The sequence below is a fragment of the Streptomyces sp. NPDC029956 genome, assembly GCF_055574655.1.
Genome location: NZ_JBVHZJ010000023.1, coordinates 82,408 through 125,262 on the forward strand (window position 1 = coordinate 82,408; position 42,855 = coordinate 125,262).

24 protein-coding genes are annotated in these 42,855 nt (G+C 73.5%); 6 read left to right on the forward strand and 18 right to left on the reverse strand.

What is annotated here, in order from left to right:
* Nucleotides 1-108 precede the first annotated feature (108 nt).
* Both ACZ4XX_RS20065 and ACZ4XX_RS20070 read right to left on the reverse strand, forming a co-directional pair.
* Nucleotides 109-1,335: a cation:proton antiporter domain-containing protein gene (locus ACZ4XX_RS20065; RefSeq protein WP_468509197.1), complete on the reverse strand. Its 1,227-nt coding sequence runs from the start codon at nt 1,333-1,335 to the stop codon at nt 109-111.
* Between the two features lie 174 nt (nt 1,336-1,509).
* Complete coding sequence (locus ACZ4XX_RS20070; RefSeq protein ID WP_468509198.1) at nt 1,510-2,565, reverse strand: GlxA family transcriptional regulator; 1,056 nt, start codon at nt 2,563-2,565, stop codon at nt 1,510-1,512.
* A 127-nt stretch (nt 2,566-2,692) separates the two neighbouring features.
* On the opposite strand from ACZ4XX_RS20070, the gene ACZ4XX_RS20075 reads away from it, so the two are divergent.
* The 3 genes from ACZ4XX_RS20075 (at nt 2,693) to ACZ4XX_RS20085 (ending at nt 5,855) form a co-directional block, all read left to right on the forward strand.
* Nucleotides 2,693-3,616, forward strand: a complete 924-nt coding sequence (locus ACZ4XX_RS20075) for an NADP-dependent oxidoreductase (protein WP_468509199.1) — start codon at nt 2,693-2,695, stop codon at nt 3,614-3,616.
* Nucleotides 3,617-3,725: 109 nt separating this feature from the next.
* Nucleotides 3,726-4,493: an SDR family NAD(P)-dependent oxidoreductase gene (locus ACZ4XX_RS20080; RefSeq protein ID WP_468509200.1), complete on the forward strand. Its 768-nt coding sequence runs from the start codon at nt 3,726-3,728 to the stop codon at nt 4,491-4,493.
* A 213-nt stretch (nt 4,494-4,706) separates the two neighbouring features.
* Entirely contained in the window at nt 4,707-5,855 is a 1,149-nt protein-coding gene (locus ACZ4XX_RS20085; RefSeq protein ID WP_468509201.1) for a DUF475 domain-containing protein, read from the forward strand.
* A 101-nt stretch (nt 5,856-5,956) separates the two neighbouring features.
* On the opposite strand, the gene ACZ4XX_RS20090 is transcribed toward ACZ4XX_RS20085, so the two are convergent.
* The 6 genes from ACZ4XX_RS20090 to ACZ4XX_RS20115 form a co-directional block, all read right to left on the reverse strand.
* A complete protein-coding gene (locus ACZ4XX_RS20090) occupies nt 5,957-7,210 on the reverse strand; it encodes a DUF2254 family protein (protein WP_468509202.1) in 1,254 nt (417 codons plus the stop codon).
* Nucleotides 7,211-7,679: 469 nt separating this feature from the next.
* Nucleotides 7,680-9,188 (reverse strand): DUF4246 domain-containing protein, encoded by a 1,509-nt coding sequence (locus ACZ4XX_RS20095; protein ID WP_468509203.1) that lies wholly within the window; start codon nt 9,186-9,188, stop codon nt 7,680-7,682.
* 117 nt (nt 9,189-9,305) lie between these two features.
* The gene (locus ACZ4XX_RS20100; protein ID WP_468509204.1) at nt 9,306-12,593 is read right to left on the reverse strand and encodes a class I adenylate-forming enzyme family protein; all 3,288 of its coding nucleotides are present in this window, start codon (nt 12,591-12,593) and stop codon (nt 9,306-9,308) included.
* Between the two features lie 32 nt (nt 12,594-12,625).
* Complete coding sequence (locus tag ACZ4XX_RS20105; protein ID WP_468509205.1) at nt 12,626-15,982, reverse strand: amino acid adenylation domain-containing protein; 3,357 nt, start codon at nt 15,980-15,982, stop codon at nt 12,626-12,628.
* A complete protein-coding gene (locus ACZ4XX_RS20110) occupies nt 15,979-21,723 on the reverse strand; it encodes an amino acid adenylation domain-containing protein (protein ID WP_468509206.1) in 5,745 nt (1,914 codons plus the stop codon). The genes ACZ4XX_RS20105 and ACZ4XX_RS20110 overlap by 4 nt, the downstream gene beginning before the upstream one ends.
* A gap of 154 nt (nt 21,724-21,877) precedes the next feature.
* Nucleotides 21,878-25,045 (reverse strand): non-ribosomal peptide synthetase, encoded by a 3,168-nt coding sequence (locus ACZ4XX_RS20115; RefSeq protein WP_468509207.1) that lies wholly within the window; start codon nt 25,043-25,045, stop codon nt 21,878-21,880.
* Between the two features lie 766 nt (nt 25,046-25,811).
* On the opposite strand from ACZ4XX_RS20115, the gene ACZ4XX_RS20120 reads away from it, so the two are divergent.
* Together ACZ4XX_RS20120 and ACZ4XX_RS20125 are read left to right on the forward strand one after the other, a co-directional pair.
* A complete protein-coding gene (locus ACZ4XX_RS20120; RefSeq protein WP_468509208.1) occupies nt 25,812-25,997 on the forward strand; it encodes a CsbD family protein in 186 nt (61 codons plus the stop codon).
* A 123-nt stretch (nt 25,998-26,120) separates the two neighbouring features.
* Nucleotides 26,121-26,936, forward strand: a complete 816-nt coding sequence (locus ACZ4XX_RS20125; protein WP_468509209.1) for a lysostaphin resistance A-like protein — start codon at nt 26,121-26,123, stop codon at nt 26,934-26,936.
* Nucleotides 26,937-27,008: 72 nt separating this feature from the next.
* Here the strand turns inward: ACZ4XX_RS20125 and ACZ4XX_RS20130 are convergent, their stop codons facing one another.
* The 7 genes from ACZ4XX_RS20130 to ACZ4XX_RS20160 all read right to left on the reverse strand — a co-directional run bounded on the left by ACZ4XX_RS20130 (nt 27,009) and on the right by ACZ4XX_RS20160 (nt 38,126).
* Nucleotides 27,009-28,760, reverse strand: coding sequence for an alpha/beta hydrolase (locus tag ACZ4XX_RS20130; RefSeq protein ID WP_468509210.1), 1,752 nt, complete (start codon nt 28,758-28,760; stop codon nt 27,009-27,011).
* Nucleotides 28,761-28,852: 92 nt separating this feature from the next.
* The gene (locus tag ACZ4XX_RS20135; RefSeq protein WP_468509211.1) at nt 28,853-29,947 is read right to left on the reverse strand and encodes a hypothetical protein; all 1,095 of its coding nucleotides are present in this window, start codon (nt 29,945-29,947) and stop codon (nt 28,853-28,855) included.
* Nucleotides 29,944-31,017, reverse strand: a complete 1,074-nt coding sequence (locus ACZ4XX_RS20140) for a hypothetical protein (RefSeq protein WP_468509212.1) — start codon at nt 31,015-31,017, stop codon at nt 29,944-29,946. Before ACZ4XX_RS20140 ends, ACZ4XX_RS20135 begins: the two co-directional genes overlap by 4 nt.
* A gap of 353 nt (nt 31,018-31,370) precedes the next feature.
* Nucleotides 31,371-33,062 carry an allophanate hydrolase gene (atzF, locus tag ACZ4XX_RS20145; RefSeq protein WP_468509213.1) on the reverse strand — a complete coding sequence of 564 codons (1,692 nt, stop codon included), beginning with the start codon at nt 33,060-33,062 and terminating at the stop codon, nt 31,371-31,373.
* A complete protein-coding gene (gene uca / locus ACZ4XX_RS20150) occupies nt 33,059-36,646 on the reverse strand; it encodes an urea carboxylase (RefSeq protein ID WP_468509214.1) in 3,588 nt (1,195 codons plus the stop codon). Before uca ends, atzF begins: the two co-directional genes overlap by 4 nt.
* A complete protein-coding gene (locus ACZ4XX_RS20155) occupies nt 36,643-37,287 on the reverse strand; it encodes an urea amidolyase associated protein UAAP2 (RefSeq protein WP_468509215.1) in 645 nt (214 codons plus the stop codon). The genes uca and ACZ4XX_RS20155 overlap by 4 nt, the downstream gene beginning before the upstream one ends.
* On the reverse strand, nt 37,284-38,126 hold the full coding sequence (locus tag ACZ4XX_RS20160) for an urea amidolyase associated protein UAAP1 (protein WP_468509216.1): 843 nt from the start codon (nt 38,124-38,126) through the stop codon (nt 37,284-37,286). The genes ACZ4XX_RS20155 and ACZ4XX_RS20160 overlap by 4 nt, the downstream gene beginning before the upstream one ends.
* A gap of 159 nt (nt 38,127-38,285) precedes the next feature.
* Between ACZ4XX_RS20160 and ACZ4XX_RS20165 the strand changes: the two genes are divergently transcribed.
* Nucleotides 38,286-38,972 (forward strand): TetR/AcrR family transcriptional regulator, encoded by a 687-nt coding sequence (locus tag ACZ4XX_RS20165; protein ID WP_468509217.1) that lies wholly within the window; start codon nt 38,286-38,288, stop codon nt 38,970-38,972.
* A gap of 21 nt (nt 38,973-38,993) precedes the next feature.
* On the opposite strand, the gene ACZ4XX_RS20170 is transcribed toward ACZ4XX_RS20165, so the two are convergent.
* The 3 genes from ACZ4XX_RS20170 to ACZ4XX_RS20180 all read right to left on the reverse strand — a co-directional run bounded on the left by ACZ4XX_RS20170 (nt 38,994) and on the right by ACZ4XX_RS20180 (nt 42,342).
* Nucleotides 38,994-40,616 carry an amino acid permease gene (locus ACZ4XX_RS20170; RefSeq protein ID WP_468509218.1) on the reverse strand — a complete coding sequence of 541 codons (1,623 nt, stop codon included), beginning with the start codon at nt 40,614-40,616 and terminating at the stop codon, nt 38,994-38,996.
* A 180-nt stretch (nt 40,617-40,796) separates the two neighbouring features.
* Nucleotides 40,797-41,912: an AI-2E family transporter gene (locus tag ACZ4XX_RS20175; RefSeq protein ID WP_468509219.1), complete on the reverse strand. Its 1,116-nt coding sequence runs from the start codon at nt 41,910-41,912 to the stop codon at nt 40,797-40,799.
* Nucleotides 41,913-42,027: 115 nt separating this feature from the next.
* Nucleotides 42,028-42,342, reverse strand: a complete 315-nt coding sequence (locus tag ACZ4XX_RS20180) for a DUF3040 domain-containing protein (RefSeq protein WP_468509220.1) — start codon at nt 42,340-42,342, stop codon at nt 42,028-42,030.
* Nucleotides 42,343-42,855 lie beyond the last annotated feature (513 nt).

Below are 42,855 nucleotides of genomic sequence, written 5' to 3' on the forward strand. Positions count from 1 at the left end.
GTTTGTTGGTTTCGCCCCAACCAAACCCCTCCCCCCCCCCCCCCCCCCTCCCCCCCCCGCCTCCCCCCCCCCCCCCCCCCCCCCCCCCCCCCCCCCCCCCCCACCCCCTCAGCCGCGGACCCGGGGTTCCGGCGAGGTGCGCCGCCCCCGGGCGTAGCGGCGGCCGAGGGGCTCGGCGCTCAGGCCGTGCAGCACGATGCTGACCATGACGGTGATCACCATCACCCGGGAGATGAAGTCACCGGCGCCGGAATCACGCAGTTCGATCGCGGCGAGGAGCCCGAAGACGACCGAGGCCACTCCTCTGGGCCCCATCCATCCCAGGAACGCCCTGTGGGACAGGGACAGATCCGTGCCGATCAGCGCGAGCATCACGGGGACCACGCGGACCAGGGTGCAGGCGAGGACGGCGTAGAGGACGACGGAGAGGTGGAACCCGTCCCAGAACTCGTCGTTGACCAACTGGCCGAAGAGGAACCACAGGGCCAGCGTCGACAGCGTGACCAGGTCGTCCGTCATCTTCACGGTCCCCTCGGGAAGGTGGCGCAGCGCCGGGGCGACGCAGACGCCGGCGACGAACGAGGCCACGAAGCCGTTGCCGTCCAGGAAGACGGACAGGGAGTACGCGGCGATGGGCACGCTCAGCACCGCGAGTCTCGCCGCGGCGGGCAGCGTCCAGCCCCTCGCCCAGGACCGGCGCAGCAGCCATCCGGCCACGTAGCCGACGAGCGACCCGGCCCCGACGGCCCAGCCAGCCGCTCCGACCGCGTCGAGGAGGGCCTCGGCGTAGTCGTCGCCGACCGTGCGGTACTCGGCGGCGGCCGCGACGCAGACCAGGAACACCGGTGAGACGATCCCGTCGCTGAGTCCGCCCTCGACGTTGAGCACCTCGCGCAGGCGCGCCGGGATGCGCTCGTCCCGTACGAGGGCCGAGGCGGGCGCCAGGTCGAGCGGGACGACGACCGTCGCCAGGGTCGCCAGGACCCATCCGGGGCGGTCGGGGAAGAAGGCGAGCGCGGCCAGGAAGGCGGCGCCCAGGGTCAGCGGCAACGCGACGCCCAGGAGCCGGGCGACGACGTTCCTCTCCCGTCGGATGGCGCCGGCCGGCACCTCGGTCGCGTCGACGAAGAGCAGCAGGGCGAGGACGACCTCCACCGCGTGCTCGAAGCCGGCCAGGTCACCGAAGTCGAAGACGAGCGGCGGGTCCGAGCCGCTGGTGAGGGCGATGCCCGCCACCATCATGGCGATGGGTGCGGTGATGCTCCACAGCGCGAGCCGGCGCGACAGGACGCACCAGGTGAACAGAATGCCCGCGATGACGGTGACGGCAAGCAAGACATCCGCGCTTTCGGGGAGGCTCGGTCCCGGCGGGTTCGTCCCGGCGTTGCAGCGTAAGGCGGATGCCGCGCCGTCCCGTGACAGCACGCCGACGGCGTCCCTCCTGGGGCGGTGTCCGCTCGTGGACCGGCGGTGTCCACCCAGGAACCGGCGGTCGCCACCGGGGACCGGTCACACGGACGGTTCCGTCTCCTGTCCGCGTCCCTGCGGGGTGCCGGTGCCGAACGCGCGGCGGTAGGCGGCGGGGGAGACACCGAAGGCCGTCCGCATGTGCGTGCGCAGGGAGTTCCCGGAGCCGAGGCCGGCGCGGTGGGCGACGAGGTCGATCGGAAGATCGGTCGTCTCGAGCAGCTGTCTGGCCAGTTCCAGACGTTGTGCCGTGAGCCACTGCACCGGGGTCGCCCCGACCTCGTCGCGGAACCGCCGTGTGAAGGAGCGCAGGCTCATCCGGGCGTGCTCGGCGAGCTGTGTCAGGGTGAGGGGCTCGGCGAGGTGCTCCAGGGCCCAGGCGCGGGTGGCGGTGGTGCTGGCCAGGGTGGGCTCCGGCACGGGCCGGTCGATGAACTGGGCCTGTCCGCCGTCCCGCCAGGGCGGCACCACACACATGCGGGCGGCGCGGTTGGCGACCGCGGCACCGTGGTCGCGGCGGATCATGTGCAGGCAAAGATCGACCCCGGCGGCCACGCCCGCGGACGTGAGCACATCGCCGTCGTCGACGAAGAGCACGTCCTCGTCCACCTTCACCCGCGGGTAGGCCCGACGGAACTCCGGGGCCAGGTTCCAGTGCGTGGTGGCCGGCCGGCCGTCGAGGAGCCCGGCGGCGGCGAGCACGTACGACCCGGTGCAGATGGACACCAGCCGGGTGCCGGGCCGGATGCCGCCGATCGCCGCGGCGACCTCGGGCGGCAGCGGGCCGCCACGGCCGAGCTCGGGCATGGCGTGCGTGGGCGGGACGACCACGGTGTCGGCGGCGACGAGGGCCTCGGGACCGGCCGCGGGCTGCACGGTGAACCCGGCGTCGCTGAGTACCGGGGCACCGTCGGCCGTACAGATCGTGACCTCGTACAAGGGACGCCCGTCGGCGTCCTCCGCGCTGCCGAAGACCCGGGAGGGGATGCCGAGCTCGAACGGAGGCACCCCGGGCAGGGCGAGGACGGCGACCCGGTGCGGTGGGGCCGACGCCACGTCCCGCGTGTCCGCGTTCGTCGTTCCGGCTGTCTTCCTCATGGCCAGATCCTGTCACATGCTGGCCAAACGGCCAACACCGTCCGAGACCGGGGTACCGCATCGTGGACGCATCGCCGCCGGAACCCTCCGGCGGCACACCGATCGAGACGGAAACGAGGCGGACAGCATGCGTGCGGTGGTCGTGGAGCAGTGGGGCGGACCCGAGAACCTGGTCGAGCGTGAGACGGAGCGCCCCGAGCCCGGCCTGGGCGAGGTCCTGGTGCGGGTCCACGCGGCCGGAGTGAACCCCGTGGACTGGAAGACCCGGGCCGGCGGGGCGCTCATCGAGTGGGGAGCCGTCCCCGCCGTCGGGTGGGACGTGTCCGGCACGGTGGAGGCCGTCGGCCCCGGTGTCGGGATCTTCCGACCCGGCGACGAGGTCTTCGGCATGCCGCTCTTCCCCCGGCAGGCCGGCGGATACGCCGAATACGTGGTGGCCCCGGCCCGTCACCTCGCACCCAAGCCCGCCTCCCTGACCCATGTGGAGGCCGCGGCGCTTCCGCTGGCGGCCCTCACCGCCTGGCAGGCCCTCGTCGACGCGGCGGACGTCCGCCCCGGGGAGCGGGTGCTGGTGCACGCGGCGGCCGGGGGAGTGGGGCACCTCGCCGTGCAGATCGCCAAGGCCCGCGGGGCGTACGTCATCGGCACGGCGAGCGCGGGCAAGCACGACCTGGTGCGTGACCTGGGCGCGGACGAGATGGTCGACTACCGCGAGACCCGTTTCGAGGACGCCGTGTCCGACGTGGACGTCGTCCTGGACGGCATCGGCGGAGAGACGGCCGAACGCTCCCTGAAGGTGCTCCGTGACGGGGGCCGGCTGATCACTCTGCCAGGCCCGGACGACGTCCCCGCCGCGCAGGACGGCGTACGGGCCGCCTGGGTCCTGGTGGAGCCCGACCACCTCGGCCTGCGCGAGATCGCGGCCCTGGTGGAGCAGGGGAAGCTGCGACCGGTGGTCGACGTCGTCGTACCCCTCGCCGAGGCGGCGAAGGCCCACGCGATCGGCGAACAGGGCCGCACCACGGGCAAGATCGTCCTGACGGTCGTCTGAGCCACGGGCCGTGGCCGGCCGTTCGGAGCCGGCCGCGGTGCCGCCGTCCGGGGCCGTGGTGCCGCCGTGGAGAATGATCAGTGGTGCGTCCCCGTTCGAAAGGCACGTCATGAAACTGCCCGCTTCCGGCCGTCGTGTCCTCGTCAGCGGTGCCTCCCGGGGGCTCGGCCGGGCGGTCGCCCAGGCGTTCGCGGCCAACGGCGACCGGGTAGCCGTCCACTTCGGCTCGCGGGCCGAGGAGGCCCGCGTCACCCTGGAGTCCCTCGACGGAACGGGCCACGCCCTCGTCGGGGGCGACCTCGCGGATCCGGCGGGGGCGGTGGCCGTGGTCGACGCGGCGGCCGAGGCCCTCGGCGGGATCGACGTCCTGGTCAACAACGCGGCGGTGAACGTCCGCCACCCCCTCCCCGAGACGCCGTACGAGGAGTGGGTGGCGGTCTGGCAGCAACACGTGTCCGTGAACCTGCTCGCCACCGCGCATCTGAGCCATCTGGCGGCCCGGCGGATGATCGACCAGGGTTCGGGCGGCCGCATCGTGAACATCGGCTCCCGCGGCGCCTTCCGCGGCGAGCCCGACCACCCCGCCTACGGTGCCACCAAGGCCGCCGTGCACGCGCTCGGCCAGTCGCTCGCGGTCTCCCTGGCCCCGTACGGGATCGCCGTCGCCTCCGTCGCGCCCGGATTCTTCTCCACGGAGCGGGTCTCGTCCCGCCTGGAGGGTGCCGAGGGGGCGGCGATCCGTGCCCAGAGCCCGTTCGGCCGGGTGGCCGAGCCCGGGGAGATCGCGGCGGCCGTCCTGTGGCTCGCCTCCCCCGCCGCGGAATGGTCGTCCGGGACGATCCTCGACCTCAACGGGGCCTCGCACCTCCGTAGTTGACCCTGAGGCGTCAACTCGCAGCAGCCCGCGGGCCCCGAAGTGCATCAAGTGTGCCGCGCGGGAGGGGCATTGGCCGGTGGGCCGGGGGCAGGGCTACGGGCCGTTGGCCGGTAAGCGCCGGAACTCCCGTGATTGGCTCTAGACTCGGTCAGCGTTTGGTAAAGCCAGGTGCGGCTCGCGGGGGGAGCCCCGCACAAGACGATGGGGTAGCCAGTGCTTCTGAAGACGTTCGGCTGGTCGTTCGCGGTGACAGCGCTCGGCCTCGTCGTGGCGGTGTTGTACGGGGGATGGGCGGCCTTCGGGATCGTGGCGATCCTGTCCATCCTCGAGATCTCGGTGTCCTTCGACAACGCCGTGGTCAACGCCGGGATCCTGAAGAAGATGAATGCCTTCTGGCAGAAGATCTTCCTCACCATCGGTGTGCTCATCGCCGTCTTCGGCATGCGGCTGGTCTTCCCCGTCGTGATCGTGGCGATCAGTGCCAAGGTCGGCCCCATCGAGGCCGTCGATCTCGCGATCAACGACGCCGAGCGCTACGAGCAGCTCGTCACCGACGCCCACCCGTCGATCGCGGCCTTCGGCGGGATGTTCCTGCTGATGATCTTCCTCGAGTTCATCTTCGAGGACCGTGACATCAAGTGGCTCGGCTGGCTGGAGCGCCCGCTGGCCAAGCTCGGCAAGATCGACATGCTGTCGGTCTGCATCGCCCTGGTCGTCCTGGCGATCAGCGCCATGACCTTCGCGACCCAGGCCCACCAGCACGGCGGCACGCACGTCGACAAGGCGTCGACCGTTCTGCTCTCCGGCGTCTTCGGCCTCATCACCTACCTCGTCGTCGGCGGTCTCTCCGGCTTCTTCGAGAACAAGCTCGAAGAGGAGGAGGAGCGCGAGCACGAGGCCGAGGAGGAGGCCAGGAGGAGCGGCAGGAACGTCCCGGCGGTCGTGATGGCCGGCAAGGCCGCGTTCTTCATGTTCCTCTACCTGGAGGTCCTGGACGCGTCCTTCTCCTTCGACGGCGTCATCGCCGCCTTCGCCATCACCAACGACATCGTCCTGATGTCGCTGGGCCTCGGCATCGGCGCCATGTACGTCCGTTCGCTGACGGTCTACCTGGTCCGCCAGGGCACCCTCGACGACTACGTCTACCTGGAGCACGGCGCGCACTACGCGATCGGCGCGCTGGCCCTGATCCTCATGGTCTCCATCCGCTACCAGATCCCCGAGGTCGTCACCGGTCTCATCGGCGTCATCCTGATCGCCTGGTCCTTCTGGTCCTCCGTACGACGCAACCGCAGGCTGGCGGCGCAGGACGGCGAGCGGTCGGGGTCCACCGAGAAGGCCGAGGTCCCCTCCGGCGTCTGAACCGGACGGCCGGCGCTCGCCACAGGCGCGCGTCGGCCCGGACGGCTGCCGCTCACAGCCTCCGACGGCGGCGGCCGGATGTGTCGCCCGCCTGTGCCGACCTATCCGGCGTCGTCCCGCATGAAGGGCGGACGGGTCGTGAGCTGTCGTTCCGTCCACGCCAGTCGCTCCTGCAGCGGGGGACGGAGAGGGGCGGGGGCGACCGAGAGTACGCCGGTCAGGAGCTTCCGACAGCGCGCGAGCACCATCGGCATGGCGGGTGCGATGACCAGGATGTCGTCCAGACCGATCCGGAGGAGACCGTCCCACCCGGGCACGGGCAGGACCACTCGCAGGGTGCCGGACGCGTCGGCGATCGCACGGGTCCCCTGCCCGATCGGTCCGGCGGCGGCACGGCGGAGCAGGTCCTCGACGGCGTCCAGGGCCTGTACGGCGGTGGCGGGGTCGTTGATCGCCGAGGACAGCGCGCGCAGACCGATGTCGGAGAGCAGCCGGAAGGCGAGCGCGGGGTCCTGGTGGAAGGTGCGCTCGGAACCGGCGACGACCGCCTTCAGGACCTCGGCCTCCGGGACCGTGCCGTGGTGGACGTCGGCCACCGCGTCACCGTCGTAGAGGACGTCTCCCACCTTCACCCGCAGGACGACGGCCGCGCCCCCTCGTTGCGCCGCGGCCACCAGGGGCCCCAGGTCGAACTGCTCGACCAGCACGGACGCACCCCGCCAGAGGACCGACGCGGTGACGGACCCGGGCAGTGGCACCGCCGCCGGTGGGGAGTCCCGGGCGCCGGCCACACCGCCGCCCGGCGGACAGTAGACGTCGAGTACGTGCAGGCCACGGTCGCGCAGCTCGTCGAGGACGTGGGAGAGCTGGATCGAGCGCAGCGCGACGAGCTGGAGGCGACGGACGAGCACGAACGCGACGGCGGCCATGACCAGGGCGGCGATCGGCACGGCCACGGACACCGTGTCACGTGATCCGATGGCCAGGACCGCGGTGACGGAGTAGACCAGCACGCCGATGACGAAGGCGAACACCCGCCACACCAGCGGGTCGGAGCGGAACAGGGCGAGGCGATGGCTGAAGTTGCCCGCGGCCCACTGCACGACGAGGAACATCAACGAGAAGATCAGAGCGGTGACGCTGAGGACACCCACACCGAGCACGTTCAGCACGGCCACGACGCGGTCCCCGGCGACCCGGGAGCCGCCGTCGATCGCCGGGAGCAGGATGCCGAGCGCCACCGCCACGCCGACGGCCACCGCGTGCGTGATGCCGGCGCGCAGCGCCCGCCGCGGACGGACGACACGTTCGGCCGCGTGCCCCGCGCCCACCGTGGTCATCGGCGGCTCAGACACGACCGGGTCCGGTCGCCCGGTCCCGCGAGCAGCAGCGGATCGTATGAGCGGGCATCGCCACCTCCCCGTCTCGGCGTCGTGACCCACTCTGCGCGGCTTCCCCCGGGTGTGCCCGCGCTGTCGTACGAACGGATGACCCGGGGAAGCGGCCGGAAGTCCGGCGGTACGCCGCACGCGGTCGCCCTCGACGTCAGCGGCGACCCGTACGTCGTCCCGGAACGCGAAGCCGAGGCCATGCCCGCCCGCGAGCGGACGACGAGGAAGTCGGCCGGTCGCCCGAGGGCTCGGGCGCGGCCCGGACGAGGCGGCCGCGGGTCACGAGTTCCAGAGTGACGGCCGCGGCGACCGCCTGGACCAGGAGCAGGAGCAGGAGCAGCACACGCTCACCCCAGGCCCTGTCGTCACACTCCCGCCTTCGGGCGACGACGGCGATGTGACACAGGACCCGGCTGTGCGACGTCCGCCGGGTTCAGTGCTCGCAGAGCGAGAACTCCCGCTCGTAGAGCTGCTCGTTGTGTTCGTCGACGAAGAACTTGCGTTCCCGCATGAGCTGTTCGCGGAAGTCCTCGGCCAGGTCGAGCGTCATGGTCGAGGTGTCGGCCCACGGCTGCTGCGGCGGTACGTCCGACGTCGAGACGATCCTCTCCGACGGGTCGACCAGGAAGAACGCGAGAATCTTGCGGTGTCCCGCCCGCGTGGGATCCGCCAGGCGGAACGAGCCGACGCGGTGCTGCAGGATGTTCGGGAACGCCAGGCAGCGGCCCGCCGGGGTCGAGGCCGAACCGAGCATCTGGTTCAGCGCGTCCTCGTCCTCCAGTCCGTACACGTCCCGCAGACCGTCGTCGTCGTTCTGCTCGTATTCCGGGTCGTCGAGTGCCGCCCGGAAGCTCAGCCGGCTCTCGGTGATGTTCTCGCTGTCCCAGTAGTAGATGCCTGTCGAGACGATCCGCTCGTTCATCATCCCCTCGACATGCCACGAACCGCCGGTGTACTCGGGCTTCTCCGGGGTGAGGTGAATGGTGGCGAGCTTGACGATCACCTGGAGACCACGGCCCCGCAGATCGACCCGGGCCGATGCGTCCGGTACCTCGGGCGCGGTGAAGGCCGGGGCGTCCGGGACGATCGGGCTGCGGTTCTCCCACCAGTCGTCCAGCGCACTCTCCCACGCGTGGAGGGCCTCCGTGTGGGCCGCGTCGTCGCTGTAGGAGGACTTGTCCGGACGCTGCGGCTTCGAGCCGTACCATCCCCACGGATCGGTCTCGATCCGCAGGGGTCGCGGATGGCGCAGATCGGTGAGCACGTTCTCCAGCAGCGGACGCATGCGGGCGAACAGGTCCGGCAGGACGGAGGCCAGTTCGTGATGGGCCTCGGGGTGGACGTTGTTGACGTACGAACGGAAGGCGACCTCGCCGTCGTCATCGACGTCGACGTCCGTGGGCAGCCACTGGAACCTCTCCGAGAACTCGTACTTCGAGTACTGGTTCGTCGGGTTGCGCCAGGCCCGCTCGTGGTCCCCGCTCACATCCTTCACCAGGCAGAACAGCGAGGGATGCACCAGGTCCAGGACCTGACCGTCGGATCCGGGATGCCAGTCCCTGTCCGCTTCGGGGACCTCCTCCAGAACCCGAACCGCCTCGCGCAGCCGGGCCCTGAGCTTGTCGTCGATCAGCGTGTCCGACTGCCAGACCCCGTCGACGGCGGACACCTCGGCCCCGGTCCTGGGGTCCCGCAGCGCTGCGTAGTGCGCGAGCTCGGCCAGCACGTAGCGCACCTGCGCCTCGGTGAGGCCCTGGTCGATCGCCTCCTTCGTCCACCTGGCGACGATCTCGGCGTCGTTCCTCTTGTGGTACCACTCCGGCTTCGCCCGAATGTGGGAGCTGCATTCCATGATCTCGAGTTCCCGCAGCGTCCGGGGTGTCGCGAACGAGAGGGAACGGGACGCGTGGAAGGGCAGCGGGAAGGCAGACAGGCCGGTCAATTCTCTGGTTCCTCCGAGTCGGTGTGCGGTGGCGGGAAGCCTACTTCAGCGGACTGACAGCACAGCCCGGTCCCTCGCGGGGGAGCCGCGGGGGCGCGGTGGTGTCGGGGCGGCAGGTCACTGGCAGGCGGTGGCCAGCGCCGCGACGAACTCCTCGGCGAGTTCGGTGATCACGGGAAGGTCGAAGGCCAGCGCGTTGTACTGCAGCCAGCACCGCAGACCGCCGTCCGGCTGCTCCACCACGGTCAGTTCGGGCACGCCCCGGTCGCCGCCCGGCAGCGGCCAGGGCACGGTGCTGCCGCGCGGCAGCTCCCAGGGCGCGCAGGCGAGGCCCGGCAGCTGCGCGGGCGCCGCCCATGCCTCGTAGCGGAGCCAGGCCGCGAACGGCGCCGACGGACTGAACTCGGCGAAAGGATGGAGCTGGTGGTCCAGTGCCTCGCTGTGGACCCTCCGCAGCCGGTCCACCATCTCGGCGAAACCGGGTCCCCCGCTCGCGTCCACCCGCAGCAGCAGCGACTGGACGAAGCAGCCCACCGTCCGCTCGGCGTCGGGGCGGGGGCGGCCGGGCACCGGGGTCATCACGACCAGGTCGGGATGGCCGCTGCGGCTCGCCAGCAGTCCGGTCCAGGCCGCGGCGACGGCGAGGAACGGCGTGGCGCCCAGCTCGGCCGCCCGGGCCCGCAGAGCCTGGGCCGAGGACGCCGGCACCTCGAACTCATGCGCCGTGGTCAGAACTTCGTCCACGGACCGGCGGCCGGCGAACCGCTCGACGGCCTCCGGAGCCCCGGCCAGCGCGGCCCCGAAGTGGGCCCGGGAGACCGGCCAGTGCGCGTTCGCCCAGTCCACCAACTCCCGGTAGCCCGGACCGGAGCGGGCAGGCGGTGCCGACCGGCCCCGCCGCAGCGCGGAATAGCAGACGCCGAGGTCGGCGAGGAGCACGCCGACCGACCAACCGTCGGACACCATGTGGTGCATCGCGACCAGCACCACGTGGTCGGTCTCCGAGCGGCTGACCACCAGCAGGCGTGTCATCGGGTCGCGGGCCAGATCGGTGAGGCGGTCGCGCTCGGCCAGCAGCAGGGCGTCCACCTCCGCGTCCGTGGCCCCCGGGGCCTCCGTCAGAGAGATCCGCACCCGGGGCTCCTCGTCGACCACCGCCCGCACCACCCCGCCCGCCACCGACTCGAACCGGGTGCGCAACGCCGGATGGCGCCGGACCACCTCGGTGAGCGCCCGGCCCAGGGTCGTCGGTTCGAGCCGGTCGGTCACCCGGAACAGCGCCGTCACCGCGCCGGCGTCCCGCCCGGGAGCCTCCGACATCCACCGGAAGAAGTTCTCCTGCTGCGAGGTGAGCGCCACGGCATGCGGCTGCGCACGGAGGGCGGCCAGGTACGGCGTCACGGTCTCCGCCCCGACCGACGCCTCGCCGGCCGTGGCCGGCAGCCGGTCGGGGTGGTCCACCCACGCCGCCTGGGCCCGCAGCGAGGGCCGCTCGAAGACCACGGCGGTACCTGCCCGTATCCCGAACTCCGCGCTGATGCCGGTGGCGAGCTGGACCGCCCGGAACGAGTCGCCCCCGAGCGCGAAGAACTCGGCGGCCACGTCGGTGACCGGTCGGCCGAGCAGCCGCCGCCAGAGCGCGGCCAACCGCAGTTCCGTCGGGGTGGCCGGGGCGACCGCGGGACCGGCGGGCTCCGCGGGCACGTCGAACAGCGGGCGGAGCCGCTGTTTGACCACCTTGCCGCTCGGGTTCCTGGGCAGGTCGTCCGCGAGCAGGATCCGCACCGGCAGCTCGGACCGGCTCAGCCGGGTGCTCAGGAACAGCCGCAGCTCGTCCAGGTCCAGACCGCCGGGTCCGGCCACCACCACCGCCACCGGGACGGCGCCCATCACGGGGTGCGGCAGACCCAGCGCTGCGGCGTCGGCGACCGCGGGGTGCTCGTGCAGCACCTCCTCGATGCGCAGCGTCGAGACCTTCAGGGCGCCGCTCTTGATGACGTCGCTCTCCCGGTCGACCAGGTACAGGTACCCGTCCTGGTCGATGCGTCCCACATCGCCCATCCGTACCCAGCCGTCGCGGAACACCTGGGCGCTCCGCCCGGCGGCGCCCAGATAGCGGCGGGGCGGTCCGGGCTGCCGCAGCCAGACCTCGCCGACCTGCCCGGCGGGCAGCGGCAGCCCGTCCGCGTCCAGGATCCGGAGGTCACGGGCGTCCGCCGGGCGGCCCAGGGAGCCGGGGCGGCGCGGGTCGACCACGGTGGAGATCTGCGCGGGCGAGGCCTCGGCGGAGGTGTAGGTGTTGACCAGAGTCGCGTCCGGCAGCGCTGCGGCCAGGGCGGCCGCCACCGCCACGGGAAGCGCGGCGGCGGAGGAGTTGACCAGGAGCAGACTCCTCAGGTCGTACCGCCCGGCGGTGTCCGCGTTGAGCAGCTCGATCACCATGGAGGGGACCAGGAAGGCGGTGCCGACCCCGAACTTCTCGACCGCGATGCCGAACTGCTCCGCGTCGAAGCGCGGCAGGCTGACGAGGGTCGGTGCGGCGGTCAGAGCGGTGAGCAGCATCACCTGCCCCGCGTTCGTCCCGATCGGGAAGGCGTGCAGGGCGTGCCGCGAGTGGGCGTAGGCGCGGCGGCGGGAATGCGCGGCCGGCCCGGCGGTCAGGTTTCCGTGCGCGGCGACGACGCCCTTGGGCGCACCGGTGGTGCCGGAGGTGCCGATCACCTGCGCCGGGTCGGCCGGGCCGACCAGGAACGGCGGCTCGGCCGGCGGCTCGGGATGCGCCGCCAGCAGGGCGTCCAGTCGCACCTCCACCAGTCCCGGTACGGCGGGCAGCCCACCGTCCGTCAGGACCGTGCCCGCTTCGGCCGACGCGGCCAGGGCGGCGGCATCCGTCGCGGACAGGTCCGCACGGACCGGGACGGGCACCCCGCCCGCGTACTGGACGGCGAGGAAGCCGACGGCGTACCGCTCCCAGCGCGCGTCGGAGAACCGCAGCACCACCCTGTCGTGGGGTGCGACTCCCGCGGCGGCCAGTCCGACGGCGGCGCGCAGCGCCTCCTCGCGCCAACGGCGGTAGCTGAGTTCCCCGCCGCCGACGACCTGCAGCGCCGTGTGGTCGGGATGTTCGGTGGCCCGCGCGTCGAGGAGCTCCGGGACGGTCGTCGCGGCGGGCGGCTCGGTGGTGGCGATGGCGTACTCCGGTGAGGTCGGGGCGGATGGCGGGACGGGCGGGTTCGACCCGGGTGTGCGGCGGCGCTGCTGTGCGTCCGTCGGATCGACGGCGCGGGATACGGGTCTGTGCCGATGCGCAGGCGGCCGGCGGCGCGGTCGGATCTCGACGGCCGGCCGGACCGCGCGGGGGAGCGGCCGTGGAGTCCGGGCACGGCTGCCGGGACTCCACGGCACGACGAGTGCCGTAGCGGGATCCGACCGCGGGGTCAGTCCAGCCGGTCGGCGGCCTCCTCCTCGCTGAGGGCGTCGATCTCGGCGATCAGCAGGGCCTCGACCCGGGCCGCCAGGGCCGCCGGGGTGGGGCTCTCGAAGACGTCGCGGATCGACAGGTCGAGACCGACGTCGGCCCGGATGCGGGCGGCGACCCGGGTGACCAGGAGCGAGTCCCCGCCGAGGGCGAGGAAGTCGTCCAGCACGCCGACCTTCGGTACGCCGAGCACCTCCTGCCAGAGCTCGACCACCAGGGCCTCGGCCTCGGTGCGGGGCGCCAGGTACCCGTCGGCCGCGGCCGCCGGCTCCGGGTCGGGCAGGGCCGCCGTGTCGAGCTTGCCGTTGGCCGTGAGCGGGAGGGTGTCGAGCAGGACGACGGCGTCCGGGACCATGAAGGCCGGCAGCAGCAGCGCCAGGTGCTCGCGCAGTTCGCCCGCCTCCGGAGGGGCGGCCGCGGACCGCTGCCCGGTGGTTCCCTGCGGGACGGCGGCCGGTCGGGGGACGGCGTAGGCGATCAGTCTGCGGCCGTCGCGGACCACCACGACCGCACGGCCGACAGCCGGGTGGGCGGAGAGGGCGGCCTCGATCTCGGCGGGCTCGATCCGGTAGCCGCGGATCTTCACCTGGTCGTCGGCGCGGCCGAGGAACTCCAGCTGCCCGTCGGTGCGCCACCGGGCGCGGTCGCCGGTGCGGTACATCCGGCTGTTCGGGGCGTCGGCGAACGGATCGGGAACGAACGCCTCCGACGTCAGCTCGGGCCGGGCCAGGTAGCCACGCGCGAGGCCGTGGCCGCCGGTGTACAGCTCACCCTCGGATCCGGCGGGCAGCAGACCGCCGCGCTCGTCCAGGACGTAGAGCCGCACTCCTGGCAGCGGACGGCCGAGCGGCGGGCGCTCCTCGGCGGCGGGCCCGCTGACGGGGCGGCCGCCGAGCTCGCCGGCGGTGACGATGACGGTGGCCTCGGTCGGACCGTAGGTGTTGACCAGCCGTACGGTGTCACCGTGCCGCTCCCGCCACTGGGCGAGGGTGACGGCGCGTGCCTCGGAGCCGCCGAGGATCACCAGGCGCAGGGCCGGCGGCCAGGGGGTCCGGTCTCCGAGCGAGACCAGTTCCTGCCAGTACGCGGTGGGCAGGTCGAGTACGGTGACGGACCGTCCGGCCTCGCCGCGCAGCAGGTCGGGCAGGGTGCGCCCGCCGCCGGGCAGCAGGACGACGCAGGCGCCCGCGGTCAGGGCGGGCCAGATCTCCTCGGCGTGGGTGTCGAAGCCGATGGAGGCGAACTGGACGATCCGGTCGCCCGGCCGGAGGTGGTAGCCCTCCGGTCCGGCCATCCACCGGACGCGCTCGGCCAGCGCCGCGTGCTCGACGGCGACGCCCTTGGGGACACCGGTGGAGCCCGAGGTGTAGAGGACGTACGCGAGGCCGCCCGGTTCCGGCCCCGGCGGCGTCGTGGCCTCTGCGGACTCCGTACCCCCCGACCCGACGCCCACGGCTCCCGCCCGCAGGTGCTCGGTGACTCCTGCTTGTCCGTGCGCGGTGGCTCCCGCCCGCCCGTGCCCGGTGTCCGGATCGCCGAGGGCCAGTACCGGGACACCCGGTTCCGAGGTCGCCGGCTCCGAGCCGCCCGGCTCCGGACGCCCGTCTCCGGTGAGCAGCAGGGCTGCGTCCGCCTCGCCGAGCATCAGCCGCTGCCGCTCGACCGGGAGTGTGGGGTCGAGCGGCAGGTAGCCGGCGCCGGCCTTCCAGATCGCCAGCAGGGCGGTGACCAGTTCGAAGGAGGGGGCGATCCGGACGCCCACCGCACGGCCGGCCACCGGACCCAGCCGGCGCGCCAACTCATCCGAGGCGCGGTCGAGTTCGGCGTACGTGAGGACGCTTCCCGCACATTCGAGAGCGGGAGCGCCGGGACGGGCGGCGACCTGCTCGGCGAAGCCGCGCAGGATCGGGCGGGCCTCCTCGGCGACGGCGGGCCCGGAGCCGAGGGCGAGCAGCGCGGCCCGCTCCTCACCGGACAGCAGCCAGTCGCCGTGCAGCGGGACGTCGACGTCCACGACGACCCGGGAGAGCAGCTCGCGGACCCGGCGCGCCAGGGCCTCGACCGTGGCGCGCTCGAAGAGCTCCCGGTCGAAGCAGAACGAGAGCGTCATCCCGCCGCCCGGGGTACGCCAGCTGTCCAGCAGCAGATCGGTCTTGGCCCGGTCGAATCCGGAGTCCATGCTCGCCGTCCGGACACCCGCGGGCAGTCCGGTCCGCTCGTCGGCACCGGCCGGCTCGTACTGACTCTGGTGGACGAACACCGCCTGGAACAGCGGGCCGACTCCGGGCACCACGGGCATCCCCAGTTCGGCGGCCACCCGCTCGACCGGCACGTCCTGATGGGTGAGCGCGGCCATCGTGGCGGAGCGCACCCTGCGCAGCACGGTGCGGAAGTCCGGCTCTCCGGTCAGATCCGCGCGGATCACCCCGGTGCGCGAGAAGTAGCCGAGCAGGGCTTCGTGGGCGGTCTCGTTGCGTCCGGCCAGCGGGGTGCCGACGGCGAAGTCGTGGCTGCCGCTCCAGCGGGCCAGTACGCACTGGTAGGCGGCGAGCAGCACCATGAACGGGGTGCAGCGCTGCTCGCGGGCCAGGGCGTCGACCCCGGCGACGAGGTCGGGCCCGAGGGCGAGCTCGGCGAAGCCGGCCGGATGGGTCGGCTCCGCGGGCCTCGGGCGGTCCAGCGGCATCCGCAGGGCGCCGACGCCGGTCAGTCGGCCGCTCCAGTACCGGAACGCCTCCTCTGCGGCACCGCCGTCCAGCCTCTTCCGTTCGGAGAGCGCGAAGTCCCCGAACCGGGTCTTGAGCTCGGGCAGATCGGCCGGTTCCTCGCCGATCTCCTCGCGGTACAGCGCAAGCAGTTCACGCCACAGCACGGTGAACGACCAGCCGTCGGAGACGATGTGGTGGACCACGACGCCCAGGGCGTGCTCGTGCTCGCCCGCGCTGACCAGGACGGCCCGCAGCGGCGGGCGCTCACCCAGGTCGAAGGGCGTGTTGACGAAGGGGGCGCAGGCGGCGGTGAAGGACTCCTCCGCGGCGTCCGCCGTCGTGACCCGAACGAGCTCGACGTCCCGTACGGGCTCCACGAGCTGGACGGGCTGTTCGCCGTCCATGGCGAACCGGGTGCGCAGCACCTCGTGTCGAGCGGTGAGGCGGGTGAGCGCCGCGCTCAGCGCCCGTGGGTCGATCGGGCCGCTCCAGCGCCGGTTCAGGTACATGTTGAACCCGGCGTCGCCCGGGTTCAGTTGCTGGAGGAACCAGAGACGGCGCTGCTCATCGGTCAGCGGATGGCGGGTGATCGGGGTCGGGGAGGTCATGCGTTCCTCTCGCTCTTCGCGCGGGCCCGCGGGGTCTCCGGACCGGCGCTCTTCGCGCGGGCCTGCAGGGTCTCCAGGCCGATCAGGTCGTCGGACTCGGCGTCCGGGACCTCCCGGTCGAAGCGGGCCAGGACGGGAATGCAGAAACTGATCAGGACCAGTGCGGCCATGGCGAGGCCGAACACCAGGTAGAGCAGGCCTATGCCGCGCCCGTCGCCGGTGCCGATCAGCGCGCCGACGCTGGAGGCCAGCGCACCGCCCTCGTCCATCAGGGGCTGGAGCAGCTCCGGGCCCGCCGGAGCGACCAGGGCGAAGCCGATCGGCAGGGTGGACCAGGCGACCATGGTGTTCACCGCGATCACCCGGCCGTGGAAGCGCATCGGCACCTTGGTCTGGACGACCGTCGCGTAGATGCCGTTGAGCAGCGCGAGGCCGTAGGTCATGCCGAACGCGCCGACGGCGACCAGCGCCACCGAGGGCCGCAGTCCGGTCACGACACAGGCGGCGGCGAGGCCGAGAGTGGCGAACAGGACCCCGCGCAGACGCATCCGGCGCGGGCCTCCCCAGACCAGCAGTGTGAGGCCGCCGAGGACGGCGCCCAGGCCGGCCGCGGTGGACACCCAGCCCGCCGCCGCGGTCGTGGAGAAGGAGAGCACCAGTGGGGTGACCAGCAGGAAGAGTGGGGAGAGGAAGATGTTCAGCACCGCGAACCAGAACAGCATGGCCCTGAAGTAGCGGCTTCCGAGCGCCCGTCGGAAGCCCGCCCGGATCTCGGCGCCGACGCTCTCGCGGCGGGTGGCGGCCATCGCGTCGGGGAATCGCACCGCCAGGGTGACGCCGGTGGCGAGCAGGTAGCTGACGACGTCGAAGACCAGGATGCCGCCCAGGCCGATCACGTTCAGGATGCCGACCGCGATCAGCGGAACGAGGAACTGGGCCAGGCCGAGGGCCATCTGGACCACACCGTTGGCGCGCCCGAGGAAGCGCTTGGGCACCAGCTGCGGGACCGCCGAGCCCCAGGCGACGCGCTGGAAGGCGAGCGCGGCGGAGAGCAGCGAGATCATCACGTAGGCGTGCCATATCGCGAGTGAGTCGCTGAGGTACAGCACGAGCAGGACCGCCTGGGTCAGGCCGGCCGCGATGTCGCCCCAGAGCATCACCCGGCGGCGGTCACCGCGGTCGACGACGGCGCCGGCCAACGGGGCGAGCACGATGCCCGGCACCAGGCCGAACGCGGCGAGCAGGCCCAGGTGGAACAGCGAGCCGGACTGCAGGTAGATCCAGATCGGCAGGGCGAACTCGGTGAGGGCCGAGCCGATCATCGAGAGCTGCTGCCCGGTGGCGATGGTCAGGAAGCGGCCCATGGTCGGACGGACGGGACGGCGCCCGCGGGCCTCGCGGGACCCCTCGGGGGTACCTGACCTCTCCGGCGCCCCGGACCGCTCCGACGTCACCGGCAGTCCGGGGTCCGGGCCGCGGTCCGGGTCCGTCCCGGCGACGTCGCGGGACAGGCCGGCCAGCCACCAGGTGGCGTCGGCGGTGCGTGCGTGGCGCGCCTCCTCGCCCGCGGCGATCGAGCGGTGCACCCCCGTCAGGATGTCGGCCAGCTCCTCGGCACGGTACTTGAGGTAGAAGTGCCCTGCTTCGTCCAGGACCACCACGGCGGCGGTCCCGGTGATCCGGTGCCACTCGCGGAACCGCTCCTGGTAGAACTCGGTCGCCGGATCCCGGTCGCCGCAGACGGCGATCACCGGGGCCGTGAGGGTGCCGCCCTCGCTCTCGTACAGCTCGCCGAAGTAGCGCTCGGCGCCCTTGGTGCCGACGCGGCGGTTGCGCACGATGAGCCGCAGCTGTTCCTCGTCCACCTCGTCCACGTCCAGACCCGCCGCGGCCAGGGCGTTGATCATGCCCTGGTCGCTGCGGAGGCGAGCGGACAGCTCGGCGAAACGCTCGGCCAGCGCGGCACCGCGGCCCTTCGGACGGGCGAACGGGAAGATCCCTCCGAGGTGGACGGCGTCGATCTCCCGGCCGGCGGCCTCCACCCTGCGGGCGATCTCCACGGTCAGCCGGACGCCGACCCCGCAGTGCCCGTAGAGCACCAGCGGCCCGGCGACGTTCGCGACGATCTCCTCGGCGCAGAGCCGGGCGACCTCGTCGATGTCCATCGCCTCCTCGCCCAGCTCGTGGCCGGGGACGGCGATGGAGTGCAGGGCCCAGTCGGCCGGCATGGCGTCGGCGAGCGGCTTGTAGATCAGTGCGCTGCCGCCTCCGTAGGGGGCGCAGACCACCGTGGCGGCCACCGTGCGGCGTTCGGGGGTGAGCAGGTGCAGCAGCCGCCGCGGGCCGCGGTCGCCCTCGGGCGTCGCCACGAGTTCGGCCAGCCGGCGGACGGTCGGGTGCGTGAAGAGGTCCATGACCCCGACCGGGGTCACCAGATCGGGGAAGGCCCGCCGCATGCGGGCGACCACCTGAGTGGCGAGCAGGGAGTGGCCGCCGAGTTCGAAGAAGTCGTCCAGCGCGCCGACCCGGGGGACGTCCAGCAGGTCCGCCCACAGGGCGGCGATCACCTCCTCGGTCTCGCCCTCGGGGTCGACCTGGGTGCCGACGGGCGGGCCGTCCGCGGGCGCGGGCAGCGCCTTCCGGTCGACCTTGCCGTGGGCGAGCAGCGGCAGCCGCTCAAGGACCACGTAGCGGGCCGGGACCATGTAGTCCGGCAGGACCTCGCCCAGGGTGGCACGGAGTGCGGCGGCGGTCGGCGGTTCGCCGCCCGCGGGGCGTTCCAGGTAGGCGACGAGGTTCTGTCTGACGCCCTCGCCGCGGGCCAGGACCACCGCCTGGGTGATGCCGGGCAGGGCGGTCAGCGCGGCCTCGATCTCGCCGGGCTCGACCCGGTAGCCGCGGACCTTGATCTGGTCGTCGCCACGGCCGAGGTACTCCAGTGTCCCGTCGCTCCGCCAGCGCGCCAGGTCGCCGGTACGGTACATCCGCGGGCCGCACGTCTCCGGCGCGGCCCGGTCGGTGCCGGACGGATCGGCCCCGGACGGTCCCGCGTCCATCGGGCCGGTTCCGGGCGCTCGCGTGCCCGCCCGTCCGGTCCCGGAGGGTTCCGTGCCGGCGGGACCGGCGTACGGATCGGGCAGGAACCGCTCGGTCGTCAGGTCCGGCCGCCCGAGGTAGCCGCGCGCCAGTCGGTCCCCGCCCAGGTACAACTCACCGGTGACACCCGGCGGAACGGGATGGCCGGCCTCGTCGAGGACGTAGCAGCGACCGCCGGCCAGTGGGCTGCCGATCGGGGTGTTGCCCGGCGCGTCCACGCCGTCTGCGGTGACCTCGTGGACGGTGATACCCACCGTCGCCTCGGTCGGCCCGTAGTGGTTGAACACCGCGCACCGGCCCAGCGCGGCGATGCCCGACGCCCAGGAATGACTGCTGGCCTCGCCGCCGAGGACCAGCGCACGGCGCGGCAACAGCCGTTCGAGCGGTGCGTCGGCGGTCAGCGCGGCCAGGTGGGAGGGCGTCATCTTCAGGTAGTCGATGCCGGCCCGCTCGATCTCCGCCGCCAGTTCCACGCCCGCGATCCGGCGCGGCAGCAGGTGCACCCGGCCGCCCGTCGTGAGCGCCAGGTAGAGCATGGTCATGCTGAAGTCGAAGGAGAGGGACTGCAGGAGCCCGTAGGAGGCCCCGGGCTCGATCCGCAGCCGCTCGCCCGCGCCCACGAGGTAGTGGAGGAACTGGCGGTGCTGTACCGCGACGCCCTTGGGCGTGCCGGTGGAGCCCGAGGTGTAGATCACGTACGCGAGGTGATCGGCGCCGGAGACCTCCTCCAGGGGCGCCCCGTCCCCCTCCGGCGCATCGGTGCCGTCGTCGGTCAGCAGGTCGACCGCCGGGTGGTCGCCGAACCGGGGCCGCAGCACGGTGTCGGTGATCAGGACCTTGGCTCCGGCGTCGGCGACCAGGTGGGCGAGCCGTGCGGGCGGCTGTTCGGGGTCGAGCGGCAGGTAGCCGCCGCCGGCCTTGAGCACGGCGACCAGGGCGACCGCCAGCTCGGGGGACTGCTCCAGGCAGACGGCCACCCGGTCGTCCGCGCCCACGCCCAGCGTCCGGAGGCGCCGGGCCATGGCGTCGGCGCGGCGGTCGAGCTCGCCGTGGCTCAGCGTGCGGTCCTCGAAGACCAGCGCCGGCGCGTCGGGCGTCCGGGCCGCCGCCCGGGCCAGCGCCCGGGTGAGCGTGGCGGGACCGCCGTCCGGCAGCCCGGGACCCACGGCCCAGGTCTCCAGCACGGCGGTCCGCTCGGCCGGGCCGAGCATCGGGAGCAGCTCGACGGACAGCGTGGGGTCGGCGACGCCGGCCGCGGTCAGCAGCTCGAACCGCTCGGCGATGCGCTCGACGGTGCCGGCGTCGAAGAGGTCGGTGCGGTAGGTGAACAGACCGTAGAGGCCGCCGTCCGACTCCTCGCGCATGTAGAGCGCGAGGTCGGCGTGGGTGGTGGTGGCCTCGTAGCCGAAGCCCTCGGAGTCCAGGCCCGCGGGACCTCCGGCGGGGACGGCGGTCCGGTCGCCGTAGTTCTGGAAGGCGAAGGTGGTCTGGAAGACGGCGGCCCGGCTGACGTCGCGTTCCACCGAGAGATCGTTGACCATCTGCTCGAACGGCACCTCCTGGTGCGCGTACGCGTCGAGCGTGGTCTCGCGGACCCGGCTGATCAGCCGGCCGAACGCGAGGTCGGCGGAGAGCCGGGCGCGGATGGGCAGCATGTTGACGAACGCCCCGACCACGTTCTCGAGTTCGCGGTGGAGACGGCCGGCGACGGCCGAGCCGACGGCGAAGTCGCGCTGACCGGTGTGCCGGGCGAGCAGGACCTGGAACGCGGCCATCAGCACCATGTACGGGGAGGCGCCGTGGGCCCGCGCGACTTCGCCGATCCGGAGGGCGAGCTCGGGGCTCCAGCGGAACTCGGTCGCGGCCCCGTCGAAGGTGAGCAGGGGCGGTCGGGGCCGGTCGGAGGGCAGCTCCAGGGCCGGTACGCCGTCGAGCTCGCCGCGCCAGTACGCCCGCGAGGCGGCGAGCTGTCCGTTCTCCAGGCGGTCCCGCTGCCAGGCCGCGTAGTCGCCGAACTGGACCTCCAGGGGCGCCAGTTCACCCGGGGTGCCGTGGGCGTGGTGGGCGTAACGGAGGTCGAGCTCGCGGTTGAGGAGGTCGATCGACCAGCCGTCGCTGATGATGTGGTGCATCACCAGCGCGAGGACGTGGTCGTCCTCGGCGATGCGGACCACCAGGGCGCGTATCAGCGGGCCGGCCGTGAGGTCGAAGGGTTCCGCGATCAGCGCGCCGAGTGCGGCCGCGGCACGCGCGTCGGGGTCCGGGTCCGTGCCGGCGTCCAGGTACTGGGCGAGGAACGGGGCGGGTTCGGCGATCTCCACCTCGGCCGTGCCGGCCTCGGTGGTGCGGAACGTCATCCGCAGGCTCTCGTGCCGGGCCACCAGGTCCGTCAGCGCGGCATCCAGGGCGGCGAGGTCGAAGGGCCCCCGGAACCGGCGGGCCGGTGCCAGCGTGTAGGCCGTCGAACCAGGGGCGAACTGGTCCATGAACCAGAGCCGTTCCTGGCCGCTGGAGAGCGGCGGTGCGGTGTCCGCCGGGCGGGGGTCCACCACCCGGGCGGGGGCTGCGGCGCCGCGCAGCCGCTGGCTGAGCAGGGCACGCTTGGCTGCGGACCAGCCGGTGGGCAGGTCCTGGGTATCCGTCATCGGGTTCCTGTTCGGGCGTTCGGCGGGGGAGTCGGAGGACGAGGGCGCGACGGGACCGGGCACGGCGGAGGGGCCGCTGCCCGGAGTGCCTGCCGGGTGGGGTGCGCCGGGGCGTCGGGCCCAGCGGCCCGCGCGCGGCGTGACGGGCGGGGGCCTACTGGCGCTCGCGGACTGCGGCGGCGATGCCGGACGGGGTCGGGGCGTCGAAGAAGACGTCGAAGTCGACGTCCACGCCGAGCGCGTCACGGATCCGCGCGGCGATCCGAACCACCGTCAGCGAATGGCCCCCGAGGTCGAACAGGTCGTCCTCCGGGCCGACATCGGGCAGGTTCAGCACCTCGGCCCAGATCCGGCAGACCGTCGCGGTCGTCTCGTCGCCGGTGCCGGTGCCGGTGCCGGTGTCGATGGCGGTGGCCGGTGGCACCGGAGCCTCGCGCGGTGGCACCGGCAGAGCTCGCCGGTCCAGCTTGCCGTTCGGGGTGAGCGGCAGGCGGTCCATGACGAGCCAGCGCTGCGGCGCCATCGCGGCGGGCAGGGTACGCGTCAGGTGGTCGCGCAGTGCGGCGGGGGCGGGCGGCCGGGCGTCGGCGGCCGGGACCAGGTAACCGGCCAGGAAGGGCTCGCCGTCCTCCTCGGCGCGGACGGCGACGGCGGCCTGGGCGACGGCCGGGTGCTCCAGGAGGGCGGACTCGATCTCGCCGAGTTCGATCCGGTGGCCGCGGATCTTGACCTGGTCGTCGAGCCGGCCGAGGAAGTCGAGCTCCCCTTCGGGGGTCCACACGGCCTGGTCGCCGGTGCGGTAGAGCCGGGTGCCGACCGGGCCGAACGGGTTCGGCACGAAGCGCGCGGCGGTGAGTTCGGGGCGGCCGAGGTAGCCGTGCGCGACGCCGTCCCCGCCGATCAGGAGCTCGCCGGGGATGCCGAGCGGCGTGGGACGCAGCTGCTCGTCGACGACGTAGACCCGGGTGTTGGCGATCGGGCGGCCGATCCTGACCCGTTCGGGTACGGCGGGGAGCTCGGCGCAGGTCGACCAGACGGTGGTCTCGGTGGGCCCGTACACATTGAACAGCCGGGCGGTCCGCGTCCGCAGGTCGCGGGCGAGCGGCAGCGGAAGCGCCTCGCCGCCGGCCAGGCCGGTGACGGTGCCGAGGGCGTCGTCGCCGGTCGCCGCCGTGAGCATGACCCGCCATCCGGACGGGGTGGCCTGGACGTGGGTGACGCCCTCGCCGCCGATCAGCGCGAGCAGTCCGGGGCCGTCCACGGCGAGGCCGTCCGGGGCCAGGACCAGGCGGCCACCGGTGATCAGCGGCAGGTAGAGCTCCAGTGCGGAGATGTCGAACGAGAGCGACGTCAGGCCGAGCCAGGCGTGCCGGGGGCCGGAGCCGAGCCGGTCGGCGAAGGAGGTGAGCAGGTTGACCAACGCCCGGTGGCCGACGGCGACGCCCTTGGGGCGGCCCGTGGAACCGGAGGTGTAGAGGACGTACGCCACGTCGTCCGGACCGGGGGCGGTGCCGGGGGCGGCGTCGGCTTCGGTCTCGGCCTGGGCCTCGGCGTGGATCTCGCCCGGGTCCTGGGCGGGCGGCGCGGGCTGGGCGGGCGGCGCGGGGAGCCGCAGGACCGCCGGGGCGGCATCGGCGACCGCGGGCGCGGGCTCGCGGTCGGCGAGCAGCAGAACGGCTCCGGAGTCGCGCAGGACGAGGGCGAGGCGTTCGGCCGGATAGCCGGGATCCAGGGGCAGGTACGCCGCGCCGGTGGCGAGCGTGGCGAGCAGCGCGGCGGGCAGGTCGGCGGTGCGGTCCAGGTGGAGGGCGACCAGGTCGCCGGGCCGAACGCCCCCGGTGCGCAGAGCAGCGGCCAGGTGGTTCGTACGGATGAGCAGTTCGCGGTAGCTGAGGTGGCGGCCCGAGGCGCTGACCGCGATCCCGTCGGGAGTGGCGGAGGCCTGGGCGCGGACCAGGTCGAGCACGGTCCGGTCGGCGGGGTAGGGCCGGTCGGTGGCGTTCGGCGCGGTGGTGACGGCCCGGAGCTCGGCGGTGTCCAGGAGCGGCAGGTCGAGGAGTGGGGTGCCGGGCGAGGCGACCGCGCCGGTGAGGAGGGTGCGGTAGTGGCCGGCGATCCGGCGGGCGGCGTCCGGGGCGAGCGAGGCGGCGTCGTACTGGAGGCTGAAGTCGAGGCCGCCGTCCGGGGTGTCGGGGGTGTCGGGGGCTTCGACGATCTGGAGGTGGAGGGTGTTGCGGGCGGTGCGGTTGTACACGGCCCAGGAGACCCGGGCACGGGTGCCGGCGAACTCCGGATCCGGGCCGCGCCGGCGGTAGCCGAGCGAGACCGCGGTCAGCCCGACGCGAGGGCCGAGACCGGCGACGGCGGCACCGAAGGGCACCCTGCGGTACGGGTATCCGGCCCGCAGCTCGGCTCTGACGGCGGCGGCGAAGTCGGTGAAGGTCCGCGTCGCGTCGGACGAGGGTGCGTGGACGGGCAGCTCGTTGACGAACATGCCTACTTCGTCGCGGAGTTCCGGCGTCCGGGTGGAGATCGGGACGGACACCGGCACCGCTTCTCCGCCGTACCGGCGCAGCAGCCCGTGCAGGGCCGCGAGCAGGAACTCGAAGACCGTGGTGCCGCAGAGCGCGGCCGCGGCGGCCAGCTCGCCGGCCTCGACGCCGGCGAGGCGCCATGCGACCGCCTCGCCGGACCCGGCCCCGGCGGCGGTCGGGGTGCGGGGCCCGCCGGGCAGTACCGGTTCGGTGGCGGTGGCCCACCTCGGTCCGTACCACTCGGCAGCCCGCCGTACGGTGTCCGGTTCCGCCGCCGGTGCGGCCGGCGGTGCGGTCGCCGCGGGCAGGGGCGCCGAGCCGTACGCGGCCGCGAGGTCCCGGGCCAGGACGTCCTTGGAGTTGCCGTCGAAGACCGAGTGGTGGGCGGTGACCAGCAGCTCGGCGCTGCCGTCGGCGCGGCGGTGCAGGGTGAAGCGGCTGAGCGGGCCGGTCTCCAGGGCGAAGGGACGAGCGGCCTCCGCCTCCAGCCGTTTCTCCAGGTCGGCCTCGTCCGCGGGTGCTTCGAGCCGTACCAGTTCGGGCCGCTGTGCCGCGGGCTCCTGCCAGACCTGGCCGTCGTGCTCCACCAGGCGGGCGGCAAGGGCCGGATGGCGGCTGGTCACGGCGGCCACGGCGCGGACCAGCGCCGCTGTGTCGACCCGGTCGAAGGAGATCCGCAGGGGCATGTGGAACGCCTCGCGGGCCAGTCCCAGCCGATCGGTCAGCCAGACCCCCTGCTGAGCCGGGGAGGCCGGAATGCGGTCGGTCAGGGAGAGGACTTCGGACATCGGCGGCTCACTTAGGACGTCGGAGCAGAGTGGAGGAGCAGCGCGGGGGAAGGTGCGGACGCGGCGTGGGGCACGGGCAACCGCACGTCGGTGCCGCAGACGCCGACGGCGGTCTGTGGCAGCCGGGTTCGGTGACGGCGCCGGCCGCCGTGCGACGTAGGTCCACCCCCCGGGGACCGGTCGACGGCCGTGCGCGGTCAGGACCGCCGGACATTCCAGGATGCCCCGAGGCGTCTGGTATCTCCGGCCCCGCCCGATGAAGACCATTGGTCCAGACCTGTCGAGAGATTCGCACAACGTGAATGCACCGTCAAGAGCCGTCCGCTGCCCGGAATCAGCCTCCATGTCCACGCCGAGTTCTACCGACGTGCCCCCAATCATCCGTGTGTATGATCTGCCCTGACTGTCCGTCAACACCTGTTCGTCCACAGGGATATAGCGGTGCATCGCGCCTGTCTCCAGGCTGCCGTGAACGCGTACCCGGGCTGCCGCAAGGAGGCCGGGGCAGGGCTCGGGGCATGGGGACCGCGGACCCGCCCGATGCCGGTCCGCTTGCCGTCGATCAGGGGGTCGAGGAGCAGGTCCAGGGCGCGCCCGGGGTCCTGTCGAGGATTCCGCAGAACCGTCGGAGCACGGGACCGGACGGTCTCCGGAGCAGCCGGCGTCGCACGCTCCGACGAGAGGCCGGGAGGGTGCCGACGCGCACATCGGGCCGTCCAAACCTAGCGTGGACGGTAGGGACCGATGTGACGGAGGGACCACGGGCATGGACGGCGCCATGGACAAGGCCAAGGGCAAGATCAAGGAGATCACCGGAAGGATCACGGGCCACGAGCGTCTGGAGGCCGAGGGCAGGACCGACCAGGTGAAGGTCAAGATCCGTCGGAGTGTGACGAGCGTCCGACACCGGGCGGAAGGCATCAGGAACTCGTTCAGACGCGACCACTCGTAGCCCCGTACGGTCGCCCGCCGCGGGCGCCCTGCCGGGCGGCGCCCGCGGCGGGTGACGGGTAGCGTGAATCGGTGGAGGGGCGGGACGACCTGCTGTGCGACAGCCAAGGACGGAACCACTCCAGTGCCCTGCGGCGATCCCGACGATGCCGAGCGCCCCCCGGTCCGAGGGCGCCGGGCCACGGACGACCGGGCGCGAGGCAGGTGGCGCGGCACGGTCGACCGGGCCCGAAGCAGGTGGCGCGGCCCGATCGGCACCTGGCAGGCCGTCGTCCTCACGGTCGTCGTCCTCACCGGGGCGAACCTGCTGCTGCACCGCTGGACCGGCCCGCTCCGCCTGCTGGCCGCCGTCGCGGTCGGCGCGCTGCTGCTGGGGGTGCTCCGCTGGGCGGGCGGCACCCTGGCGGACGCGGGGCTGGCCCCCGGGACGCTGGCGCGCGGCGCGAGGTGGGGGCTGGTCCTGATCGGCCTGGTCGGAATCGTCTACGCCGTCGGAGCACTGCTGCCGGAGACCCGCTCGCTGTTCGAGGACCGGCGGTACGACGGGATGACGGGAAGCGAGCTGGCGGCGCGCGTGCTCGTGGTGGTCCCCGTGGGCACCGTCCTGGTGGAGGAGATCGCCTTCCGCGGAGTGCTCTACGGACTGGTGCGCCGGGCCCGCGGCACCGTCTGGGCCACCACGGTGTCGAGCGTGCTGTTCGGCCTCTGGCACGTCCTGCCGTCCCTGCACCTGGCGAGCGCCAAGCCCGCGCTGACCTCGGTCCTGGGGGACTCGGCACTCGGCTCCGTCCTCGCGATCGCGGGCGCCGTGCTGTTCACGGCGGCGTCGGGCGTCCTGTTCTGCGAACTGCGACGCCGCAGCGGCAGTCTGCTCGCCCCCATGGGACTGCACTGGGCGGTCAACGCGCTCGGTTACGTCGTCGGCTTCCTGCTGCGCTGAGCCCGCGCCCCCGGGGGCGTACGGCAGGCGCTCCCAGGGTGCTGGACGCCGGCCTCCAGGACGGCCGGGGCGTCACTGCTCCGGCGGCTGGATGACGGTGCGCAGCCGTTCCAGGTCCTGGGGCGTGAAGCCCGACGGCCGCATGACGGCGTTCCAGCCGTCGACGTACGCGGCCTTGTACGTATGACCGTGACCGTCCGGCACACCCGTGGAGAACGGCAGGTCCGCCGTGACCTGCCAGAAGGTCACGAAGGGGATCCAGAACATTCCTTCGAGCACGTCGCTGCCGGGCGCCTCGCCGATCCAGTCGGGTTCGGAGAGCGCCAGATCCGGGCTCCACCAGACGATCGGATCGGACGGGTGCACGAGGTACAGCACCCGCGGACCGTCCCACGGCGTGTCCTCCGGAGCGATCCCGGTGGTCGGATCGTCGGTGAACCGTACGGTCCGCCCCTGCTTGTAGACGGGATCGATCTCCGGGCTTCCCGCGTCGCGGTGATCACTGAACTCGCGGAACAGGGTGTTGAAGTTCGGCGGACCGGCGAACAGGGTGCCCGCGGTGCGGTTGCGCAGGTCGTACTCGCCGCTGAACGCCGTCTCGCCGCCGAACGACCCCAGGCTCTCACCGGCGACGAACAGCCGCGGACGCTGGTCCTGGGGCAGCTTGGACCACACGTCGTAGACGGAGTCGAAGAGTTCCCGGCCGGCCTCGCGCGCCTTGGACTGGTCCACGAGGTAGGAGAGCCACGACGGCAGGTACGAGTACTGCATCGCCACGGTGGCGGAGTCACCGTCGCCGAGGTACTCGAACGAGTCCACGGCGGCGGGGTCGACCCAGCCGCTTCCCGTGGTCGTCATGACGAGCAGGTTCGCGCGCTCGAAGCCGCCGGCCCGCCGGAGGTCCGCGACGGCCCGCTCGGCACGGATCTCCGCGTCGTCGGACGTTGCCAGCCCGGCGTAGGTCCGAACGGGCTCCTGCGCCGGCCGGTGGGTGAACGCGCCGATGTCCGCGGCCGACGGGCCACCGCCGGTGAAGACCCGGCCCTGCCTGCCCAGCGTGTCCCACGGCACCAGCGATCCGGGCCCGCCGGAGCGCAGCGTGGACGTGGGCTGGTGCACACCTTCCGGCGTCTCCGTGTCACGCAGCGAGAACGCCTCGTTGGCCGCGTTCACGAAGCCGGCCAGGAGTACGCCGCTGACGACGGACCACACGAGTCCCGCCACCACGACCCAGCCGACCACCCCGGCCGCGCGCGGCCCGATCCAGCGGCGGAGGAGACGGGCCAGCCACCGGTACAGACGGCGCAGCCCCCGGCCCGCGAGCAGAAGGAGCCAGAAGACGAGCGCGGCCACGAACGGGGAGGCGACGGTGGCGAGGACGTCGTAGTCGGTGACCCCCATGAGCCCGCGGATCTCGTGCTGCCAGTACTGGCCGAGCCCGAACGACAGGCCGAACAGTCCGATCGCGCAGCCGATGAAGACCTGCCACGACCTGCGCGACGCCCCTCGTTCCTCCTCGCGGTCGGCGAACGCGCGCCACACGTAGGCCGCGACCACGCCGAGCCCGTAGCCGATGGCCGCGCTGATCCCGCAGATCAACCCCTGGAGCACTCCGCCGCGAGGCAGCAGGGACGGGGTGAAGGAGAGACAGGCGAGGAGGAGCGCACCCCAGCAGCCGGGGAGAGTGAGCCGGAGGCGTCGACGGATCCTCCCGGAGCCGGTGACCGGCCCGGCGCCGTCGGCGCCCTCGGCTTCCTCGGTTCTCTCGGTCTCGTCGTGGTCCGGAACGTCGTCCGGCGGGGACCCGTGCACGTCAGGAGCCATGGCTGTCCTCCGGGAGAATGATCCCAAGTCCCGGCCCGACGTGCCACCGCTGACTCCCCGCGCCGCACGCGCCCCGGCCCACCCCACGCGGCCTAGTCGGCGGCGAGCGTGCAGCGGTGGGCCTTCGCCGAGCGTTCGGCGAAGGCCGACAGGGCGGTGCGCAGGCCCGTGTGGTCGAGGGCGAGGGAGGAGGTGCGGCCGCGCCCGCCGCCCGCCGGGGTGACGACGTAGGCGGCCCGTTCCGCCGCGCCGCGGCAGTCGGCCCACAGCACGTAGCGGCCGTCCGGGGCGTCTCCCGCCGGCCGGTCGGCCAGGTCCTCCAGGTGTTCCCGTGCGCTCCACTCCAGCGCGGGGCCGTAGGACGCGGTGAAGCTGTACAGCGGTGCGCCCCGCAGACCGCCCAGGGTGCAGCCCTCGACCGGCTTCGGCCCCGGCGCGGTCTCGACCGCCGTCCGGACGCCCCAGCGGGCGGCGGTCCGGGGGTCCAGGATGCCGGCGCAGCTCCCCGACACCGAGGCGAACGGCTCGTGGTCCCAGGCGTTCACGGAGGTACCGACCTTGCGGACCGGCTCGCCCTCGCTGACCTCGCACCCCTCCTGCCGGGCGTAGGCCGTCGCCGTCCGTGTCAGCACGGCGGTGAGCCTCGCCCGGGCCTCCGGGTGGCCGAAGTCGGCCCGGTCCATCCTGGCGCGGACCTCGGCGACGAATCCGCCGTCCCGGGTGCCGCCGCAGTCGAGCATGACCCCCGCGCTCGCCTGGCCCCGCCGCTCCCGGTCGGGATCGAAGGCGAAGCCGCCGGTCCATCCGTGGCCCAGGGGCGCGTCGGTGCCCGCCGCCTCCAGTGCGGCGATTCGGTCCCGCGCGTCGCTCACCGTCACGCGCAGGTCGATCCGGCCGTCCTCCTCGTCGGACTCGCTCACCCGGCACTGCCAGAAGCTCCGGCCCGTCCTCGTCTCCGCCGTCACCTCCGCCCCGTCCACGAGCTCCCGCACGGGACCGGCCGCCAGCGTGCCGCCGCACGCCGAGTCGAGGGCGCGGTCGGCGAGCCAGGCCTGCGGACCGCCGGACAGCCAGAACACCCCGCCCGCCACCACGGCCGCGCCGCCCGCCACCATGGCCGCGAGCCCGAGGCGCCGGCGGCGGCGTCCCCGTTCCTGCTCCTGGATCTCCGCGGACTTCCCGTTCATCCCCACACCTTTCCGAGCTCCTTCGGGTCACCGCAGTCGCCCGACGCGTCGAGATACCGCGCGAGGAGCGAGTCGGCGCGGGCGAGGAGCAGATCGCGGTCGGCTCCCTCCAGGCCGAGGCGGTGCAGCGTCCGCCCGCCGGCGCACCGGGCCTCGGCCCAGACGGCGAGCTCGTACGTCTTCGCGCCGGCGGCAGGCTGTCCGCCGCGCCCGGCCAGGGACAGCTCGCGCCCGTACTCGGTCCGCACCTCCGGCAGGGCCTCGCCCCACCAGCTCGCGGAGCTCACCACCACGCCGCCCCCGGCACCCGGCTTCGTGAGGGTCGTGGAACAGGCCCTGGCCCAGGCGTGCGTGGCCCCGTAGGACGACTGCTCGGCGCCCTTCAGGGCGGGACCGAGCAGTGCCGGCCGGAACCAGCCGCACTCCGCCGGGGGCGTGTCCGGCGCCGTCTCCTGCGGGGACGGCGACACCGGCCGTACGTCGCTGTCGCGCACCGCGGCCCCGCCGCAGCGCCCGTCGGTGCGTACGTCCTCGGCGACCGCGGCGACGAGCGAGCCGAGCCATTCGGTCGCCGGGCTGTCCGTGGACGCGTGGACACGGAAGGACGTGACAGGACGGGCGTACCCCGGCAGGCCGTTCGGGCAGGGGACCGTGACGAGCTGGTCCGCCCGCTCGTGCTCCTCGGCCCAGTCCGGCACCCTCTCGTACGGGGTGCGGTTCACGATGTGCTCCACCCGGACGCTCTTGAGCGGCGGGTCGAGAACCGGTTCGGCCGTCACCGTGACCCACGGGTCGCCTTCGCCGTCCCCGCCGAGGGTGCACGACACGAGACCCCGCGGCCCAGGACCGGTGCGCAGCGTCCACCAGGCGTCGTCGGCCAGCAACTCCGCCGTGTCCTGCCGGGGCAGCGCCCCGCCGCAGGCCCGGGCCAGCGTGTCCGCGTTGTGCCGGTCTCGCTGCCCGGCTCGTACCAGGAGGTAGCCCGCCGTCAGCGACACGAGGAGCAGAACCGTTGCGGCCTGCGGCAGCCACCGGTGCCGCCGGAACCGGGCCCACGCCGAATCACTCATCCCCACCCCTGTTCCCGCGTTCGTACGCGGGCATCGCACGTGCGAACCAACCACCGCACGCTATCCCACGGGCTCCACCGGCCCACCGCCGGCCGGACAGCCGCACCTCGCCACCGGCGGTGCGACCCGGAGCCCCCCACGCCCCCGGCCGCGGGTCGAACCCGCCCCTGGGCGACCGGCTCTCTCCTCGGGACGCCCGGCCGTGGTCCTCCTCGGTGCGCGGATGGCGACCGCCTCGGGTTGTCCCGTCATCGGGCTTCCCGTACGCGAAGGCGGTCTCCGTCGCCCGTTCCGCCGCGGGCGTCCGACCGCGCGGGGCGGAACCGGCCGATCCCCGCGCGCCCGGCCGGAGTTCAGTCGCGGGGTGGACGCGGTCCCGGCTCCCCGGAGCGGGCGAGGGAGGGAAGGGCGGCGCGCCAGCCGCCGTACGAGGTGATGTCGCGGGCTCCGTCGAGCGCCTCGGGCTCGCAGAGGAAGCCGGTCACGAAGGACCCGTCCGCGAGCTCCACGGTGCCGAGGGCCATCGGGCGGGGGAGCGCCGCGACGAGCGTGCCGAGCCCCTCGGCGGGCAGCTGCCACACCTCGGTCTCGACCGGCGCACCGCCCTCCCGGACCCGGACCAGACCCGGCTTGGACGGGACGGTGCCGAGGGCGTACAGCCGGTAGGCGGACGCGGTGGTGGTCGTACGGACCAGGCGGCCGCCGAGGGAGAGCAGTTGTCCGTTGAGCGGCTGCCCGGACAGGTGCGCGCCGACCACGGCGAGGCGCAGCGGCGGGGCGGTGAGCAGGCCCGCGATGCGGGCGAGCCGGTCGTCGGTGAACGCCGGGCCGATCAGCATGACGCCGAACGGACGCCCGTCCACCTCGCCCGCCGGGACCGCGACCGCCGCCAGATCGAACAGGTTCGTGGAGTTGGTGAACCGGCCGAGCCGGGCGTTCGCGCCCAGCGGGTCGGCCGCCACCTCCGCGAGGGTGGGGTGTCCCGGCGCCGTCGGCAGGAGCAGCGCGTCCGCGTCTCCCAGCGAGGCCAGGGCCCTGGTACGGAGGACGGACAGCTTCTCCCCGTCCGCGTACAGCCGGTGGGCCGGGATGTCCCGGGCACGGGAGAGGATCCCGGCCACGGTCGGGTCGAGGTCCGCAGAGCCCGCGTGCGCCTCGGCGAAGGCGCCGACGGCGGTGTAGCGCTCGGCGACGAACGCGCCCTCGTACAGCATCGCGGCCGCCTCGGTGAAAGGCGCCAGGTCGATCGGCAGGAGCTCTGCGCCCGCATCCGCCAGCCGGGTCGCGGCCGTCCCGAACGCCTCGGCCCAGCCCTCGTCCAGCTCGCCCAGCCGACCGGGTGCGGGGACGGCGATCCGCCACGGGCCCGGGCGCCGCTGCCGCAGGGCGGGGAGTTCGCATCCCGGGGGCGCGGCCATGAAGGACAGGGCCCGCTCGGCCTCCGGGAGCGTACGGGCGAAGACCGTCACGCAGTCCAGCGACGCGCAGGCCGGGACGACGCCGTCGGCCGGGACCAGGCCGCGGGTCGGCTTGAGGCCGACGATGCCGTTGAAGGCCGCCGGGACGCGGCCCGAGCCCGCGGTGTCCGTGCCGAGCGCGAGGTCGACGATGCCGAGGGCGACCGCGACCGCGGAGCCGGACGACGAGCCGCCCGAGACGTAGGCCGGGTCGACGGCGTTGCGGACCACGCCGTACGGGCTGCGCGTACCGACCAGGCCGGTCGCGAACTGGTCGAGGTTCGTGGTGCCGAGGACCACGGCGCCGGCCGCCCTCAGCCGCGCCACGGCCGGTGCGTCGGCCTCCGGCTCGTACGCGTACGAGGGGCAGCCCGCGGTGGTCGGCAGCCCGGCCACGTCGATGTTGCCCTTGACCGCGAACACCGTCCCGGCCAGCGGCGGTCGCTGCCCGGCGGCGGTTCGCGCGTCGACCGCGGCGGCGTCCGCCTCCACGTCCTCCTGCGGCCGAAGGCCGATCCACAGCTCCGGACGGTCCACCTGCGCGATACGGGCGTACGCGGCCCGCACTCTCTCCGTCGCGCCGATCATGCGCGCACCTCCGCGGTCTCGACGGCGGCGAGGACGACGAGCGCGGTGCCCGCCTCCACCTGGCTGCCCGGCTTGATGAGGACCTCCGCGACGATGCCGTCGGCGGGGGCCTGAACCGGTGCCTCCATCTTCATCGCTTCGAGGGCGACCAGCTGCTGACCCGCCGACACCCGGTCGCCGACCTCGACGTTCACCTGCCAGACGCAGGCCGTGAACTCGGCCTCGACCAGTCGGCCGCCCTCGGGCACCTCGATGTCGGCGGTCGGCGGGGCGACCTCGGAGGCCGCTTCGGCGCGGGCGAACTCGCCGGCGGCCTCCCACGCGTCGCGCTCGGCGCCGAACGCCGTGCTCTGCCGGTCCCTGAAGGCCGCGATCGATGCGGCGTTCGCGGCGAGGAAGGCCTGGTACTCCGCGAGCGAGAAGGTGCCCTCCTCGGTCCTCGGCACGAAGCGGCCGGAGGTGATGTCGGCCCGCAGCTCGAGGAGTTCGTCGGCACCGACCGGATACCACCTGATCCGGTCGAAGAAGCGCATCAGCCACGGCCTGCCCGGCTCGAAGGCGCCGCGCTGCTGCCAGCCCGACCACACCTGCGTGGTGCGGCCGACGAACTGGTACCCGCCGGGGCCCTCCATGCCGTAGACGCACAGATACGCGCCGCCGATGCCGACCGAGTTCTCGGCGGTCCAGGTGCGGGCCGGGTTGTACTTGGTCGTGACCAGCCGGTGCCGCGGGTCCAGCGGGGTGGCGACGGGCGCGCCCAGGTAGACGTCACCGAGGCCGAGGACCAGGTACTCGGCGTCGAAGACGGTGCGGTACACGTCGTCGATCGTCTCCAGGCCGTTCACGCGCCGGATGAACTCGATGTTCGACGGGCACCACGGGGCGTCGTCGCGCACGCCCGCGACATAGCGGGCGATGGCCTCGCGGGTCGCGGGGTCGTCCCAGGAGAGCGGCAGGTGCACGATCCGGCTGGGCACCACCAGGTCGTCGGTGGCGGGCAGTTCCTCCTCCATGCGCAGCACGGTGCCGAGGAGTTCCTGCTGCGGGACGACGTCGGGGTCCGTCCGGATCTGGAGCGAGCGGATGCCCGGGGTGAGGTCGACGACGCCGGGGAGCCCGCGCTCGGCCAGTGCCTCCGCGAGCGCGTGGACGCGCATGCGCAGCGCGAGGTCGAGCTGCATGGGCCCGTACTCGACGAGGAGGTTGTCGTCACCGCTCCGCCGGTAGGTGACCGACGGACGCGCCGGGGTCTCCTCCAGGCGGGCGAGGATCCCGCCGTCGACGACGGCGTCGCGGTCGGCGCGCGGTTCGGCGGCGGGCTCCCTGCGCAGCCGTGCGGCCGCCTCCGTCGTCACCGGCACGAACCGTACGGTGTCGCCGGGGCGGAGCTGGCCGAGCTTCCAGCGCTGTCCGGTGACGACCGTCGCCGGGCAGACGAAGCCGCCGAGGGACGGACCGTCGGGGCCGAGGAGGACGGGCATGTCCCCGGTGTAGTCGACGGCGCCCACGGAGTACGGCGTGTCGTGGATGTTGGACGGGTGCAGTCCGGCCTCGCCGCCGTCCGTGCGCGCCCAGCGCGGCTTGGGACCGACCAGGCGGACGCCGGTGCGCGCCGAGTTGAAGTGCACCTTCCAGTCCGCCGCGTAGAAGTCGCGGATGTCGTCCTCGGTGAAGAACTCGGGTGCGGCGTGCGGGCCTTCGACCGCGCCGATCCGCCACGTCCGGCCGAGGGCCGGGCGCGCGTCGAGGGGGACGGCCGAGGTGTCCGTACGGACCTCGCCGCCGTGCAGGACGTCGCCCGCGCGCAGCGCTCGGCCGCCGTGCCCGCCGAACCGGCCGAGGGTGAAGGTGGCCGCGCTGCCCAGGAACTCCGGCACGTCCAGGCCGCCCGCGAACAGCACGTACGTGCGCAGGCCCCGCTCGTCGGGGGCGCCCACGGCGAGGGTCTGCCCGGCCTCCACGGTGACCGGCTCCCACGGGGCGACGAGGCGGCCGTCGATCGTCACCTGAGCGGGGGCGCCGGTGACACAGACCGTCGTCGGGTGGCTGAACCTGAGGGAGGGGCCCTGGAGGGTGCATTCGAGGCCCGGAGCGCCCTCGTCGTTGCCGAGCGCGGTGTTGCCGAGCCGGAAGGACAGGTCGTCCATGGGACCGCCCGGGGGCACCCCGACCTGCCAGTAGCCCGTGCGTCCCGGCCAGTCCTGCACGGTGGTCAGGGTGCCGGGGGCGACGACCTCGATGCGCGGGGTCGGGTCGGCGAGGGTGGCGAGCGAGGCGGTGGAGTGGACGGCGGCGCGGACGTCGGCGTCCCCGAGCGCGGTGCGGACGAGCCCCAGGTTGGTCTCGATGCCGTCGATGCGGGTCGCGGCGAGCGCCGCGTCCAGCCGGTCGAGGGCCTCGGCGCGGTCGGCGCCGTGGACGACGACCTTGGCCAGCATCGGGTCGTACGCGGTGGTGACCTCCGTACCGGTCTCGACCCAGGTGTCCACGCGGACGCCCTGGGGGAAGGCGACGCGGGTCAGCAGGCCCGCGCTGGGACGGTGGTCGCGGGACGGGTCCTCCGCGTAGAGGCGGGCCTCGACGGCGTGGCCGGAGGGCGCGGGAGGCTCGGTGACGACCGAGGTGTCGCCCTGCGCGAGGCGCAGCATCCAGGCGACGAGGTCGACTCCGTAGATCTCCTCGGTGACCGGGTGCTCGACCTGGAGGCGGGTGTTTACCTCCAGGAAGTACGCCTCCTCGCGGGCGGCGTCGTACACGAACTCCACGGTGCCGGCGGAGCGGTAGTCCACCGAGGCGCACAGGTCCCGGGCGGCGGCGGCGAGTTCGCGACGGACACGGTCGGGCAGTCCGGGGGCCGGGGCCTCTTCGAGGACCTTCTGGTTGCGGCGCTGCAGCGAGCAGTCGCGGTCGCCGAAGGTGACGACCTTGCCCCGCCCGTCGCCGAAGACCTGCACCTCGACGTGCCGGGCGCGCTCGACCAGCCGTTCGAGGAAGACGCCGGCCGAGGAGAAGGAGGCGGCGGCCACCCGCTGCACGCGGTCCCAGGCGTCGGCGAGGTCGGCCGCGTCACGACAGGCTCGCATGCCGATGCCGCCACCGCCGCCGGTGGCCTTGAGCATCACCGGGTAGCCGATCTCCTCGGCTGCCGTGAGCGCCGCGTCGACATCCGGGAGGAGCCCGGTGCCGGGGGCGAGCGGCACGCCCGCCGCCTGCGCCGCGGCGCGCGCGGTGTGCTTGGCCCCGAACAGCTCCAGCTGTTCGGGGGTCGGACCGACGAAGACGATGCCGGCGTCGGCGCAGCGGCGAGCGAAGCCGGCGTCCTCGGACAGGAAGCCGTAGCCGGGGTGGATGGCGCCCGCGCCGGTCCTCCTGGCCGCTTCGAGGACCAGGCCCGCGTCGAGATAGGACTCCTTGGCGGGGGCCGGGCCGAGGCGGACGGCCTCGTCGGCCAGCCGGACGTGTTCGGCGCCGCGGTCGGGGTCGGAGTGGACGGCGACGGTGCGGAGGCCGAGCTGCCGGGCGGTGCGGATGATGCGGGCCGCGATCTCGCCGCGGTTGGCGACCAGCAGGGTGTCGAACGTCATCGGGTTCCGTCCTCGTGGTGCTCGCTCGGCTCGTTGATCGTCATCCGCACGGCGGTCGGATCGAATCCGTTGCAGGGGTTGTTGATCTGTGGGCAGTTGGACAGGAGTGCGAGGACATCGGTCTCGGCACGGAGTACGACCTTCAGGCCGGGGGCGGAGATGCCGTCGACGATGCCCAGCGTGCCGTCCGCCTCGACCGGCACGTTCATGAACCAGTTGATGTTGGAGACGAGGTCGCGCTTGCCGAGGCCGTGCCTGGCGCCCTCGGCGAGGAAGTTCTCCACGCAGGCGTGCTGCGACCAGGTGTGATGGCCGTAGCGAAGGGTGTTCGACTCTTTGGAGCAGGCCCCGCCGAGGGTGTCGTGCCGTCCGCAGGTGTCCTCGACGACGGTCATCAACGGGGTGTGCTCGTCGGACATCAGCACCGAGCCGGTGGTGAGGAAGACGCCGCCCTGCGCCTGGACGGTGTCCGGGGCGCTGTAGCGCACGGAGGTGTCGTGGGCGTCGTAGAGGAGGAAGTCCGCGGCCTGGTTGCCGTGCAGGTCGGTGACGGTCAGCAGTTGCCCCTTGCGCACGACGGCGGACCAGGCGGCGCGGGCCGGGACGAGGTCGTCGCTGACGACACGGGCGGTGGCGGTCATGCGATCCCCCGGGCGGTGAGGTGGTCGGCGGTGTTCAGAAAGGCCCGGCGGCCTTCGGGCGTGGCGTCCCACAGGGGGTCGCCGGGGGAGGTGGGCCGGGCGCGGTACGCGAGGACGCCGAGGCTTCCGCAGGTGTACACGGGGCGCGGGTCCAGGGGGTGGGGGACGTTGGCGAGGAGGACGACGACGTCCTGCTCGGCGCGGAGCGTGACGCTTCCGCCGGGGCCCGCGGAGCCGGTGAACTGGGCCGTGCCGTCCTCCGCGATCCGTACGCCCTGGAAGAAGGAGACGGACGGGGGAAGGTCGCGCGGGGTCAGGCCGTTCTTGAGCGCGGCGAGTTTGAACAGCTCGCGCCCCGCCGGCGAGGCGGACTGCGGAGTGCCGTCCCCGTACCGCACGGTGTTGCGGGCGAGGCTGGAGGTGCCGGTGAGGGCGTCGTGGCGGCCGGAGGTGTCCCGGGTGACGGAGGCGAGCACCCGGCCCTGGTCGGAGAGCAGCAGGTGCCCCTCGCCGAGGTACGCGTTCCAGAGCACCTTCACGGTGTCGGCCGCGTTCAGCCGCTCCCAGGGACGGTCGGCGCAGTGGAGGAGGAGGTGGGCGCAGGCGTCGCCGGTGAGGTCGGTCAGCCGCAGCTCGGTGCCGCGGGCGAGGACCTTGTGGGTGTAGTTGCCGCCCGCCACGGTCTCGGCCCACACGAGGTCCCCGGCGCAGACGCCCTCGGGAGGCGCCGGCCAGCCGCTCGCGGGCAGCACCGGCATGGCGTCCACCGCTCGACCCGCCTGGGCGCGGGCATGGTCGCGTGCGCGATCCGTCGTCGCTGTCGCTGACTGTGTCGCCATGGCTGGGCCTCCAGGTCGCCGCTCTCATTTCTGTCGCTCGACAGAAATTAGGCAGTGGGCGCTTCGCGGCCGTTGCCCGTGGGTTTCGCGTCGGTTACCGGAAGCTCACCCGGGAACTCGGCCCCGGAGTGACGCGCGGCCCTGTGCGAGGATCGCGGAGTGAGCACGCCCACCAGCAGAAGAGTCGGCCGTCCTCGGGCCAAGGAGCGTCCCGCCGGAGGTCTCGAACCGCGTGACGAGGTCCTGGCGGCGGCGGCCGAGCTGTTCACCGTCCGCGGCTACACCGCGACCTCCACCCGGACGATCGCGGAGCGGGCCGGACTGCGACAGGCCTCCCTCTACCACTACTTCGACGGCAAGGAGGCGATCCTCGCGGAGCTGCTCGAAGGCACCGTCCGGCCCTCGCTCGAGGTGGCGCGGGACCTGGTGTCCCGCACGGAGGTGGTCCCCGAGGCCCGGCTGTGGGCGCTGTGCCATTCCGACGCGGCACTGCTGTGCGGCGGACCGCACAACCTCGGGGCGCTCTACCTGCTGCCCGAGGTGCAGCAGGAACGCTTCGCGGACTTCCACCGGATCCGCACCGCGCTCAAGTCCTGCTACGAGGAACTGCTCGCGGCCACGGAGCCCGGGGCGGCGCTCGGCAAGGACGAACGGGCGCTGCGCGTGGACCTCCTCTTCGGCCTCACCGAGAGCGTGATCCTCGTCCGGCGGGCGGACCCGGCCCGCGACCCGCGCACCTTGGCGGTGGCCACGGCCGACGCGGCGCTCCGGGTGGCGGGTGTCGCGCAGCGGTCCCTGGCACGCCTGCGCCGCGAGGGGCAGGGCCTCCTCGCGGCGCGGGCGTGACCGGGCGGAACGCCCCGCGGCTCAGGCGCGTACGGCCTCGGACCCGTGGTCCGTCCGGGCACGGCGGTCCGTTCCCCCGGCCGCGGGATCAGCGCCCTCGGGGCCGCGGTACCAGCGGTACGCCGCACCCGTGGCGACCGTGGCGCCGAGCATCAGGACGGTGAACCACCGGAAGTACCAGTGGCCGCCCTCCGGGTCGTACACCTCGGCGCGCGGCCAGGAGAGGTTGACCGTCATGAAGATCCCGTAGGCGACGGCGAGCGCGTTGACGGGGAGCCCCCAGCGGCCGAGGGAGAACAGCGGCCGGCCGAGCTCGTCCCGCGTACCGTCGGCCGGCGGCCATTCGCCCCTCAGGCGCCGCACCAGCATCGGGGCCGTGACCATCGCGTACGCCAGGTACACCATCGCGATGCACGTGGTGCCGATGGCCAGGATCGCCTGCGGCGAGGCGAGGTTGAGCAGGAGCAGCAGCCCCGCGCAGACTCCTACCACCACAGCGGCCGTGCCGGGCATCCCGGTCCGCCGGGGCACCCGCGCCAGTCGCGCCGAGTGCGGGAGGACGCCGTCGCGCGCCATCGAGTAGAGCATCCGGGTCGCCGAGGTCTGGATCGCCAGGGTCGCCGCACAGATGGCCAGGGCCACATCGGCGAGCAGGACCCGGCCGAGACCGTCCCCGAGAGTACTGGTGAGCACGTACCCCAGGCCCTGGGTCGCGAGCCGTCCGTCGGTCAGGCTGGGCGCGGCGAGCAGCCCGCCGAGCAGCAGCAGTCCGCCGCAGACACCGGACGTGGTGAGGGCGCTGAGCGTCGTACGGGGAGCGGTGCGCCGGGGGTTGACGGTCTCTTCGCTCATCTCGCTGGCGCTCTCGAAACCGATCAGGACGTACGCGGCCGTGAACGAGCCCACGAGGAGCGCCGTGATCAGGCCGCCTTCGCCACCGGTGTGCAGGGTGATGCCGGGATCGCGCTCCGCGTGGGTGGCGAGGAGGGTCACGATCAGGGCGACGCCGGCGATCTCGGCGGTGACACCGATCGTGTTGACGGCCGACAGCGCCCGGTTGTCGAGGACGTTGAGCAGGGTGGTCAGTGCGAGCAGGACCAGTCCGAGGACGGCGGCGTTCGCGGCGCCGCTGGTCGTCGTGGGCGACGGGTCGCCGCCGACGACCTGGAAGCCGGGCCAGACGGCGGGCAGGACCACCTGGAGCGCGAGGGCCGCGGCCGCCACGACCACGATCCGCCCGGTCACCATGATCCAGCCCGCGTACCAGCCGAAGGACGGGCTGCCGAGCCTGCTCGCCCACTGGTAGATCGCCCCGGAGATGGGCATCCGGGCGGCCAGTTCGGCGAAGCAGGCGGCGACGAGGAGCTGGCCGGCGAGGACGGCGGGCCAGGTCCAGAAGAAGAGCGGTCCGCCGAACGAGTAGCCGAGGGAGAAGAACTGGAAGACGGTGGTCAGTACGGAGATGAAGGAGAACCCGGCGGCGAAGGACGCGTACCGCCCCATCCTGCGGCGCAGTTCCTGCGGATAGCCGAACGAGGCGAGCGAGCTGTCGGGCGCACCGTCGGGCGGGCCGTCAGGTGACTCCCCGCCCTTCGCGCCGGGCGGGGGAGGTGCCGGTGGAGTGGGATCGGTGGTCACGGTCATGGCGGTCCCCTGTCGCGGAGTGAGGTCCTGCGAATTCCTGTCGGTTGACAGAAATTAGGGACGGCCCGTTTCCGCCGCGTGTCACGCCCGTGTCCCGACCGTTAGTGACTCCTCTCCGGGCGCTCCGCGGCGCCCGGCGCCGGCCGCGTCTCGCCTGCCCGGCGCCGGTCCTTCGGCGGGTCAGGACATCGCGGGTGCGGGGGTGGGCGCCTCGTCGGGGGCCTGCTCCGGCGCTTCGTCGCCGAGCTGCTCCCGCAGGTAGTTCCAGCACACCGCGATGAGCGCGGCCACCGGGACGGCGAGCAGACTGCCCACGATGCCGGCCAGGCTGCCGCCGAGCGTCACCGCGAGCAGGACGACGGCCGCGTGCAGGCCGAGTCCGCGACTCTGGATCATGGGCTGGAAGACGTTGCCCTCCAACTGCTGCACCACGACGATGATCGCCAGAACGATCAGCGCGTCGGTGACGCCGTTCGACACGAGCGCGATGAGAACCGCGACCAGGCCGGCGAACAGGGCGCCCACGATCGGCACGAACGCGGAGACGAAGGTCAGCACCGCGAGGGGAAGGACCAGGGGGACGTCGAGTATCCACAGACCCAGGCCGATGAGCACGGCGTCGAGGAGACCGACGAACGCCTGGCTGCGCACGAACGCTCCCAGGGTGTCCCAGCTCCGCTCCGCCACGATCGGTACGTCGACGGCGAGCCGCCCGGGGAGCTGGCGGGCGAGCCACGGGACGAACCGGGGGCCGTCCTTGAGGAAGAAGAACATCAGGAAGAGGGCGAGGAAGGCCGTGACCACGCCGTTGAACACCGTGCCCACGCCGGTCGCGATCGCGGTGACCATGCTGCCGACGCTGTCCTGGAGGCGGGCCATCGCCGTGTCGAGAGCGCCGGAGATCTCGTCGTCGCCGATGTTCAGCGGCGGCCCGGCCGCCCACTCGCGCAGTCGCTGGATTCCCTCGACCACACCCTTGGAGAGCTCCCCGGACTGAGAGGCGACCGGCACCGCGATGAGCGCGACGATGCCGGCGACGGTCAGGATGAACGAGACCGTGACGACCGCTGCCGCCAGGGCGGGAGGCCAGCCGTGGCGCCGCAGGAAACGAGCCGCGGGCCAGGTCAGGGTCGTGAGGAACAGCCCGACGACGAGCGGCCAGACGACCGACCACATACGGCCCAGGACCCACAGGGCCACTCCGGCCATCAGGAGCACCAACAACGACTCGGCGGACACACGAGCCGCCGTGCGCAGAGCGGCGGCGGCCTTCGTAGGACTCAACGTGGCAGACATGCGCTCACCCTATGGACCCGCCGGTCCGCACTCCGGGCCCGCCCCCACCGCTCGCGTCGCCCGCCCGGCATCATCGGGTGGGCGACGCCCGCTCGGTGTCATGCGACAGGTGCGGTCACCGTTCCCCCGGGGTCAGGAGCGTGCCGGAGTGGGTGCCCGGCGGTGTCTCCTCACCGGGCGACGGGGACGGCGGAGCACTCAGCATCGCGGTGAGGATCAGGCCGATCACCGCGATGAGCGCGAAGAGGATCACGACCGGCCTGCGGCGAAGACGTCTGCGCTTCGGACGGGCTGCCGGGCGGGACCCCTGTGGCATCGGCGGGAACTGCTGGATCAGCGTGGCGAGGAGGGCGAAGAGCTCGGGATCGTCGCGTGCGAGGCGCTGCTCGATCTCGGCGAGCACGCGCCGGTCGTCCGTCGAGTGACTCATGGCGACCTCCTCGGTACCACGCGGAGGCGGGTCTGAGGTTCGGACGTTTCCTCGACCGCGCCCGCGTCTCATTGTGACGGCTCGAGCGCCGGAGGGCCTCCGCAGGCCGTGAGCTCCCGGACCGTCGTCCCTTCCGGATCGCTCGACAGGGCGAAGAGACGCAGAATGCGGTAAAGGGCCCGTTCATCGGAGTGGTCCCCAGGGAGCGCTCGTCTGCCCGGTACGCAAGCAGCACGTGACCGCGACGGTGAGGAAGCGGCACAGGGCCCTCGGAGTCTTCGTGCCCGTGTGACGGGGGGCGACGCGGCGCGCGTCGCCCCCCCCCGTGCGCTCCGGCCGTTCAGCGCGGGGCGCTCACCGGGCCCGGGGCGGAGTCCTCGCGGCGGTCCGGAGCGGTGTCGGGGGGGGGGGGGGGGGGGGTCGGGGGGGGGGGGGGGGGGGGGGACGGCTCCGATGACTCCCCGAGGGAGGGGGGGGGGGGGGGGGGGAAGGGGAGGGGGAGGACCAACCCAC

What these genes read in the sequence shown, in the direction of transcription:
- ACZ4XX_RS20070 (WP_468509198.1), bottom strand. Translation starts at nt 2,565, where the DNA reads ATGAGGAAGACAGCCGGAACGACGAACGCGGACACGCGGGACGTGGCG.
- ACZ4XX_RS20075 (WP_468509199.1), top strand. Translation starts at nt 2,693, where the DNA reads ATGCGTGCGGTGGTCGTGGAGCAGTGGGGCGGACCCGAGAACCTGGTC.
- ACZ4XX_RS20080 (WP_468509200.1), top strand. Translation starts at nt 3,726, where the DNA reads ATGAAACTGCCCGCTTCCGGCCGTCGTGTCCTCGTCAGCGGTGCCTCC.
- ACZ4XX_RS20105 (WP_468509205.1), bottom strand. Translation starts at nt 15,982, where the DNA reads ATGACCTCCCCGACCCCGATCACCCGCCATCCGCTGACCGATGAGCAG.
- ACZ4XX_RS20110 (WP_468509206.1), bottom strand. Translation starts at nt 21,723, where the DNA reads ATGACGGATACCCAGGACCTGCCCACCGGCTGGTCCGCAGCCAAGCGT.
- ACZ4XX_RS20115 (WP_468509207.1), bottom strand. Translation starts at nt 25,045, where the DNA reads ATGTCCGAAGTCCTCTCCCTGACCGACCGCATTCCGGCCTCCCCGGCT.
- ACZ4XX_RS20120 (WP_468509208.1), top strand. Translation starts at nt 25,812, where the DNA reads ATGGACGGCGCCATGGACAAGGCCAAGGGCAAGATCAAGGAGATCACC.
- ACZ4XX_RS20130 (WP_468509210.1), bottom strand. Translation starts at nt 28,760, where the DNA reads ATGGCTCCTGACGTGCACGGGTCCCCGCCGGACGACGTTCCGGACCAC.
- ACZ4XX_RS20135 (WP_468509211.1), bottom strand. Translation starts at nt 29,947, where the DNA reads ATGAACGGGAAGTCCGCGGAGATCCAGGAGCAGGAACGGGGACGCCGC.
- ACZ4XX_RS20140 (WP_468509212.1), bottom strand. Translation starts at nt 31,017, where the DNA reads ATGAGTGATTCGGCGTGGGCCCGGTTCCGGCGGCACCGGTGGCTGCCG.
- atzF (WP_468509213.1), bottom strand. Translation starts at nt 33,062, where the DNA reads ATGATCGGCGCGACGGAGAGAGTGCGGGCCGCGTACGCCCGTATCGCG.
- uca (WP_468509214.1), bottom strand. Translation starts at nt 36,646, where the DNA reads ATGACGTTCGACACCCTGCTGGTCGCCAACCGCGGCGAGATCGCGGCC.
- ACZ4XX_RS20155 (WP_468509215.1), bottom strand. Translation starts at nt 37,287, where the DNA reads ATGACCGCCACCGCCCGTGTCGTCAGCGACGACCTCGTCCCGGCCCGC.
- ACZ4XX_RS20160 (WP_468509216.1), bottom strand. Translation starts at nt 38,126, where the DNA reads ATGGCGACACAGTCAGCGACAGCGACGACGGATCGCGCACGCGACCAT.
- ACZ4XX_RS20170 (WP_468509218.1), bottom strand. Translation starts at nt 40,616, where the DNA reads ATGACCGTGACCACCGATCCCACTCCACCGGCACCTCCCCCGCCCGGC.
- ACZ4XX_RS20175 (WP_468509219.1), bottom strand. Translation starts at nt 41,912, where the DNA reads ATGTCTGCCACGTTGAGTCCTACGAAGGCCGCCGCCGCTCTGCGCACG.
- ACZ4XX_RS20180 (WP_468509220.1), bottom strand. Translation starts at nt 42,342, where the DNA reads ATGAGTCACTCGACGGACGACCGGCGCGTGCTCGCCGAGATCGAGCAG.